55 protein-coding genes, 1 pseudogene and 2 riboswitches (2 of these 58 only partly in view) are annotated in these 57,671 nt (G+C 43.1%); of the genes and pseudogenes, 43 read left to right on the top strand and 13 right to left on the bottom strand.

Annotated features, from left to right (window positions below; genetic code table 11):
• The 3 genes from GKC25_RS02850 to GKC25_RS02860 form a co-directional block, all read left to right on the top strand.
• A protein-coding gene (locus GKC25_RS02850; RefSeq protein WP_034664865.1) for a GNAT family N-acetyltransferase crosses the window boundary here: on the top strand, window positions 1–71 show its end. 448 nt of this gene lie to the left of the window's left edge; only the last 71 of its 519 coding nucleotides appear in the window; its start codon lies off the left edge, out of view; its stop codon occupies window positions 69–71.
• A 20-nt stretch (window positions 72–91) separates the two neighbouring features.
• Window positions 92–703: an FMN-binding negative transcriptional regulator gene (locus GKC25_RS02855; RefSeq protein WP_034664860.1), complete on the top strand. Its 612-nt coding sequence runs from the start codon at window positions 92–94 to the stop codon at window positions 701–703.
• Window positions 704–874: 171 nt separating this feature from the next.
• The gene (locus GKC25_RS02860) at window positions 875–1,291 is read left to right on the top strand and encodes a hypothetical protein (protein WP_034664855.1); all 417 of its coding nucleotides are present in this window, start codon (window positions 875–877) and stop codon (window positions 1,289–1,291) included.
• A 62-nt stretch (window positions 1,292–1,353) separates the two neighbouring features.
• On the opposite strand, the gene GKC25_RS02865 is transcribed toward GKC25_RS02860, so the two are convergent.
• Both GKC25_RS02865 and GKC25_RS02870 read right to left on the bottom strand, forming a co-directional pair.
• On the bottom strand, window positions 1,354–1,821 hold the full coding sequence (locus GKC25_RS02865) for a hypothetical protein (protein WP_034664852.1): 468 nt from the start codon (window positions 1,819–1,821) through the stop codon (window positions 1,354–1,356).
• 124 nt (window positions 1,822–1,945) lie between these two features.
• Window positions 1,946–2,620: a hypothetical protein gene (locus GKC25_RS02870; RefSeq protein WP_034664848.1), complete on the bottom strand. Its 675-nt coding sequence runs from the start codon at window positions 2,618–2,620 to the stop codon at window positions 1,946–1,948.
• A gap of 209 nt (window positions 2,621–2,829) precedes the next feature.
• Here GKC25_RS02870 and GKC25_RS02875 point away from each other — a divergent pair, with 209 nt between their 5' ends.
• From GKC25_RS02875 to GKC25_RS02885, 3 genes are all read left to right on the top strand, one after another.
• The gene (locus GKC25_RS02875) at window positions 2,830–3,198 is read left to right on the top strand and encodes an RlpA-like double-psi beta-barrel domain-containing protein (protein ID WP_003213878.1); all 369 of its coding nucleotides are present in this window, start codon (window positions 2,830–2,832) and stop codon (window positions 3,196–3,198) included.
• A gap of 73 nt (window positions 3,199–3,271) precedes the next feature.
• Window positions 3,272–4,321, top strand: coding sequence for a hypothetical protein (locus GKC25_RS02880; protein WP_342689904.1), 1,050 nt, complete (start codon window positions 3,272–3,274; stop codon window positions 4,319–4,321).
• Entirely contained in the window at window positions 4,293–4,517 is a 225-nt protein-coding gene (locus tag GKC25_RS02885; protein ID WP_034664841.1) for a hypothetical protein, read from the top strand. Before GKC25_RS02880 ends, GKC25_RS02885 begins: the two co-directional genes overlap by 29 nt.
• An 18-nt stretch (window positions 4,518–4,535) precedes the next feature.
• Here GKC25_RS02885 and GKC25_RS02890 read toward each other — a convergent pair whose 3' ends face one another.
• From GKC25_RS02890 to gabP, 3 genes are all read right to left on the bottom strand, one after another.
• Complete coding sequence (locus GKC25_RS02890) at window positions 4,536–4,910, bottom strand: carboxymuconolactone decarboxylase family protein (RefSeq protein WP_034664837.1); 375 nt, start codon at window positions 4,908–4,910, stop codon at window positions 4,536–4,538.
• 288 nt (window positions 4,911–5,198) lie between these two features.
• The gene (locus tag GKC25_RS02895; RefSeq protein WP_034664834.1) at window positions 5,199–6,728 is read right to left on the bottom strand and encodes a multicopper oxidase family protein; all 1,530 of its coding nucleotides are present in this window, start codon (window positions 6,726–6,728) and stop codon (window positions 5,199–5,201) included.
• A 98-nt stretch (window positions 6,729–6,826) separates the two neighbouring features.
• A complete protein-coding gene (gabP, locus tag GKC25_RS02900; RefSeq protein WP_034664831.1) occupies window positions 6,827–8,215 on the bottom strand; it encodes a GABA permease in 1,389 nt (462 codons plus the stop codon).
• A gap of 482 nt (window positions 8,216–8,697) precedes the next feature.
• Between gabP and GKC25_RS02905 the strand changes: the two genes are divergently transcribed.
• The 5 genes from GKC25_RS02905 (at window position 8,698) to guaA (ending at window position 15,789) form a co-directional block, all read left to right on the top strand.
• Window positions 8,698–9,597, top strand: a complete 900-nt coding sequence (locus GKC25_RS02905; RefSeq protein ID WP_034664827.1) for a cation diffusion facilitator family transporter — start codon at window positions 8,698–8,700, stop codon at window positions 9,595–9,597.
• Window positions 9,598–9,700: 103 nt separating this feature from the next.
• Entirely contained in the window at window positions 9,701–10,663 is a 963-nt protein-coding gene (locus tag GKC25_RS02910) for an AAA family ATPase (protein WP_034664824.1), read from the top strand.
• Window positions 10,660–11,850, top strand: a complete 1,191-nt coding sequence (locus tag GKC25_RS02915) for a DUF58 domain-containing protein (RefSeq protein ID WP_034664820.1) — start codon at window positions 10,660–10,662, stop codon at window positions 11,848–11,850. Before GKC25_RS02910 ends, GKC25_RS02915 begins: the two co-directional genes overlap by 4 nt.
• Before the next feature lie 9 nt (window positions 11,851–11,859).
• Window positions 11,860–14,061 (top strand): DUF4129 domain-containing transglutaminase family protein, encoded by a 2,202-nt coding sequence (locus GKC25_RS02920; protein WP_034664816.1) that lies wholly within the window; start codon window positions 11,860–11,862, stop codon window positions 14,059–14,061.
• Between the two features lie 186 nt (window positions 14,062–14,247).
• Complete coding sequence (gene guaA / locus GKC25_RS02925; RefSeq protein ID WP_012009093.1) at window positions 14,248–15,789, top strand: glutamine-hydrolyzing GMP synthase; 1,542 nt, start codon at window positions 14,248–14,250, stop codon at window positions 15,787–15,789.
• Window positions 15,790–16,051: 262 nt separating this feature from the next.
• On the opposite strand, the gene GKC25_RS02930 is transcribed toward guaA, so the two are convergent.
• Complete coding sequence (locus tag GKC25_RS02930; protein WP_309416267.1) at window positions 16,052–16,966, bottom strand: AraC family transcriptional regulator; 915 nt, start codon at window positions 16,964–16,966, stop codon at window positions 16,052–16,054.
• Between the two features lie 104 nt (window positions 16,967–17,070).
• On the opposite strand from GKC25_RS02930, the pseudogene GKC25_RS18440 reads away from it, so the two are divergent.
• Window positions 17,071–17,148, top strand: a pseudogene (locus tag GKC25_RS18440) (hypothetical protein); the annotation flags it as partial.
• 109 nt (window positions 17,149–17,257) lie between these two features.
• Window positions 17,258–18,496: a hypothetical protein gene (locus GKC25_RS02935; protein ID WP_034664809.1), complete on the top strand. Its 1,239-nt coding sequence runs from the start codon at window positions 17,258–17,260 to the stop codon at window positions 18,494–18,496.
• Between the two features lie 497 nt (window positions 18,497–18,993).
• Here the strand turns inward: GKC25_RS02935 and GKC25_RS02940 are convergent, their stop codons facing one another.
• The 3 genes from GKC25_RS02940 to GKC25_RS02950 all read right to left on the bottom strand — a co-directional run bounded on the left by GKC25_RS02940 (window position 18,994) and on the right by GKC25_RS02950 (window position 21,204).
• Window positions 18,994–19,560, bottom strand: coding sequence for a GNAT family N-acetyltransferase (locus GKC25_RS02940; protein ID WP_342689905.1), 567 nt, complete (start codon window positions 19,558–19,560; stop codon window positions 18,994–18,996).
• 4 nt (window positions 19,561–19,564) lie between these two features.
• The gene (locus GKC25_RS02945; protein ID WP_012009130.1) at window positions 19,565–19,750 is read right to left on the bottom strand and encodes a hypothetical protein; all 186 of its coding nucleotides are present in this window, start codon (window positions 19,748–19,750) and stop codon (window positions 19,565–19,567) included.
• A 266-nt stretch (window positions 19,751–20,016) separates the two neighbouring features.
• Window positions 20,017–21,204 (bottom strand): MFS transporter, encoded by a 1,188-nt coding sequence (locus GKC25_RS02950; RefSeq protein ID WP_034664799.1) that lies wholly within the window; start codon window positions 21,202–21,204, stop codon window positions 20,017–20,019.
• A 101-nt stretch (window positions 21,205–21,305) separates the two neighbouring features.
• Between GKC25_RS02950 and GKC25_RS02955 the strand changes: the two genes are divergently transcribed.
• The 19 genes from GKC25_RS02955 (at window position 21,306) to ablB (ending at window position 40,186) form a co-directional block, all read left to right on the top strand.
• On the top strand, window positions 21,306–22,202 hold the full coding sequence (locus tag GKC25_RS02955) for a LysR family transcriptional regulator (protein WP_034664796.1): 897 nt from the start codon (window positions 21,306–21,308) through the stop codon (window positions 22,200–22,202).
• A gap of 115 nt (window positions 22,203–22,317) precedes the next feature.
• Window positions 22,318–22,419: riboswitch (purine riboswitch) on the top strand.
• Window positions 22,420–22,564: 145 nt separating this feature from the next.
• The gene (locus tag GKC25_RS02960; RefSeq protein WP_342689906.1) at window positions 22,565–23,890 is read left to right on the top strand and encodes an NCS2 family permease; all 1,326 of its coding nucleotides are present in this window, start codon (window positions 22,565–22,567) and stop codon (window positions 23,888–23,890) included.
• A gap of 218 nt (window positions 23,891–24,108) precedes the next feature.
• Window positions 24,109–24,909, top strand: a complete 801-nt coding sequence (locus GKC25_RS02965) for a hypothetical protein (protein ID WP_034664793.1) — start codon at window positions 24,109–24,111, stop codon at window positions 24,907–24,909.
• Window positions 24,910–25,111: 202 nt separating this feature from the next.
• Entirely contained in the window at window positions 25,112–25,666 is a 555-nt protein-coding gene (locus GKC25_RS02970) for a DUF2179 domain-containing protein (protein WP_024424505.1), read from the top strand.
• Window positions 25,663–25,863, top strand: a complete 201-nt coding sequence (locus tag GKC25_RS02975) for an NETI motif-containing protein (RefSeq protein WP_012009137.1) — start codon at window positions 25,663–25,665, stop codon at window positions 25,861–25,863. The genes GKC25_RS02970 and GKC25_RS02975 overlap by 4 nt, the downstream gene beginning before the upstream one ends.
• 79 nt (window positions 25,864–25,942) lie before the next feature.
• Window positions 25,943–26,044, top strand: a riboswitch (purine riboswitch).
• Between the two features lie 169 nt (window positions 26,045–26,213).
• Window positions 26,214–26,702 carry a 5-(carboxyamino)imidazole ribonucleotide mutase gene (purE, locus tag GKC25_RS02980; RefSeq protein ID WP_095286065.1) on the top strand — a complete coding sequence of 163 codons (489 nt, stop codon included), beginning with the start codon at window positions 26,214–26,216 and terminating at the stop codon, window positions 26,700–26,702.
• Window positions 26,695–27,837, top strand: a complete 1,143-nt coding sequence (gene purK / locus GKC25_RS02985) for a 5-(carboxyamino)imidazole ribonucleotide synthase (RefSeq protein ID WP_095286039.1) — start codon at window positions 26,695–26,697, stop codon at window positions 27,835–27,837. The genes purE and purK overlap by 8 nt, the downstream gene beginning before the upstream one ends.
• Window positions 27,834–29,129 carry an adenylosuccinate lyase gene (purB, locus tag GKC25_RS02990; protein ID WP_342689907.1) on the top strand — a complete coding sequence of 432 codons (1,296 nt, stop codon included), beginning with the start codon at window positions 27,834–27,836 and terminating at the stop codon, window positions 29,127–29,129. Before purK ends, purB begins: the two co-directional genes overlap by 4 nt.
• Window positions 29,130–29,201: 72 nt before the next feature.
• A complete protein-coding gene (purC, locus tag GKC25_RS02995; RefSeq protein ID WP_106038375.1) occupies window positions 29,202–29,924 on the top strand; it encodes a phosphoribosylaminoimidazolesuccinocarboxamide synthase in 723 nt (240 codons plus the stop codon).
• Window positions 29,917–30,171, top strand: a complete 255-nt coding sequence (purS, locus tag GKC25_RS03000) for a phosphoribosylformylglycinamidine synthase subunit PurS (protein ID WP_003214349.1) — start codon at window positions 29,917–29,919, stop codon at window positions 30,169–30,171. Before purC ends, purS begins: the two co-directional genes overlap by 8 nt.
• Window positions 30,168–30,851 (top strand): phosphoribosylformylglycinamidine synthase subunit PurQ, encoded by a 684-nt coding sequence (gene purQ, locus GKC25_RS03005; protein WP_106038376.1) that lies wholly within the window; start codon window positions 30,168–30,170, stop codon window positions 30,849–30,851. The genes purS and purQ overlap by 4 nt, the downstream gene beginning before the upstream one ends.
• A complete protein-coding gene (gene purL, locus GKC25_RS03010; RefSeq protein WP_095286037.1) occupies window positions 30,835–33,066 on the top strand; it encodes a phosphoribosylformylglycinamidine synthase subunit PurL in 2,232 nt (743 codons plus the stop codon). The genes purQ and purL overlap by 17 nt, the downstream gene beginning before the upstream one ends.
• A complete protein-coding gene (purF, locus tag GKC25_RS03015; RefSeq protein WP_034664775.1) occupies window positions 33,042–34,472 on the top strand; it encodes an amidophosphoribosyltransferase in 1,431 nt (476 codons plus the stop codon). The genes purL and purF overlap by 25 nt, the downstream gene beginning before the upstream one ends.
• A gap of 95 nt (window positions 34,473–34,567) precedes the next feature.
• Window positions 34,568–35,608: a phosphoribosylformylglycinamidine cyclo-ligase gene (gene purM / locus GKC25_RS03020; RefSeq protein WP_034664771.1), complete on the top strand. Its 1,041-nt coding sequence runs from the start codon at window positions 34,568–34,570 to the stop codon at window positions 35,606–35,608.
• Window positions 35,605–36,174, top strand: a complete 570-nt coding sequence (gene purN / locus GKC25_RS03025; RefSeq protein WP_034664770.1) for a phosphoribosylglycinamide formyltransferase — start codon at window positions 35,605–35,607, stop codon at window positions 36,172–36,174. The genes purM and purN overlap by 4 nt, the downstream gene beginning before the upstream one ends.
• A gap of 15 nt (window positions 36,175–36,189) precedes the next feature.
• Window positions 36,190–37,728 (top strand): bifunctional phosphoribosylaminoimidazolecarboxamide formyltransferase/IMP cyclohydrolase, encoded by a 1,539-nt coding sequence (gene purH, locus GKC25_RS03030; RefSeq protein ID WP_034664768.1) that lies wholly within the window; start codon window positions 36,190–36,192, stop codon window positions 37,726–37,728.
• 12 nt (window positions 37,729–37,740) lie between these two features.
• On the top strand, window positions 37,741–39,015 hold the full coding sequence (gene purD, locus GKC25_RS03035; protein WP_342689908.1) for a phosphoribosylamine--glycine ligase: 1,275 nt from the start codon (window positions 37,741–37,743) through the stop codon (window positions 39,013–39,015).
• 111 nt (window positions 39,016–39,126) lie between these two features.
• On the top strand, window positions 39,127–39,318 hold the full coding sequence (locus GKC25_RS03040) for a hypothetical protein (RefSeq protein WP_034664763.1): 192 nt from the start codon (window positions 39,127–39,129) through the stop codon (window positions 39,316–39,318).
• Between the two features lie 22 nt (window positions 39,319–39,340).
• Window positions 39,341–40,186, top strand: coding sequence for a putative beta-lysine N-acetyltransferase (gene ablB / locus GKC25_RS03045; RefSeq protein ID WP_187704369.1), 846 nt, complete (start codon window positions 39,341–39,343; stop codon window positions 40,184–40,186).
• Here ablB and GKC25_RS03050 read toward each other — a convergent pair.
• Window positions 40,181–41,839, bottom strand: coding sequence for a PucR family transcriptional regulator (locus GKC25_RS03050; protein ID WP_034664756.1), 1,659 nt, complete (start codon window positions 41,837–41,839; stop codon window positions 40,181–40,183). The two genes, ablB and GKC25_RS03050, sit on opposite strands and share 6 nt — an antisense overlap.
• A 191-nt stretch (window positions 41,840–42,030) precedes the next feature.
• Here GKC25_RS03050 and GKC25_RS03055 point away from each other — a divergent pair, with 191 nt between their 5' ends.
• From GKC25_RS03055 to GKC25_RS03070, 4 genes are read left to right on the top strand one after another with little or no spacing between them, the layout of a single operon-like run.
• Complete coding sequence (locus tag GKC25_RS03055; RefSeq protein WP_034664753.1) at window positions 42,031–43,395, top strand: aspartate aminotransferase family protein; 1,365 nt, start codon at window positions 42,031–42,033, stop codon at window positions 43,393–43,395.
• A gap of 12 nt (window positions 43,396–43,407) precedes the next feature.
• The gene (locus GKC25_RS03060) at window positions 43,408–44,094 is read left to right on the top strand and encodes a CoA transferase subunit A (RefSeq protein ID WP_080869586.1); all 687 of its coding nucleotides are present in this window, start codon (window positions 43,408–43,410) and stop codon (window positions 44,092–44,094) included.
• The gene (locus GKC25_RS03065) at window positions 44,070–44,735 is read left to right on the top strand and encodes a 3-oxoacid CoA-transferase subunit B (RefSeq protein WP_034664746.1); all 666 of its coding nucleotides are present in this window, start codon (window positions 44,070–44,072) and stop codon (window positions 44,733–44,735) included. Before GKC25_RS03060 ends, GKC25_RS03065 begins: the two co-directional genes overlap by 25 nt.
• Before the next feature lie 14 nt (window positions 44,736–44,749).
• On the top strand, window positions 44,750–46,015 hold the full coding sequence (locus GKC25_RS03070) for a peptidase (RefSeq protein WP_034664741.1): 1,266 nt from the start codon (window positions 44,750–44,752) through the stop codon (window positions 46,013–46,015).
• A 40-nt stretch (window positions 46,016–46,055) separates the two neighbouring features.
• On the opposite strand, the gene GKC25_RS03075 is transcribed toward GKC25_RS03070, so the two are convergent.
• Window positions 46,056–46,277 (bottom strand): YgaP family membrane protein, encoded by a 222-nt coding sequence (locus tag GKC25_RS03075; protein WP_034664737.1) that lies wholly within the window; start codon window positions 46,275–46,277, stop codon window positions 46,056–46,058.
• A gap of 124 nt (window positions 46,278–46,401) precedes the next feature.
• Between GKC25_RS03075 and GKC25_RS03080 the strand changes: the two genes are divergently transcribed.
• Window positions 46,402–48,144, top strand: coding sequence for an adenine deaminase C-terminal domain-containing protein (locus GKC25_RS03080; protein WP_034664733.1), 1,743 nt, complete (start codon window positions 46,402–46,404; stop codon window positions 48,142–48,144).
• Window positions 48,145–48,695: 551 nt separating this feature from the next.
• The gene (locus GKC25_RS03085) at window positions 48,696–49,010 is read left to right on the top strand and encodes a YerC/YecD family TrpR-related protein (protein WP_003214053.1); all 315 of its coding nucleotides are present in this window, start codon (window positions 48,696–48,698) and stop codon (window positions 49,008–49,010) included.
• A gap of 238 nt (window positions 49,011–49,248) precedes the next feature.
• Here GKC25_RS03085 and GKC25_RS03090 read toward each other — a convergent pair whose 3' ends face one another.
• Complete coding sequence (locus tag GKC25_RS03090) at window positions 49,249–50,778, bottom strand: FMN-binding glutamate synthase family protein (protein ID WP_376745193.1); 1,530 nt, start codon at window positions 50,776–50,778, stop codon at window positions 49,249–49,251.
• A gap of 190 nt (window positions 50,779–50,968) precedes the next feature.
• Between GKC25_RS03090 and GKC25_RS03095 the strand changes: the two genes are divergently transcribed.
• Window positions 50,969–51,199: a hypothetical protein gene (locus GKC25_RS03095; RefSeq protein ID WP_003214314.1), complete on the top strand. Its 231-nt coding sequence runs from the start codon at window positions 50,969–50,971 to the stop codon at window positions 51,197–51,199.
• Here the strand turns inward: GKC25_RS03095 and GKC25_RS03100 are convergent.
• The gene (locus GKC25_RS03100; protein WP_187704372.1) at window positions 51,180–51,593 is read right to left on the bottom strand and encodes a DUF2283 domain-containing protein; all 414 of its coding nucleotides are present in this window, start codon (window positions 51,591–51,593) and stop codon (window positions 51,180–51,182) included. The two genes, GKC25_RS03095 and GKC25_RS03100, sit on opposite strands and share 20 nt — an antisense overlap.
• A 279-nt stretch (window positions 51,594–51,872) precedes the next feature.
• On the opposite strand from GKC25_RS03100, the gene GKC25_RS03105 reads away from it, so the two are divergent.
• The 4 genes in view from GKC25_RS03105 to GKC25_RS03120 are tightly spaced (at most 57 nt apart) and all read left to right on the top strand, a layout consistent with a single transcriptional unit that may run on beyond the window.
• Window positions 51,873–52,565 carry a heptaprenylglyceryl phosphate synthase gene (locus GKC25_RS03105; RefSeq protein ID WP_187704373.1) on the top strand — a complete coding sequence of 231 codons (693 nt, stop codon included), beginning with the start codon at window positions 51,873–51,875 and terminating at the stop codon, window positions 52,563–52,565.
• Between the two features lie 57 nt (window positions 52,566–52,622).
• Window positions 52,623–54,845 carry a DNA helicase PcrA gene (pcrA, locus tag GKC25_RS03110; RefSeq protein WP_034664720.1) on the top strand — a complete coding sequence of 741 codons (2,223 nt, stop codon included), beginning with the start codon at window positions 52,623–52,625 and terminating at the stop codon, window positions 54,843–54,845.
• A gap of 44 nt (window positions 54,846–54,889) precedes the next feature.
• Complete coding sequence (gene ligA, locus GKC25_RS03115) at window positions 54,890–56,896, top strand: NAD-dependent DNA ligase LigA (RefSeq protein WP_034664717.1); 2,007 nt, start codon at window positions 54,890–54,892, stop codon at window positions 56,894–56,896.
• Between the two features lie 15 nt (window positions 56,897–56,911).
• Window positions 56,912–57,671, top strand: partial view of a CamS family sex pheromone protein gene (locus GKC25_RS03120; protein WP_034664713.1) — the 5' portion only. Its footprint extends 428 nt past the window's final position; only the first 760 of its 1,188 coding nucleotides appear in the window; its start codon is at window positions 56,912–56,914; its stop codon lies off the right edge, out of view.

The following is a 57,671-nucleotide window of genomic DNA, read 5'->3' on the forward strand; positions in this document are numbered from 1 at the left end:
CAGGGGTGCACGCATTCCTTATGGGGGACGAAGAGCAAATGGATCTCATTATGACCAAAACACTGAGCTGATCTAAAAGGGGGAAGAGAACATGCATGTTCCATCATTTTTTCAAGTGAAAGATATGGAGAAAATCAAATCATTTATTCAATCAAATTCATTTGCTACAGTTGTGACCACAACAGATGAGAAGCCCATTGCGACACATATTCCAGTGAGTTTTCATCAAGTTGAAGATTCGTATGTGATTACAGGGCATATGGCGATTGGAAATCCTCAGTGGAAAACGTTTGAAGAAAATGAGAAGGTGCTCGTCATCTTTCAAGGACCACATGCCTATATATCCTCTTCATGGTATGAAAAAGAAGCCGTACCGACATGGAATTATCAGGCTGTCCATGTATATGGAAAGGCTGTGCTGTTAGAAAAAGGGGAACTGGTAAAAGAATTAACCACGATGCTGGAAACATACGAAAGCCACAGAGAACAGCCTGTTTTATGGGATACATTGTCTGATGAACTGTTAGAGAAACAAATGAAAGGGATTGTGGGCTTTAAAATCATCATTGATGAAGTTCAGGCTGCTTTTAAACTAAGCCAAAATCGCCATGAAAGGGATTATGCTCACATCATTGAAAAGTTGGAAGCAGAGGGTGACGTGGAAATGGCTGAGGCGATGAAAAAGAGAGTAAAGGATGTATGAGAAAAGCACTCTTATGATCAAGAGTGCTTTTTTTTGTTTTGAGAGAAATGAGATATCTTGGCTTATAATGTCACATTTTCTTTAAAATTACATAAAAAAATCCACTATTTCCATAAAAAATCAGATCAATTCCTTATAATAAAGGTATCTGAGAATGGGGAGTGAGTCGAGATGGACCAAAACTTGCTGCAAATGAATCAAGTGAGATCAGAGGATGAATTAGCGGTTGTTAATATATCTTCTACAGAAATTGGGGCGCTGTCAAAGGAAGCGGCTGAGCGGATTTTACAAACGAAGGATACGGATGATATTCATTTACTGATGTATGTCCCGATTGAAAAGAAAGCAGATTTGATTTGGTTGATTGAAAGTGTTGGACAGGCGTTAGAAGATGAGGATGAAGATAACGTTGCACTTGAATTTGCTGATTTGCTCTATTTCTTTGTCATTCCATTTTATAAGGAGTATATTTTGAGGGAACATCATTTGTATGAGTGTATAGATGATTTGTTGGTACGATTAGCATCAAGGACTCACTCAGATATTCACACACTAGTTGATGCGATGAGAGACGATTTGACTGAATAAACATGAAAAAAGGCTTGTAGAGAGGTCCTCTACAAGCTTTTTTCATCGTAAAAAACCATAAATTACTGGGCTCTTTCCCACGTGATTTTTGTTTCATTTGTTTTTTTCTTTCCTTTTGCCAGTACTTTGCCGTTTTCTTGTTTCACGGTGATGTTTAGGTCGTAAAAGGAATAGAGGGCGCCAAGGCTGTCATTTTCTGGTTTGTGCAGGTTGTTTTCTTTTTCAGTTGATGCCCCAATGGCCAGCGTCTTGGCAAAGTTTAAACCGATGACTTCAGCGTAATCACTATTGGTATCAGATGAAGCGGTCACGTTTAAAGAAATGACTTTTTTCTTTTGATCAACGGTGATGTCAGTATCTTTTATGAGTTTAGACTGCTCCATGACTTCTTTCGTTTCATTTTGAATGCGGTCATTAATCGTTGGAAGTGCCTTAGATTCTGTTTTTTGTTCTTTCGTCGTATTCGAGCAAGCTGCTAGAATGAAGAGACTTGCAACTAGGCTCATGAAAACAAGTAGACTTTTTCTCACGTTCGTTCTCCTTTTTTCTGCGAAGTATGTATGTTTATGTTACCACGAATCCTTGTTTTGATTAAAAGAGAAGTGTTGATAAGCTGTGAACAATAAAAAGCACCCAAAATAGGGCGCTTTTTTCTTATTGTGCTGAAAGGCTTGTACTTAATGGAACAGAAGAAATGACGGTGAATTTAGGAGCCGCAGCACCAGACTCTAAATTTTTACGTAAAAGCGATGATTTGATTGTTCCATCCCATTTTTTATAGACACTTCCTGAAGTATTCGCACGAAGCTGTACATTCGAGAAACTTGCTTGTGAGTAGCTGTTTGTTCCATTATCTTGGACGCCGTGAACCATTTTGACGACATCGAGGTTTTTCAGACGACTAGGGTTGAAAACAGGCTGCTTATAGCGCAATTTCCCATTGACGTATAGTGACACTGTGCCATCACCATTGTTGATGAGCTTTAAGTTGACACGTGCACCATCCGTAATGCTCTTATCGTACTCACTGTTCCAGTATTGACTGCCGCCTTGTGAGCCGCTGCCAAGAAAGACCTTATAGCCAGAAGACGTTTTTGAAATACCGCTCTCTACAACGGCAGAGCCGAGACCGAGGTACCAGTCTGCATAGCCATTTTTAATAGTGGCTGTTTTCGGCAGCACAATATCAGCAGAGATACCTGACCATTTTGCCTCATCCGTTTGTGTCACAATCGCGCCGTGACGAGGACCAGCTGCTGAGGCAGGGATACTTGATAGCATCAAAACGAAGGCCAAACTTACACTCAAAACGATGAACCACTTTTTCATAAAAATTCCTCCTTAAATTGGATTCACTTTTATTATATAAAATGAAAGAGAGGGGCTACTTACATTCTTCTGGCCGATTTTGGTATTTTTTGTGAACAAAATCGGTCATAAAGTGGTCAACTTGTATTCGAATTGTAATGTGACTGTAAAATAACTGGGGGCATCTTCATGTATAATAAGTGCAGAAACCAAATACGGAGGATTTTTTAATGAATAAAAAGCTTATCGCGACAATCGTAACAGTAGCTAGTTTATTTTTGGCGTTTAGTTTCTCACATGGAGCAAGTGCAAAAAAAGTAAGCGGCAATATTACTTGGTATAATGGTGTCGGTAAAAAGGGCGCAGATGGAAAAAAACTCGGTCATTGGGATGCAGCAACTAAAATGGGATTTGACGTACCGAAAAAAGGTACAAAACTTAGAGTGACAACAAAAGCGAAACCACATAAAGTGATTACAGTATATAAATATGATGTAGGCAGAATGCCAAACGCTGTATTAGACGTCAGTCCAAAAGCATTCAAAGCACTAGGGTATAAAACAAGTAAAGGTGTCGTAAAAGGGCATTACACTTATTAATACATAGGCATGCAGAGAAGCGGGAAAAGTTTATTTTCTGGCTTCTTTTCTTGTAGAGAGGGTCTGAAAGGCAATGAAAAAATCAACATGGTGGATCATCACGGTCATCGGAGTCGCAGTGATTGCGGCAGTCATTTTCTTCATGATGAAGCCGGCGCAAGAGGCGAAACATGCAGGAAAAGTGAAAACGAATCAAGATGCAAAAGACGAATTACTCGTTTCATTTACAGATCAACAGTTAAACAATACGTATTACCTGCATGACCGGGCGCTTCATACGGAGAAACTGACAGCATATCCTTCGATTGCTTATGATTCTACGAAACAGCTTTTATATTACACGTATACGGATGAAGACACGCAAAAAGTGAGTATTCGAGAATTGAATGTGAAAACAGATGAAGAAAAAACGCTATTTACGAGTGATGATTCCATCGACAGTATGAGGCTGTCTGGAGACGGGAAACAGTTATATCTCAGGTATAACAAGGATTCTGGCGAACAATTTTATGTCGCTTCTTATGATTTGAATACACAAAAAATGAAGGTGTTATATCCAGAAAAAAGCAAGGATGATACGGTGAGTTCTTTTGCTTATGATCCGGCGTCAAACCTTCTGGCAATCCAGCATTATTCCTTAAAAGAAGATTACAAGAAAACCGATGAAGCGAATGAAAAGGGAAGAGACCCTGAACCAACGACCATGAAGATCACCCTTCAAACAGGTGCGAAGGGGAAGCGTATTACACGTATCTCGCAAACGATCAATGATATTTCATTTTCACCAGATCATAAGACATTGATTTATACAGAAGTGAAGGTGCGAAACGAAAAAGAAGTATCCTCTATTAAGATGCTTGATGTAGAAACCGGAAAAACGACGACACTCGTTAAGAACAGTGAGGATATGCATATTTTAAGTGCCGCACAGCCGCAATTTTCTACGGGCGGATCTTCTGTTTATTTCTTAGGTGTTGCTAAAAACGCAAAGGAATTAAAGGATGACACCGGACGAAAAGCAAAGGTAAGAACGATATTTGAATACAATATCAAGAAGAAAACAGTGGAAGCCGCTTGGGAGAAGGATGGCGGAATTGTTAACAATTTCACTGTCAATCGATAAAGGGTACGTTCAGTTATTTGATATAACTGGACGTTTTTTTATTTTGCCGCTTGAAATGATGGTGAAATTGAGGAATTCATGGAAGGGAAAGCAATTTTTAAGCAGGAAACGTGTGGTATTTTCGTATTTTGCTTATGTGACAGAGGAAAAGAAAGAGAGTAATATGAGTGTACATAAAAAACGAGAGGACAGATGACTTCTCGTTTTCACTGATTTATTTGGTGTTATTGTCTAATAAATTTTGAAAGATAAACAGGGCATTAATGGAGTGAGGGAATCCAGCAACTTTTGTACAGTGCTTAATAATCTCCATGATCTCTATGACAGAAAGTCCGATATGTAATGCTTGTTCAAAATGAGTCTTTAATTCTTCATCACAATCGCCTTTTGTAATGAGGGCAGATAATGTGCTGATGGCCTTTTGTTTTTCATCTAAAATGAAGTGGTTGAATTCTTTTTGTTCACCGAGTTCAATTGTTAGCTGTTCAATATTTGACCAAATGCTCTCGTTTTCCTGAATTGAAAGCTTCTCTATGTTACCTGCCGCTGTTTCTTGTGTGACCTGGCAAGTCTCTTTTTCTTCATTCAAATTGAACTCCTCCGTTTTTTATCGCAATTTTCCATTTGTTCGTTCATTGTGGCTTATGTGCCTTTTGATAGATGCAATGGGTATATAGTAGTATTATCGGTTTGCTGCGTCAACTTTTTAAGTATTGAATGTACAAATAAATGCCATTTCAAGTCATGCTTTGTTTTATTTTAGAATAATTCAACGAAAAGGAAATAAAGGGCTAATATATCGCTGTCTGTTAGCCCTTCGCAATGATTTACTCAATACATGTGTTTACGCATGTGACGGGAGATTAATTTCATTTTACTAGATGATATCCATCGGCCGCATCATGTCATAATCCTCGTGCTCTAATATATGACAATGCCACACATACCTGCCGCTGTATGGAACAAAGCGAGCGATGATCCGAATGACTTCACCGGCATGCGCTTGAATGGTGTCCTTGTAGCCTTGTTCATGTAAAGGAGGGGCTTCGTTCGGTCCTGTATACACAATTTCCCCTGTCGATTGATAGACCTCTGTATCAAATGGTCTTCTGTCTATCACCCTAAATTGAACAAGATGTAAATGAATGGGATGTGTGCCCCTTGTTGGATTGACGATGGACCAAACCTCTACACTGCCAAGCCGAGGATTTTCCGTGACGGGGTCATTCCAAAATTGGTTATCCAGCAATAAAATGGGGCGGCCGTATTTATCCTGTGTACCGGTAAGAGTGAGCGTACGCTCTTTATCAGCTCGACTAGGCCGAAGCGGTGGAAGCGGTTTGAAAATAGGCCGTAATGTTTTAGGTGCTCTCCCTTTTAGCGGCCGTGTGACTTTAAATTGCATGATGTTTGCATCTGTTTCAGGATTCACTTCCTGTCCGCAGCCCGCTTTATTTTTAAGGATGATCGTTTTGTTTTCGTAAGCTGAAAAATCGATGATGACATCAAACCGTTCAGCAGGAGCAATGCTAAAGGATTGATGGTGAACAGGTCTTGGCAAAAAGCCGCCATCAGATCCAATTTGCAAAATCGTAGCATCGTTGTCTAGATGCAGCTCGTAAGTTCTTGTATTGGACGCATTTAAAATACGAAAGCGATATTTACGCGGTTCTACTTCTAAATACGGCCATACTTTTCCATTAACCAAAATGGTTTCTCCGCAAAAGAAGGGTACGATGGACGGATCTGGTATGTCACTGTCTTCTGGCGTGTTGTTTGGTCTGCTTGGATAAAACAGTGCGCCATCCTCCTGAAACGTACGGTCCATGATCATTAAAGGAATGTCATACTCATCTTTCGGTAATTCTAGCGATTTTTCAAACGCATCAGAGATCAAATAAAACCCAGCTAAGCCGGCGTACACATTTAATCGTGTCAATGCCATCGCATGATCGTGATACCACAATGTGCAGGCTTGCTGATGATTTGGGTATACGTATACCTCTCGTTCAAAGAAGGGGCCGGTTGCTTCAAAGTCTCGTGAAAACCAAGCCTCTGGATAGCCGTCACTGCTTGCTGGTGTGACGCCGCCATGCAGATGAACGACCGTTTTGACTTCTGGTTCATCATGATGGCCGGCATGAATGGTGTGATCGACCGGCAGGAAATGCTTCAACGGCAATTTGTTCATCCATTTCACTTTGACTTTTTCATTTCGATTCGCTTGAATGGTGGGACCAGGCAAACTGCCATTATAGGTCCATAGCTTGGTTGGGGGCAGGTCTCTATGAACTTTTAGAAATACCTCCTCCATAGCGATTTCATAATACGTTTGTCTTGGGTTCTTTTTGACGGGCTCCGCGACTTCTGGGATTGGCAGCTCGTCAACAAATTTTTCTAGGTTCATGTTGTCTAATCCTCACTTAAAATCCAATTTGATACAGTATAAGTGCGGACATGAAAATAGGTGAATAAAATAAAAAAACCCGCTTTTCAGCGGGAGCATTACGGATGTTTATTTTCAAGCGCTGCATTTGCAGGCACTTTTTTATTCGGTTTAAAGACGAAATAAGCGGCAAGCACACCGAAGGTAATGATACTTGTCAAAATGAGCTGTGGTCTCATTGATTCGATAAACAGCATCGATGCCAAGATGGCGCAAATGACCAAAATGGTAAAGTACGTGAGATATGGGAACAGCCACATTTTGATTTTGAGCTGCTCTGGATTTTCTTTTTCGATTTTACGGCGCATTCTTAATTGTGAAACAGCAATGACCAAGTAGACAAGAAGGGCAATGGCGCCGGATGCATTGACTAAGAACAAAAAGATGGTTTCAGGATAAAAGTAGTTCATCATGACGGCAATGTAGGAAAAGAAGGTGCCTGCGACTGTAGCCGCTACAGGAACACCACGTTTGCTGATTTTCATAAAGCGTTTCGGTGCTTCGCCTCTTTCCGCTAATGAATAAAGCATTCTGGACGTTGTGTACAAACCGGAGTTTAAGCAAGATAGAACGGCTGTTAAAACAATGACGTTCATGACTTGAGCTGCTGATGGGACGCCGATGTATTCTAATACCGCAACGAACGGGCTTGTTAAAATACTCGCTGAATTCCATGGAAGCAAGGTCACAACGACAGCGATGGATCCGACATAGAACACGATGATACGCCATACAACAGAGCGGGTAGCTGTTGTCACAGACTTGACTGGGTCTGCTGATTCTCCGGCTGCTATTGCCACAATCTCGGTTCCCATGAAGGAAAAGATGACGACGACAATTCCGAGTAAAACAGAGCTGAATCCATTTGGAAGGAAACCGCCGTTCCCCGTTAAATTGGCAAGACCTGCAGTATGATGACCGCCAAAACCAAAGATAAATGCAAAACCGATGAGTAGAAAGAGAATAATGCTGACGACTTTTATTAATGAGAACCAGTATTCAAATTCGCCAAAAGATTTAACAGAAAAGATATTCGTTAATGTTAAGAGGATAGTGAGGATAAGACTTGTGAGCCAAACAGGTGCATCTCCATACCAATACTGAATAATGGCAGCACCGGCAATGGCTTCGATGGCGATGACGATGACCCAGAAGAACCAGTAAAGCCAGCCGATTGTAAACCCGGCCCAAGGACCGATGGCATCGCTCGCATATTGTGAGAAGGAACCGCTTGTCGGATAAGCGCATGCCATTTCTCCAAGCATTCTCATAATAAAGATCACTAGAAGTCCGGCAAAAGAATAGGAAAGAATGGCTCCAGGCCCTGCAGAATGAATGACAGCGCCGCTACCAACAAATAGCCCTGCGCCAATAACCCCAGCAATGGAGATCATTGAAATATGTCTTGTTTTCAGATTTTTTTGAAGACCGTTTGTCATGTTGGACATGTCTTTACCTCCAAACATTTCTCTTCATAGAGAAATTGTTTTTAGAATATTTTAAATTTTATCATACTGAATTGTCATTCAGCATTGGACAGGTTATCAAACTGACATTTCAAACCTCTTAACATGATGTTAAAAAGTATAAAGGATTTGAGAGATTATGTTCCCTCTTTTTCCTCTGTTCATTCTTAAAAATAGCATAAGATAGGATGGGGAGAAGTTGTGTCTCAAAATAAAATTATTCTGACAATTTTCTAGAAAGAGTGATATTGCCCATATGATCATCACAGAGTGAATTGGAAAAAGGTTGATGGGAGTAGGTCTTGAGGTCAATTGACCTTATAAAAATAAGTTTACTTAGGTCAACACATTTCTATGTATCCTATTTTGCTGACACAAGCGAATCATGTTGCTGTAGACCCACACGGGCTTTGCTTTGTAAGATAAATAATAGAAAAGTGATGTGTGAGGAGGCGCGGTTCGACATGGAGCGCTATAACGAATTAAGAGAAGGTGAAACAGGTGCTTGGGTCAGCATCATTGCCTATGTGATTTTATCAGCGGTGAAACTTCTAATTGGGTATGTGTTTCATTCAGAGGCTCTTTCGGCAGATGGATTGAATAATACGACGGATATTATTGCATCCCTTGCTGTGTTGATTGGGCTGCGTATTTCTCAAAAGCCGCCTGATGAAGATCATCCATACGGTCATTTTCGAGCAGAGAATATTGCGTCTCTTGTGGCGTCCTTTATTATGATGCTTGTTGGACTTCAGGTTCTGCTGAGTGCGGGCCGGTCGCTCTTCTCATCTGAGCATCAAACGCCCGATATGATCGCAGCTTGGACGGCAGCAGGAAGTGCTGTGGTGATGTACGGCGTGTATATTTACAACCGCAATCTGTCCAAACGGATCAATAGCCAGGCTCTTCATGCAGCAGCAGCTGATAATAAATCAGATGCGTATGTGAGTATTGGAACATTTGTAGGGATTATCGCCTCTCAATTTCAGCTGGCATGGATTGATACGCTTGCAGCGTTTGTCATTGGCCTCATTATTTGTAAAACGGCGTGGGAGATTTTCAGAGATGCCTCTCATTCGTTAACGGACGGTTTTCATATAAAAGATATGTCCAAATATAAAGAGACCATTGAAGCAACACCTGGAGTGGGCGATTTGAAAGATATTAAGGCACGGTATCTCGGAAGTACGGTCCATGTGGATGTAGTAGTGGAGGTCGAGCCGCACTTGAACATTGCAGAAAGCCATGATATTGCAGATGAGATCGAACGTAGAATGAAGAAGGAACATGATATTTTACACTCTCATGTTCATATGGAGCCAGCAGGTGAGACAAAAGAAGAGAAGAAGTCTTTTCCATCGTGAGAAGGCTTCTTTTTTTCTACATGCTGATGTTTTATGCAAATGCGCGTTGTATGGTAAAGTTAGACTATATGAAATTTAACGGAAACGTGATAGGAGGATCAGGATGGCATTTGATGAACCGATGCATTCAGATTTACAAAAAATCGTAGATAACATCAATAAAGTCATGGTTGGGAAAAAAGACATTGCGATATTAAGCCTTGTTGCGATTTTGGCGAAGGGGCATGTGCTACTAGAGGATGTGCCTGGTGTTGGGAAGACGATGATGGTTCGTGCTTTGGCAAAATCCATTGGCTGTGAGTTTAAGCGAATCCAATTCACTCCTGACCTTTTGCCTTCAGATGTAACAGGTGTGTCGATTTATAATAAAAAGACAAATGAATTTGAATTTAGGCAAGGACCGATTATGGGGCAGATTATTTTGGCTGATGAGATCAACCGGACCTCTCCTAAAACACAGTCGGCATTGCTCGAAGCGATGGAGGAAGGCAGTGTCACAGTGGACGGAGAAACAATGCCGCTTGCGGATCCTTTTTTCGTCATGGCGACGCAGAATCCAGTGGAATATGAAGGGACCTATCCGCTCCCAGAAGCGCAAATGGACCGGTTTTTATTCAAGCTGCAAATGGGGTATCCGACCATGCTGGAGGAGCTGGAGGTGCTCAATTTGCAGGAAAAGCAGTCCCCGATTGATACGCTCCAAGCAGTGATGACAAAGGATCATATCCATGCGTTGCAGCAAGCTGTTCAGACCATTCATGTGGATGCATCCATTAAAGAATATATTGTGGAAATCGCTCAAACGACGCGACAGCATCCATCTGTTTATTTAGGTGTGAGTCCAAGGGGATCGATCGCCCTCATGAAAGCGGCTCAGGCGTATGCACTGTTGAATCAGCGAGATTATGTGATTCCTGATGATGTACAGTATTTGGCGCCATATACATTGCCGCATCGAATGATTTTGACATCAGAAGCGACGTATGAAGGGAAGAAGGCGGAGACACTGCTGCGACAAATGCTTGAGCAAATTGGCGTGCCAGTTCAAAAGTCGATGACTCAATGAAGTCACGTCATCGTTTGGCTGTTTTATTATGGTTACGGGTAATGATGCTCATCATCCTCACTGCGGCAGTCTTTTGTTATGCCATGTTTCAGGGAGGGTTTGTGAGTTGGTTCCTTTTTTATGCATTTTTACCATATACTTTGTATGCTTTGCTGTTTGCGCTCGTTCCGCTGCGAGCGACAGTCAAAAGGACATTACAGCAAACCCGATTGAAGGCGGGAGACGTGCTGTCCGTTGACCTTGAAATCAAGCGGACAAATCCATTTCCATACGTTTACGTCTTGATTGAGGATGATCCGCCGGACACCTTTCATTTACAGGAACAAATTGAAATGAAGCAAATGCTGTTTCCTTGGTTTCGGAAAACGTGGCGTTTTTCCTATCAATTGAATGATGTCAAGCGCGGGGAACATCATTTGTCAGCGGTTCGAATCAAAACGGGCGATATGTTTGGTTTTGTGGAGAAAGAAGTGATCATTCCGTTAGAAAAAAAGCTGCTTGTCTATCCCAAAATGCTCGATCTTCAGGTGGAGTCTGCTGAGTCAGTGAATGAAAATGGAGGCAAAGCGGTTCACTCGTGGTTAAATGAACCGACCCATGTGACAACAGGCGTACGGGAATACCAGCAAGGAGACCGTTTTGCTTGGGTGGACTGGAAGACGACGGCTAGAAGGGGTCAGCTGATGACGAAGGAATTTGAACAGAATCAAACAAAGGATCTTGTCGTGTTTGCTGATTTTACAGATGAAGCGGTTTTTGAGACCGTCGTGTCTATTACAGCTTCTGTCCTACAATCGGCAGTGAAAAAAGGGTTGCCTTCAGGTCTTGTACCTCTAGGAAATCAGCATGCCTTTCGAGTGGATCAAGGAGAAATTCATTTACAGGACATGCTCTATTATTTAACAAGGGTGCAGCATCAACCTTCTCGCGCACAAGAATATAAGGCGTTAGCAGCGAGTGAGTACCAGCACTCTGGAAAATATGTCGTCACGGGTCAGCTGCAAGAAGAGCTTGCTGCAAGCCTCTTTGGAAATCGAAACAGAAAGAACATCACTGTTCTTTTAGTGAAGAGAGCTTTGGATCGCTTCACGACAAAAGAAAAACAGCTTGTAGACCGGCTCAAGGCATCTGGAATACGCACGACCCTTTTATTTGAAGACCGGCTGCACGAAAGAACTGTGAGGTGACAAACATTTATGCTGGATACGCATCAGCGGCAAAGCCGTTTTGAGTTGTTCATCTATTATGCTATAGCATTTCTGCTGCTTTGGGAGTGGCTTCGTCCGCTTCAAGACTTTACAGAGACGAGTCATACGTCTTATTTCATCATTTTTATAGGGCTTACGTGTTTGTTTACATTCTTTCGTTTGAAGTGGTATGTGACGTTTCCTATTTGTACTGGCATGATCTTGCTCGCCTTATATTTGATCTTTTATCAAGCAGAGCCAAGCTATCCGGCTGCATTATTTGCTGATATCAAAGATAATATCACCTTCATGAGCACAGGCATGTGGAGTGACATGTACCCGTCCTTCCGCACATTATTGTTTTATATTTTGCTATGGCTGCTTGTCTACTTGCTTCATTATTGGGTGGTCTATCAGCAGCGTATCTTTTTCTTTTTACTCATGACGATTGTGTATGTCACGATTCTTGATACATTTACGCCATATGATGCGACCTTTGCAATCGTTCGCATTATGGTGTTTGGCTTTTGTTTGCTTGGGTTGCTGTATTTCGATCGACTGCGTTCGGCTGAAGGCATTCGGGTGTCACAGAAGGCGCGTCTAAAGTGGTTTTTGCCCATGCTGGCGCTTGTCCTCCTATCAGCGGCACTCGGCGCTTCTTTGCCAAAGTCTGATCCGAAATGGCCTGATCCTGTCCCGTTTTTTAAGGCGGTGACGAATCAAGATAACGCAGCCGGGCAGAATAAGGTGGGATATAGTTCAGATGATTCATCGCTTGGCGGACCGTTTAGTGAGGATCGCACACCGGTCTTTAAATGGAGCGGAAAGAAGCCATCTTACTTTCGTGTCGAAACAAAAAGCATCTACACAGGAAAGGGCTGGGAGGATGCCTCAAATGATACAAAGCCTACTCGGCTAAAGGACGACGATGTGCCGAATCGGTGGTTTACCGAGCGTGTAAAAACAGAGGTGCACGAAACGAGAGTCGATATGGAATCTGACTATCGATTTAATCATGCCGTCTATCCAATTGGGACGATCACACTGATGCCAATGGAAAATATTCCGCTGCAAATGATGGGGAAAACGGAGAAAATTGTCCCATCCAGTCAAAATCCGCCGAAAAATTTAGGGAACTACCAAGTCAGCTTCTTATCGCCTACATTTATCCTTGAGGATTTGCAGAGGATCAAAGTACCGACAAAGAAGCAGGTAAATCAGCAGGTTGGGCGTGAATACTTGCAGCTTCCTTCCTCATTGCCAGAGCGTGTGAAGACGCTAGCAAACAGCTTAACGGAAACGAAGGATAATATGTATGATAAAGCCAAAGCGATCGAGGATTATTTAGGATCTGCGAAGTTTTCATATGAAACGCAAAATGTCGCTGTGCCTGGTCGTAATGAAGATTATGTAGACCAATTTTTATTTGATACGATGATCGGCTACTGTGATAATTTTTCATCCTCTATGATAGTGATGCTTCGTTCGATCGGGATTCCGGCGAGATGGGTGAAAGGATATACGGCAGGTCAGTTATATGAAACACAGATGGATGGAAACAATGTGTATGAAGTGACCAATAACAATGCGCATTCATGGGTAGAGGTGTATTTTCCAAACAGAGGCTGGGTCACCTTCGAACCGACAAAAGGATTTACGAACCCACAGACATTTACGAATGAAGCCGTTTCAAGCGATCAAACGGATGATCAAAAGGAAGAAGATCAGCCTAGCTCTGATGCACGCGAAGATCAGCCGGCAGAACAGCCGCAGCAGCAGGAGACAGATCAGCCGGCAGAACCAAAGAAACAAACAGCACAAGCAAAGCCAAGTATGGTGCATGTTGGTTCAATCTTGGGTTATGCGGCAGGAGCTATGGTCCTTCTTGGATTGATGAGCTGGCTGCTTTATCGATTAAGAGCAAGGTGGCTGCCATTCTTTATTGTGAGAAAGGTGAAACGTCTGCCAGAGGAGGAAGCATTCTTCTATGCGTATGCGGCTCTATTAAAGCAGCTGAAGCGCAGGGGGATTGAGAAAAGCCCAGGCATGACGCTAAGAGAATTCGCTTCTTTGATCGATGACAAGGATGGAGATCATCGCATGTCAGAACTGACGCAGCTCTATGAGCGGGCACTCTATCGACGAGAGGATGCTTCGGTGCTTTGGCGGCAATCGGCAAAGTTATGGGAAAATTTAATAAACAGGAGATAGTCTTGACCCCGTACCTTCCTGTTGTTAGAATAGGTGAATATTAAAACCTTCTAAAATACATGAAATTGAAGCGTTCGGATGTGAGTCTGGGCGCTTCAAAAGCGTGATTCACACTGAGAGCAGGTTTTCTCCTCTCATTTTTTCTGTGCGTTTATAAAAAACTATATTGGACATAGAGGTGACACCATGACAAATTTAGTAAATGAAATGATTTTGGTTCTAGATTTCGGCAGTCAGTACAATCAGCTGATCACACGCCGTATTCGTGAATTTGGTGTGTACAGTGAGCTTCATCCGCACACTTTAACTGCTGAAGAAATTAAAGAAATGGCGCCTAAAGGAATCATCCTTTCTGGCGGACCGAACAGTGTTTATGATGAAGGATCTTTCCGCTGTGATGAAAAGATTTTTGATCTAGACATTCCGGTTCTAGGCATTTGCTACGGCATGCAGCTCATGACTCACTATTTAGGCGGGAAAGTAGAAGCAGCAAGCCAGCGTGAATATGGAAAAGCAGATATCCACATTAATGGAACGCCTGCTTTATTCAAAGACCTTCCGACTGATCAAGTCGTTTGGATGAGCCATGGTGACCTCGTTGTTGAAGTACCAGAAGGCTTTACAGTTGATGCAACAAGTGCACATTGTCCAAACTCAGCGATGAGCTTAGCTGAGAAGAATTTTTATGGTGTTCAGTTCCACCCAGAGGTTCGTCACTCTGAGTACGGAAATGACCTATTGAAAAACTTTGTCTTCGGCGTGTGTGACTGCGATGGCAAATGGTCAATGGAGAACTTCATTGAAATCGAAATGCAGAAAATCCGTGAAACAGTAGGCGACAAGCAAGTATTGTGCGCACTAAGCGGCGGTGTGGATTCATCTGTTGTGGCGGTATTGATCCACAAAGCAATCGGCGATCAGCTGACATGTATTTTCGTTGACCACGGTCTTCTTCGCAAAGGCGAAGCAGAAGGGGTTATGAAAACATTTAGCGAAGGTTTCAACATGAACGTGATTAAAGTAGATGCGAAAGATCGTTTCTTAAATAAGCTAAAAGGTGTATCTGATCCTGAGCAAAAACGTAAAATCATCGGTAACGAATTCATCTATGTATTCGATGATGAATCGGACAAGCTAAAAGGAATCGACTACTTAGCACAAGGAACACTTTATACAGACATCATTGAGAGCGGAACAGCAACGGCACAAACAATCAAATCTCACCACAACGTAGGCGGTCTTCCAGAAGACATGCAGTTCGAATTGATTGAGCCTTTGAATACACTATTCAAGGATGAAGTCCGTGCCCTAGGTTCAGAGCTGGGCATTCCTGACGACATCGTCTGGAGACAGCCATTCCCAGGTCCAGGACTAGGTATCCGTGTACTAGGTGAAATTTCTGAAGAAAAACTAGAAATCGTCCGTGAATCGGATGCGATTCTACGCGAAGAAATTGCCAACTTCGGCCTTGAGCGCGACATCTGGCAATACTTCACGGTTCTCCCAGACATCCGCAGCGTAGGTGTTATGGGTGACGCAAGAACATATGACTACACAATCGGCATCCGTGCTGTTACGTCTATTGATGGTATGACGAGTGACTGGGCAAGAATCCCTTGGGATGTGCTTGAAAAGATCTCAACTCGTATCGTGAATGAAGTGAAGCATGTTAACCGCGTGGTGTATGATATTACGAGTAAGCCGCCTGCTACGATTGAGTGGGAGTAGGACTTTATTACTACATTTGTACTTGGAACGTTGATGGATAAGGGTTTAACCTTTTGAAAAAAAGATAAAACCATTTTGAAATATACACTCCCCCACCAAAAAACCCTACCAGAATTTCGGTAGGGTTTTTTCTTTATGTGATTTTACTTCTGATTTAATGTGGTATCCTCTTTATCTTCACCAAATAAAAATCCAAGGCCCCAAATAAAGGTGAGTGAATTAACAGCGTACAATAAAATTGCACCAATCTTTTTCATGGCAATCAATTTCCTCCTAACTTCAGTCTGCTATAGCCCTCAAAATTTAAATTGACTGGTTCATCCTCTAAATCATCCACAGTATTTTGTTCTGTCACTGGCACACTTTCATCTACAGTTTTAAAACTAAGTTCGTCCATCCAAATTTGACCTGGACCTTGTAGTAAAATGCCAAACGCAATGACTTCACTTTTTACTGGAACATCTAGTACTACACTAAAATGATTCCATCCGTTTGTTCCTGTAATTGGACGGTTCATCATATTGTCAAACGCAAGAACTTCACCTGAAGAATGGTCCATTCTCATCCATAAACCAGCTGAGCCTTTCACATCTTCGCTTTTGACAAAAGCAGAAAATTGAAGGCGTTCCCCTCGGTAACGCTCAGACTTAATTTGCTGCATCAATGTCGCGAAACCTCGAGCTTTTTCATCTTTTGATTTCAGATAAGCGGAGTAAGTACCACTGTGTACAATTCTGTCATCCAAACCTGTTTCATAGTCAGATGGGGTGTCCCCCGTCATAATCCAGCCAGTAGGTGTGTTTTTATTTGCAGCCATATTTGTTTCCTCCTCATCAATGACATTCCTTAATAATTTCCGATAACGTGCGGGTGACATGTCATATATCTTCTTAAAGGCTCTAGTGAAGGATTCCTGTGAACTAAATCGATACTGCAATGCGATATCAATCGCCCGTTGGTCCGTATGAATTAAATCCTTCGCCGCTTGGGTCATCCGTCGTTCCCGTATATAATCAACAACTGACTTCTTAATCACTTTTTTGAACACACGGTGAAAGTGAAACCTAGAATAACCAGCGTGTTTCGCTAGAGTTTGAAGCGGCAAATCATCTTTCAGGTGTTGTTCAATATAATTTAAAGTTTCTTGAATCGTTTTTTCATGTTCTTGATAGGACAATCGAGCACCTCCTTGCCTTACGAGTTTAGTATAGCGGAAATGCTCTTTAGGAAACTTGACTTTTTGTGCTGTGTTGCGATTTTAGAACTGACCTTTTAGTCGTGGGTTCAGGACTAGGTATCCGCGTACTGGGTGGAATTTCTGAAGAAGAACTTGAAATCGTACGGGAAGCGGATGCGATTTACACTAAGAAATCTTTCTTGAACATAAAAAAGAGTAGTCGATAAAATAAATGGAGAAGTATTTACTTTTTGCTTTATATTTTAATTAGTATTAGTAGGAGGAATTTATATGAAAAGAGAAAGTAGAGCTGGAAATTCATTCAATACATTAATTCTTTTTATTTATTTGTGTATACTAATTTTTTTATTGTCAAAAAAATTGTATTTGTTGTCTAGTATTTATGTTGTATTAATTAGTTTATGGCTAATTTGGGTGAATAGAAAACCCATTACTAGAAACATCAATACTCTCTTTGTTGAGCTGAAAAAGTTAAATCAATTAAAATATTATTATATTACAGATGATAATAAATATATTGATTTAGAGAAGAGACAGTATATCTTTAATTTATTCCGTGATGCAGCGGTGGGGACATTTTTTATTTCATTAGTTAACATCATAGCAATACGAAGTTTACTTGAACATTTTTTAGGTAAATCAGAAATTGTGAATTTATTCACTATCATCAGCATCAGTTTTGTATTAATTATTGGTTATGGGGGTATAATAGCAGGTTTAGTTTATAAATATACAACAGCTACATATGTTTTGATACCAATTATTAATGCTTTCATCTACTTTTTCTTTTTGCATCCAATAATTAATTCTTTACCTTATTTCGTTGGATTTTTGACTTACTTATTTACTACAGTGATACTGTATTCTGCGTTAACATATGCTTTTCCAGTTCATATTTTAAGGAAATTAAATGGAAAGACAGTATTAATTAGTTCATTTACAACAATTTCAGCTGCACTGTTAAGTCCAATTTTGTTGTTCTATTTTTCTAGTTATATCAAATCCGGAAAATATTTATTAACTATTGAAACTGTAAAAAAAGAGACTGACATCTCGGATACATTAAAAAACATTATTTTGGATAATCCTGATCTAGTAGATGTGATTAATCACTTTTTGTTGAAAGAAGTTTCGAGTCAGTTGACTTCAATGATAAGTTTAGGAATAACTGCATTTACAATATCTTATATTATAGGTGGTTTATTAATTAATAGAAAAATAACGAAAAATAAATTGAAAGCAAAATCTATTTATAGAAAATTAATTAAAGAAGAATACCCAATGGAATATAAGAATTTAGTTGCATGCTCGTATTACGGCGGAGAAGATTATGAAAACCTTTTATTAAATAATGATATAACTTCAAAAATAATCAAAGATAACGAGGTTAAATTAGATATTCCAAATTATTCAATAAAAACACAGTTTACAGCTTGGTTGAAAAGAAAAATAATTGTATACTCTATTTTCTCCTCATATAAAAAAATATTTAGTGAATTAAGGAAGTAGTTCAAAATCACTTGAAGTTACAAAATAGTTCTTGAAATCTCCCAATGACGCCCTTTTTCTTGACTCTAGTGATTCTCCAAGCTGTTGAATCACACTCCTCGAACCGATGACAAGAACTACTTTATATTTCTGATTGATATGAACGTGTATGTTTTGCTACTGGTTTATTTCTCGATTATTTACTTATATAGGTTACATGCCATTCAGTATTGGAGACATTTGTTACTTTAGGGTTTTATCATTCTATAGACACTTTTTATATATAAAATTTCGTTGTAATAGCACTTTAGCACACCTTTCTTCTCCGAATCTTTCCGAGGGAGAAAGGGTGCTGAATGTTCAATTTGCTAGACAAGTTTTCAATATATGGGTTTAGCTCGTAAATGTGACGGAGCATATTCGGGTTGTGATTTTGAATGAAAAAAGTATTTGTTTTTCCTTGGTCCGTTATGACTTTATATAGTATGATCAAATGAATATGCAAGACTTAATGAATTCTATTTTGTTTCAAAATCTCTCTTCAAAATCGAATACATATACACATCATCGAATCCCTTTTGACCCAATTCATACTCTCTTAATAAACCCTCTCTCACAAAATCAATCTTCTCTAATAATTGAACAGAAGACGTATTTGCTGGATCAATGATGGCTTCAATCCGATTCAGGTTCATCTCCTGAAATCCATATCGTAACACCGCAGCGATCGCTTCACTCATAATCCCTTTTCTCCAATGATCGTGATGTAATTCATAGCCGATTTCCGTGCGGCAGTGCTGTTTTTCCAAATTAAGAAATCCACAGCTGCCGATGATCGCAGAATCATCTTTTAAAGAAATGCCCCACCGGATGCCTGTTTGTTCTTTGAAGATATTGTCATACCACTTGATTTCTCCTTTTGTGTCCTCGATGGTTTCATGTGCATCAATGCCCATGTATCGGCACACGGTTTCATTGGATAAATAGATATGCATATCCTCAGCATCTTTGATCGTTGCTTGTTTTAAGATCAGTCTTTCGGTATGTATTGTTGGAAATGATTGTGGAAAGGTGATTTTGTTCATTTGGTTATCCTCCATGCGATGTCTTTTGTTCTGTACATGCCTTACAATAAAAAACCCCTTCATTCCTCAGCCAAGCCTTCACCTCTGTCATTCCTTTTCTCTTTGGATAGACCAGCTTGACGTACACTTCTTCGTTTCCTTCTATTTTTTTCTGACAGCTAGCACACGTGGGTTCTTCGAATCGAAACAATCGACATACTCCTTTTTGTAGATATTTCTTCCATTATATCAAATATCCAACTTATTCTTTCGACTCCATTCTTCACTTTTTCTATTTTTGTCCGACATATGCTAAGTAAAAGAAATTTCCGTTTGTTGAAACCGTTTGAGAGAAAGCTTGCTCTAACAGGTGTAGGAGGTGTGAGTGAGATGAAGCATGTGCGTCTAATTAAAAAAGCACAAAAAGGGAATGTCCCGGCATCAAAAGCTAGTCAATAAATAAAAGAGCGAACATGGTTATACATGTTCGCTTTTTGTCTGCTTTTGGACCAGCCGATTACGATAGAACGAGTACCGAATCAACATGAATGCGACAAAACTGGCTAAACCGCCAATCCAGCTTAGATTCGTTACGTTTGTATACTGTATAATCACACCGCCGATTGACGATCCGAGCATCATGCCGATATTCATAATCGCTGTATTAAAACTCAGCACGGTTTCTGATGCTTGGGGTTTTAGAGAGATGAGGTAAAACTGCTTTGCTGGAGTTGTCGTCCATGTTGCGATGCCCCATATGGCTAGTGTGATCAAGACACTAATTGTAGAGAATTGTGTGAAAAATAAGGTGAAGAGAGCGAACATCTGGATCATGATACTGATCGAGATGGTTCGGTTTGGCCCCCATTGATCAACGGCGAAGCCGCCAAATCGTGAGCCTATAAAAGCAGCGATTCCTAAAATGAGTAAGGCGATACTTGTCATTTCAAGAGAAAAACCAGCAGTCTGTCGTAATAAAGGCGAGATATAAGCGAATACCATTGTGTAGCCTAAGATCCAAAAGACGGTCGTGGCTAAGCCGCTGATCACCCTGCTATCTTGAAGGAGATGTAATTGCTGCTTCAATGGCAGATGTGAATGTCCCTCCATGTGTGGCAGTAATTGATAAAGCAGTAATAAAAGACAAGCAGTACCTAGCGCAATGATGAGAAAAATATAGTGCCAATCCACATGACCTGATAGAAATGTGCCAATAGGGACACCAAGTACGAGTGAAACTGTAAAACCAGTAATGACCGTTGCCATCGCACTTCCCTTTTTTTCGGGAGGGGCGATCTGCGCTGCATAATTCGTGGCGACCACAATATATAAGCCGCCGCTCATGGCCATGATGACTCGAGATAGCAGGAGCAGCACAAAGTGATGGCTAAAAAAGGCGACCACATTGCCTAAAATAAACACAAAAATAGCCGATAACAGAACCTTTTTTCGGTTCAATTTCGATGTTGCCATGACTAAAAAGAGAGCGCCTACTGCATAAAATAGAGAGTAAACGGTGATAAGCTGCCCGGCAGCAGGAATGGAGATGTGTAAATCAACTGCAATTATATCTAGAATGCCAGACACGACGAATTCTGAAGTGCCTGTGACAAATGAACCGACAGCTAAAAGAATAATCAATAGCTGATGAGATGTGTTTTTCATTTTTGAACCCTTCCTTCATTTTGATACGTTGTATTTAGTTTAAATTCCGTGCTAACATAAGTAAAATTGATGTTTTTCATGAAGGGGATGAGTGAATACTCATGAGCTTTGTTCGCTTTGATATTATCGCAAAAGTGGTGGAGCTTGGCAGTTTTACCGCAGCAGCTGAAGCATTAAATATGACGCAGTCCGCCGTGAGTCATGCAGTGGCAAGTTTAGAAACGGAGTGGGGTGTGTCTTTATTCATTCGCGACCGAAAAAAGGGCATTATGCTGACGGACATCGGTCAAACTCTTCTCCCGCATATTAGAGAAGTGTTAAATAGGATGGAGAAGATCCAGCAAGAAATTGCGTTAACGAAAAATATTGAAACAGGCTTGATTCGTATCGGTACATTTGCCAGTGCATCTGCTTGTTTATTGCCTAAGCTGCTTGTAAGCTATCAGAAAAAGCATCCGAAAATCGAATTTAAATTTTATGAGGGGACGTATGAAGAAATATTGGAGTGGCTGGATTCTGGCATTATTGATGTTGGATTTGTTGTGAAAGGCCATGCGGATGAAGCCTTCGACTTGCTGCCGCTGATCAAAGATGAGATGGTGGTCGCTTATCATCCTCATCATCGATTCCACCAGCAGCCCATTGTAGACATAACAGATTTGGCGGATGAACCTTTTATTATGCCGACTGGCATGTATCAATCACATGTAGAGGATATTTTTTCTGAGGCCCAATTGAAGCCGGCTACTTTATTTGAAGTACATGATTGTACGACTATTGCTCGTATGGTCGGGGAAGGACTTGGTGTCACGATAGGCCCTGAGTTGTTTTTAAAAACGCAGCAGCTTGTGCACATTCGTCAGCTGAATGTGTCTCATCATCGTGAGGTTGCGCTCGCCTGTCCTTCTCTCTCCCAAGCTTCTCCGGCAGTGAAAGAGTTTTTCCATGTGGCCGAAACGGTTTTTGTAAAAGAGAAGGATTTAGAGAAGGGTGTATAAAGAACTAGATGTGATTTTCCAAATTCGTGTAATAAGACGAATGAAGCGGACATTTCTTTGAAAATTGTTCGCTTTTCGTATTGTGTTTTAAAAATGAAGTTGGTACAATAGACACAGAAATCAAATAGATAGAAGTCGTATAATCGCGGGGATATGGCCCGCAAGTTTCTACCAAGCTACCGTAAATGGCTTGACTACGTCAATTCACACTCGTTTGATATAAATCATGCATTGTTCTTGTTTTATGTCACGGTCTGAATTCACACTTGTAGTCAAGCGTCCCAAAACTGTTGGGGCGTTTTTTATTTGACTTGTGAATGGGACAGACTAAAGCAAAAGGACATGAAGGGAGTCAGTTGGCTTTGAAACAGTTTTTTCAGTTTGATGAGTTAGGAACGAATTACCGCAGAGAAATCATCGGTGGTTTAACCACATTTTTGTCGATGGCTTACATTTTGTTTGTCAATCCGATCACACTTGCTTTAGTGTCCGTACCGGATTTTCCAGATAAATTACGAATTGATCAGGGCGCTGTCTTTACAGCGACGGCGTTAGCCTCTGCCGCAGGGTGTATTCTGATGGGGTTGATTGCCAGGTATCCGATTGCGATTGCACCAGGTATGGGTTTGAATGCCTTCTTCGCCTTCTCGGTTGTTCTTGGCATGGGCATCACATGGGAAGCAGCACTTTCTGGTGTGTTTGTTTCAGGAATGATCTTTGTTGCCCTTTCTTTAACAGGTTTCCGTGAAAAAATCATCAATGCCATTCCGGCTGAGCTGAAGCTGGCGGTTGGTGCGGGTATTGGTTTGTTCATTACGTTTGTCGGTCTGCAAGGCTCTGGCATTATCGCCAATAATGATAATACGCTCGTTTCGATTGGAAACATTCACAGTGGCCCTGTCTTATTAACGGTGTTTGGTATCGTTGTGACTGTCATTTTAATGGTTCTTCGAGTGAATGCAGGTGTCTTCATCGGGATGCTTGTGACAGCTATTGCAGGAATGATCGTTGGTCTTGTACCAGTACCGACGCAAATTGTGGGAAGTATTCCAAGCTTATCTCCAACCTTTGGCCAAGCCTTGATTCATTTACCAGAAATTTTCTCAATTCAAATGCTTGTCGTGATTTTAACGTTCTTATTCGTTGGGTTCTTTGATACAGCAGGAACGCTTGTGGCTGTTGCAACCCAAGCTGGTTTAATGAAAAATAATGAGCTGCCGCGTGCAGGAAGAGCACTTCTGGCGGATTCATCTTCAATCGTTGTAGGTTCTGTCCTTGGAACATCCACAACGACATCTTATGTTGAATCCAGCTCAGGTGTAGCTGCTGGTGCGCGTTCTGGATTTGCAGCTGTCGTAACAGGTATTTTCTTCTTACTTGCGATGTTCTTCTCGCCGCTATTATCCATCGTTACATCGAATGTGACAGCACCTGCTTTAATCATTGTCGGTGCACTGATGGTCGCTCCGCTTGCGAAGATTGCCTGGGATCGTTTTGAAATTGCCGTACCAGCCTTCTTAACGATGATTATGATGCCACTCACATACAGTATTGCAACAGGGATTGCGGTTGGCTTTATTTTCTACCCGATTACGATGATCTTTAAAGGGAAAGCCAAAGAAGTACATCCGATTATGTACGGATTGTTTGTGATCTTTATTCTTTACTTTGCTTTCTTAAATCATTAATTGTGCAATCAAAACAGCAGCTCATGGAAGCTGCTGTTTTTTTGTTTTGTCTAATTTTCTTGCCATTTTAAAACCTCTGCTGCCCTTTATCCGTCTATTCGTATGAACGTCAAGGCATCTTGACTGAACAGAGAGACTCCGCTACTTTAAGAGGAGTCATCGGAACAGGACATTCGTATGAGCCTGTTTGGATTGTGCTGGATAGGAGTTGATATGAGATGTTAGAAAAAGATGAAGAGCAAAGTACATCAGACTTAAAAAATGAAGAGCCATCAATAGATCAAGAAACGAGGCAATCCCGCCTCAGCAGAAGCGCCGCAAAACGTAGAAGAACCTCGAAAGCAAAAGCAGCAGCGGCTGATGAGCGTTCTGCCATTCAGCGTATGCTGCAAGGTGTAGGAGGCGCGTTTAAGCGCTATGGCTCATATGGACTTGCGATGTTAAAATCACCGAGCCGGGCCATCAATCAAGCGGAAACATTACGGATGAAGTACGCCTGGATTTCGATTGTGTTATGCAGCGTGTTTTTTGCTTTAGGCAACTATGTTCAATTAAAGGCGTCAAAGACCCGTTTATTAGGCTTTGGCATTCATTACTCTTTTGGTGACGCCTTTTTGAGGATAGCGGTCTTTACACTCATCCTGTTGACATTGATGATGCTTACCGTCTGGTTACTCGGAAAGTACATGCTAAAAGGAAACATATCACTGAAAGAAGTGATCATGAAGTTTGGTGCCGCCCTTGTGCCGGTTTTGGTTTTATCCATCCTTTGGCTTGTATTTGCCATGATGAATATTCCATATGTGACGGTCATTTTATCTGTGATGATGTTTTTTGGTCTCCAGTTGATTGCGGTCGTTCTCTTTCGCTCGATTCAATCGGAGCATGAAGCGGTGCGCGGTGATTTGATGTATGCGGGCTGGATCTTTTTATTGGTGGAGCTTGTCATCATTGCACTACTCTGGAGCATTGTCGGAGAGTATTTGATTCCATCACTTGTTCCTGTTCGATTTGGATAAACACACTGAAAGCCTCCTTTTTTAAAAAAGGAGGCTTTCATGTTGAGAAGAGGAAAAAACGGGTAAACTCTTGGTAACAAAGACCACCTTTGTTGTCGAAAGATATATGTGTTTTTCTCGCGCAAATTTGATTGTATCAAGGTATGTTCTCTAGTAGAATATGGGGTGCTTTATTTGATTTTTAGTGCAGGGGGTTCGAATCGTGCTTCAACAACTTTTATCCAATGCGTTCACCATGGTTTTGATCATTTTAGTGATTAATATTGTCTATGTTTCTTTTTCCACTATGCGTTTGATTTTAACAATGAAAGGCAGACGGTACGCAGCTGCTTTTGCTGGTACGATTGAAATGCTTATCTATGTCATTGGGTTAAGTATCGTACTTGATAACTTAGATCAAATACAAAATGTCATTGCGTATGCGCTAGGTTATGGGATGGGAATCATTGTCGGGATGAAAATTGAAGAGAAGCTGGCACTTGGCTACACAACTGTTAACGTGATCACAAAAGAATTGGATGTCGATCTCCCAAGACAATTGAGAGAAAAAGGATATGGTGTCACCAGCTGGGTAGCAGGCGGTCTTGAAGGAGACCGGACAGCATTGCAAATTTTAACACCGAGAAAATATGAACTGCAATTATATGAAACGATTAAAACGCTGGATTCAAAGGCGTTTATCATTTCGTATGAGCCCAAATCGATTCACGGCGGCTTCTGGGTGAAGGCTGTGAAGAAAAGGAGAATTAAAGAATGACCGCAAAACCAAAGAAGAAGAAATTCTATGTGGAAGACAACATGACGATCGATCAAGTGTTGTCCCAGATGGCAGCGGAAGGCTACTCGCCTGTCCGACGAATGGAGGAGCCCATTTTTCAGGAAAAGAAGGAAAATGGGTCGATTCAGATCATTCCGATTGGGAAAAAAATCGTATTTGAAGGAAAAATAGTCTAAATCCGAACATTAAAACGACGACTTCATAGATTGTTCGATAAATCCGTTGACATCATGAACATCCGTTGTTAAGATAAACATGAAATCAAAACACGAGCCTCATATAATCTTGGGAATATGGCCCATAAGTTTCTACCCAGTTACCGTAAATGACTGGACTATGCAGGATAGTGAACAAAACTGACATGGCGTTTCAAAAGCGAACAGCGCTTACCATGGCCCGGTTTGTGTTGCTTCCTAACAATGCAATGCAAATCGGGCCTTTTTGTTCGGCGTTTGACAAGCTGCTTAGGTTTGGGAAGCGTGTCAAACGATACAAAATCGAATATCAGCTTAAAGGTGGGGACAAAATGAAGCCGCTTGTAGGTGTCATCATGGGAAGTACATCTGATTGGGAAACAATGAAAAATGCGTGCGATATCTTAGAGGAATTAGACATTCCGTATGAAAAACAGGTGGTATCCGCACATCGGACACCTGACTTGATGTTTGAATATGCGGCAGAAGCAAGAGGTAAAGGACTAAAAGTCATCATTGCCGGTGCTGGAGGCGCAGCACATTTACCGGGGATGGTCGCAGCGAAAACGACACTGCCGGTCATTGGTGTGCCCGTACAATCAAAAGCACTAAATGGGCTGGATTCCTTATTATCCATCGTTCAAATGCCAGGCGGTGTACCGGTTGCGACAGTGGCGATTGGCAAAGCCGGTGCAACAAATGCAGGGCTTCTTGCCGCGCAAATGATTTCAGCATTTGATGAAACAATCGCTGCTCGCCTTGAAGAAAGAAGAGAGCAAACAAAACAGACTGTACTAGAAAGCAGTGATCAGCTTGTCTAAGCAGACCATTTTTCCAAACGCAACCATCGGTATTATCGGCGGAGGACAGCTTGGCAGATATATGGCCGTCAGCGCAAAGCAAATGGGATACCGGGCAGCTGTGTTAGATCCAGTCGCACAATCTCCTTGTGGACAGGTTGCTGATACAGAAATCACAGCTGCATATAGTGACCTCGAAGCGATTCGACAGCTGGCAGAAATCAGCGATGTCGTGACATATGAATTTGAAAATATTGATTATGATGCACTTAATCAATTGAAGGAAGAAGCCAATTTACCGCAAGGAAGTGAACTTCTTCTTTTAACTCAAAATCGTGAAACGGAGAAAAAAGGGATTGTAGACGCAGGCTGTGAAGTCGCGCCTTATCGCATCATTCATGATGAAAAAGAGCTGGAAGACGCAGTGGCCGTGCTTGGTTTGCCAGCCGTGCTGAAAACATGCAGAGGCGGCTACGACGGAAAAGGGCAGTATGTGATCAAGGAAAAAGGACAGCTTCATGAAGCAGCAGCATTGCTCACACATGGAACTTGTATTTTAGAAAGCTGGGTCCCATTTCAAATGGAGCTCTCGGTGATCGTCACTCGTTCTATTCATGGGGAGATTGCGGTATTCCCAGTCGCTGAGAACATTCATAAGCACAACATTTTGTTCCAAAGCATTGTGCCTGCAAGGGTAGAGGAACGCATTCAGGAGAAGGCAAAAGAGCTGGCAACGACACTGGCTGAAAAGCTGGGGCTAGTCGGTACACTTGCTGTAGAACTGTTCCTGACAAACGAGGGAGAGCTGCTCGTCAATGAACTGGCGCCTCGCCCGCATAATTCTGGTCATTATACGCTCGATTTATGTGAGACGAGTCAGTTTGAACAGCACGTTCGCGCGATATGTGGTTTGCCGCTTGGCGGTACAGCCCTTTTCTCAGAGGGCATGATGGTGAACTTATTAGGCGATGAAGTGGACATCCCAACAGAGCATCCTGAGCTTCTCAAAGAAGCGAAGCTTTATCTATATGGAAAGCATGAAGTAAAAGCCGGCCGCAAAATGGGTCACATGACATTTATGAAACAGCTTGATGATGAATGGATGACAAACATCACAAAGATATGGACTGAAAGAGATGGAGGAAACGGGAAATGATCGAACGTTACGCACGACCAGAAATGTCAGCAATCTGGACAGAGGAAAACAAATTTAATGCATGGCTTGAAGTAGAAATTCTCGCTTGTGAAGCTTGGGCAGAGCTTGGCGTTATTCCGAAAGAAGACGTTGTGACCATGCGCAAGAATGCAAGCTTTGATATTGATCGTATTCTAGAGATTGAACAAGACACGCGCCACGACGTGGTTGCCTTTACGCGTGCTGTATCTGAATCTCTAGGAGAAGAAAGAAAGTGGGTTCATTACGGGTTAACATCTACAGACGTAGTGGATACGGCGCTTTCATATTTATTAAAGCAGGCGAACGATATCTTGCTCAAGGACATTGAGAGATTTGTTGACATCCTAAAAGAAAAAGCAAAAGAGCACAAATATACCGTCATGATGGGCCGTACACATGGTGTACACGCTGAACCGACAACATTTGGCCTGAAGCTTGGTCTTTGGTACGAAGAAATGAAGCGTAACCTAGAACGTTTTAAACAAGCAAAAGCTGGCATCGAATACGGCAAAATTTCTGGAGCTGTTGGCACATATGCGAACATCGACCCGTTTGTTGAGCAATATGTATGTGAGAAGCTTGGCATCAAAGCTGCACCAATTTCAACCCAAACCTTGCAGCGTGATCGTCATGCAGATTACATGGCTACTCTTGCACTCGTCGCAACAAGCATTGAGAAATTTGCTGTTGAAATTCGTGGACTTCAAAAGAGTGAAACACGTGAAGTAGAAGAGTTCTTCGCAAAAGGACAAAAAGGATCATCAGCGATGCCGCATAAACGGAACCCAATCGGCTCTGAAAATATGACGGGAATTGCCCGCGTCATCCGTGGATATATGCTGACAGCTTATGAAAATGTACCGCTTTGGCATGAGCGTGATATTTCTCATTCCTCTGCTGAGCGCATCATTTTACCAGATGCAACGATTGCACTGAACTATATGCTGAACCGTTTCTCAAACATCGTGAAGAACTTGACGGTCTTCCCTGAGAACATGAAACGCAACATGGACCGCACACTTGGCTTGATTTACTCACAGCGCGTTCTTCTTGCATTAATCGATACAGGCATGGCACGTGAAGAGGCATATGATACGGTTCAGCCGAAGGCGATGGAAGCGTGGGAAAAGCAGGTGCCATTCCGTTCATTAGTAGAAGCGGAGGAAAAAATCACATCACGCTTAACACCTGAACAAATCGCTGACTGCTTCGATTACAACTATCACTTGAAAAATGTCGAGATGATTTTCGAACGTCTAGGTCTTGCGTAAGAAATGGGCCGCCTGCTTGTCAGGCACCCAATCCTGAAAATTGCCAACATTCAAATTAGGAGGCCAACCTGAATGACTGTGAAACAAGAACTTCTCTACGAAGGCAAAGCGAAAAAAATCTATCAGACCGATGACGAGCATATTTTATATGTCGAATATAAAGACTCAGCGACAGCATTTAACGGCGAAAAGAAAGCTGAAATCGAAGGCAAAGGCAGACTGAATAACGAAATTTCAAGCTTAATCTTTCAAATGCTGCATGAGAAAGGGATCAACAATCACTTTGTGAAACGACTCTCTGACACAGAACAGCTCATTCAAAAGGTGCAGATTGTTCCGCTTGAAGTGGTTGTACGAAATGTAGTGGCAGGCAGTATGTCAAAGCGCCTTGGCATTCCAGAGGGAACAAAACTGGATACACCATTAATCGAGTTTTACTACAAGGATGATGCACTCGGCGATCCGCTCATTACAGAAGATCATATTCACATTTTAGATGCAGCGACACCAGAGCAGGTCGAGGAAATGAAACAGATCACAAGACAAGTGAATGAAGAGTTAAAGCAAATCTTTTCAGACTGCCATGTGAATTTAATTGATTTCAAGCTTGAATTCGGAATAGATCACGAGAATCGTATTTTGCTAGCTGATGAGATTTCACCTGATACGTGCAGGCTTTGGGACAAAGATACAAACGAAAAGCTTGATAAAGACGTGTTCAGACGAAACCTGGGCGGCTTAACAAATGCATACGAAGAAATTTTCAAAAGACTTGGAGGCCATAAACATGTATAAAGTGAAAATTTTTGTCAGCTTAAAAGAGAGCGTTCTTGATCCACAAGGAAGTGCCGTGCAGCACGCCTTGCACAGCATGTCTTATCAGGAAGTAAAGGATGTCCGTATCGGGAAATACATGGAGCTTGTCATTGAAAAATCAGATCGTGATTTAGACACAGTCGTCAAAGAAATGTGTGAAAAATTACTGGCCAACACGGTGATTGAAGATTACCGCTATGAGGTGGAGGAGGTTGTCGCACAGTGAAGTTTGCAGTGATCGTCTTGCCTGGCTCTAACTGTGATATCGATATGTACCATGCGATTCAAGATGAGTTAGGTGAACAAGTTGAATATGTATGGCACGACGAAACGAGTCTAGACAGATTTGACGGTGTACTCGTACCAGGCGGTTTCTCTTATGGGGATTACTTAAGATGTGGTGCGATCGCTCGCTTCTCTAACATCATGCCGGCGGTGAAAAAAGCAGCTGCGGAAGGAAAGCCTGTTCTCGGTGTTTGTAACGGGTTCCAAATTCTTCAGGAGCTTGGCATTCTTCCAGGTGCGATGAGACGAAATAAAGACTTGAAATTTATCTGTCGTTCAGTTGAACTCATTGTAGAGAACAGCGAAACGCAATTTACAAGCGGCTATCAAAAAGGCGAATCCATTACGATTCCTGTAGCACACGGTGAAGGCAACTTCTACTGTGATGAAGACACTTTAGCGAAGCTCATTCAAAATGGCCAAATCGCTTTCACTTACGGAGACGATATTAACGGCAGTGTCAATCGAATTGCAGGTATAACGAATGAAGAGGGCAATGTACTCGGCATGATGCCGCACCCTGAGCGCGCGGTTGATTCATTACTAGGCAGCGCAGACGGACTTAAATTGTTTCAATCTATCGTGAAAAATTGGAGGGACACTCATGTCACTACTGCTTGAACCAAGTCACAAGCAAATTAAAGAAGAGAAATTGTATCAGCAAATGGGATTGAGTGATGAAGAATTCGCTTTAATTGAATCCATTATTGGCAGACTGCCAAACTACACAGAAACGGGTATTTTTTCTGTCATGTGGTCAGAGCATTGCAGTTATAAAAACTCAAAGCCTGTTTTAAGCAAATTCCCGACAAAAGGAGAGCATGTTCTTCAAGGTCCTGGGGAAGGCGCTGGAATCGTGGATATTGGAGACAACCAAGCGGTTGTATTTAAAATCGAATCACATAACCATCCATCTGCGATTGAACCGTATCAAGGAGCGGCTACAGGTGTCGGCGGAATTATCCGTGATGTATTCTCCATGGGTGCGCGTCCAATTGCTGTATTAAACTCTCTTCGTTTTGGTGAACTGACTTCACCGCGCGTGAAGTACTTGTTTGAAGAAGTAGTGGCAGGGATCGCAGGCTATGGAAACTGTATCGGAATTCCAACAGTCGGCGGAGAGGTTCATTTTGATCAAAGCTATGAAGGCAATCCGCTCGTAAATGCGATGTGTGTTGGATTAATCAACCACGAGGACATCAAAAAAGGGCAGGCCAAAGGTGTCGGCAACACGGTTATGTACGTTGGTGCTAAAACGGGACGTGACGGTATTCACGGTGCAACATTTGCGTCTGAAGAATTTTCTGATGAATCAGAAGAAAAACGTTCAGCGGTTCAAGTCGGCGATCCGTTCATGGAAAAGCTGCTGCTTGAAGCGTGCCTTGAAGTCATCAAAAACGATGCGCTCGTTGGGATTCAAGATATGGGAGCGGCTGGCTTAACAAGCTCAAGCGCGGAAATGGCAAGTAAAGCAGGTTCTGGAATCGAGATGAATCTAGATCTCATTCCGCAGCGTGAAACAGGTATGTCGGCATACGAAATGATGCTGTCTGAATCGCAAGAGAGAATGCTGCTGGTCATTGAAAAAGGCCGCGAACAAGAAATCATTGATATTTTCGAAAAATACGATCTTGAAGCGGTATCAGTCGGTCATGTGACAGACGATAAAATGCTTCGTTTACTCCATCAAGGTGAAGTCGTATGTGAGCTTCCTGTTGACGCTCTTGCAGAAGAAGCGCCGGTTTATCACAAGCCATCAAGTGAGCCTGCATACTATCGTGAGTTTTTAGAAACAAAAGTTGAAGCTCCAGCCATCACAGATGCAGCCGAAACGTTAAAGCAGCTCCTTCAGCAGCCAACAATTGCAAGTAAAGAATGGGTTTATGATCAGTATGACTACATGGTTCGGACAAATACAGTCGTTGCACCGGGCTCTGATGCGGGCGTACTAAGAATCCGCGGAACGAAAAAAGCCCTAGCGATGACAACAGATTGTAACGCACGCTATCTCTACCTTGATCCAGAGGTTGGCGGGAAAATCGCAGTCGCTGAAGCAGCACGTAACATTGTCTGCTCAGGCGCTCGTCCGCTTGCAGTGACAGATAACCTGAACTTCGGTAACCCGGAGAAACCAGAAATTTTCTGGCAAATAGAAAAGTCAGCTGACGGGATTAGCGAAGCATGCCGCACGCTAAGCACACCAGTTATCGGTGGGAACGTCTCTTTATATAACGAATCAAATGGAACAGCGATTTACCCAACACCAGTCATTGGAATGGTTGGTTTGGTTGAAGATACTGCTCATATTACGACTCAATCGTTCCAGCAGGCTGGCGATGTGATTTTCGTCATTGGTGAGACGAAGGAAGAATTCGCAGGCAGTGAGCTTCAAAAGATGACAGAAGGCCGTATTTACGGAAAAGCACCAGACATTGATTTGGATGTAGAGCTCACGCGTCAAGAAGCTCTGCTAGCCGCGATTCAAAACGGTCTCGTTCAATCAGCACACGATGTGTCTGAAGGCGGACTTGGTGTAGCACTTGCTGAAAGTACATTTGGAACAGACGGTCTTGGCGCTGATATCCAAATCGATTTAAACAGCGAAGCTTCCTTATTCAGTGAAACACAGTCACGTTTTGTTGTCACAGTCAGACCGGAGCACTGCGAAGCGTTTGCTGCGGCGGTCAAAGATGCGAAAGAAGTCGGAACGGTCACAAATGATGGTGTATTTACCGTCAAAAATCAAGAAGGACAACAATGGATTCATGCAGCGGTCAACGAGCTTGAACGTGCATGGAAAGGAGCGATCCCATGCTTGCTGAAATCAGAGGCTTAAATGAAGAGTGTGGTGTCTTTGGGGTTTGGGGACACGAAGAAGCCCCGCAAATCACATATTACGGATTGCATAGCCTTCAGCACCGAGGACAAGAAGGTGCGGGAATCATTGCAACAGATGGTGAGAACCTGACATCACACAAAGGCCTTGGACTGATTACGGAAGTCTTTCAAAACGGTGAGCTAAAGGATTTGAAAGGAAAAGGGGCGATCGGACACGTTCGGTATGCGACAGCAGGCGGAGGCGGCTTTGAAAATGTGCAGCCCCTCTTCTTCCGCTCGCAAAACAACGGCAGTCTTGCCCTTGCTCATAATGGAAACTTAGTGAATGCAACGCAGTTAAAGCAGCAGCTAGAGAACCAAGGGAGCATTTTCCAGACCTCTTCTGATACCGAAGTGCTGGCTCATTTAATTAAGCGCAGCGGGCATATTGAATTAAAAGAGCAGATCAAAAATGCGCTGTCCATGCTGAAAGGAGCATATGCTTTCTTAATCATGACGGAAACAGAAATGATCGTGGCTCTTGATCCGAACGGCTTACGCCCGCTTTCACTTGGTATGCTTGGAGATGCTTATGTCGTCGCTTCTGAAACATGTGCATTTGATGTCGTCGGCGCTACGTATTTACGTGATGTGGAGCCTGGCGAAATGCTGATCATTAATGATGAAGGCTTGAAATCTGAGCGCTTCTCGATGAACATTAACCGCAGCATGTGCAGCATGGAATACATTTATTTCTCAAGACCTGACAGCAATATCAACGGCATCAATGTGCATAGTGCGAGAAAGAATCTAGGCAAAAAGCTTGCCGAAGAAGCGCATGTCGAAGCAGATGTTGTGACAGGTGTACCAGATTCCAGTATTTCTGCAGCGATTGGATATGCCGAAGCAACAGGTATTCCGTATGAGCTCGGTTTGATTAAAAACCGTTATGTCGGCCGGACCTTTATCCAGCCGTCTCAAGCATTGCGTGAGCAGGGCGTACGGATGAAGCTGTCTGCTGTGCGCGGGGTTGTCGAAGGAAAGCGTGTTGTGATGGTGGATGATTCCATCGTACGCGGTACAACGAGCCGCAGAATTGTCACGATGCTAAGAGAAGCGGGTGCGACGGAAGTCCATGTACGCATTAGTTCACCGCCAATCGCGCATCCATGTTTTTATGGAATTGATACGTCCACACACGAAGAGCTGATTGCTTCTTCTCATTCAGTGGAAGAAATTAGACAGGAAATCGGTGCAGACTCCATTGCATTTTTATCTGTAGACGGTTTAATGGACGGGATTGGCAGGAAGTATGATGATCCGCAGCGCGGTCAGTGTTTAGCATGCTTTACTGGTAAATACCCGACTGAAATTTATGAAGATACAGTTCTTCCGCATGTGAAGGAAACGGTCCTGACGAAATAATCGAATAAAGGAGCAGCAGTCAAGATGAGTTGATATGCTGCTCTTTCATTCTGCCGAAAATACATGGAAAGCAGCAGCTAAAAGGAGTGAATGGGATGTCAGAAGCATATAAAAACGCCGGTGTCGACATCGAAGCAGGGTACGAAGCCGTCAAACGAATGAAAACACACGTAGAACGTACAAAACGAGCAGGTGTCATGGGCGCTCTAGGTGGATTTGGCGGTATGTTTGATCTATCTGAGCTGCCATATAAAAAGCCCGTTCTTGTTTCAGGAACAGATGGTGTCGGAACGAAATTAAAGCTTGCCTTTTTAATGGATAAACACGATACGATCGGCGTCGATGCCGTGGCCATGTGTGTCAACGATGTGCTTGCACAAGGGGCAGAACCGCTCTTTTTCTTAGATTACTTAGCCGTTGGAAAAGCAGATCCGCTAAAAATTGAATCCATTGTCAAAGGGGTGGCTGACGGCTGTGAGCAGTCTGGTTCAGCACTTGTCGGCGGTGAGACAGCCGAAATGCCAGGTCTTTACACAGAAGAAGAATATGATATTGCTGGTTTTTCGGTAGGTGTCGTTGAAAAGGATGAAATCGTGACAGGAGACAGCATCAAAGAGGGACATTTGCTCATTGGACTGAGCTCAAGCGGAATTCATAGCAATGGCTACTCTCTCGTTCGTAAAGTCTTGCTGGAAGACGCTGGTCTTGACCTGCATCAAACGTATGAACCTTTTACAAGACCGCTCGGAGAAGAGCTTCTTGAACCGACAAAAATTTATGTGAAGCCCGTTCTCAAACAAGTGAAAGCCGGCAAAGTTGACGGCATGGCACATGTGACAGGCGGCGGTTTTATTGAAAATTTACCACGTATGCTGCCTGAAGGTCTTGGCGTTGAGATTGATAACGGCTCATGGCCAGTGCCACCAATTTTCTCCTTTATTCAAGAAAAGGGTCAGTTGAAGGCAGAAGAGATGTTCAATGTGTTTAATATGGGCATTGGCTTTGTCTTAGCTGTAAAAGAGGACGATCTTGTGGATGTGATTAGTGAACTTGAACAAGATGGAGAGAAAGCATTTCTCATCGGTCGTGTTCAAAAAGGAGAAGGTGTCACATTCGGCGGTGGAAGCCTCTCATGAAGAAGTTTGCTATCTTCGCCTCTGGAAGCGGGACAAACTTTCAAGCCATTATAGATACGTTAAAAGAAGAACAGTGGCAGGCAGAGGCCGCCATTGTGATTTGTGATAAACCGGGTGCGAAGGTGCTGGAGCGTGCTGAGAAAGAGGGCATTGCCTCCTTTGCTTTTACCCCGAAGGCTTTTCCGAATAAAGCCGCTTTTGAACAAACGATCATCGAACAGCTCAGGCTTCATGAAGTGGAATGGGTTTTCCTTGCTGGGTATATGAGACTGATCGGTCCGACATTACTTGAAGCGTATAGAGGGAAAATCGTGAATATCCACCCATCCTTGCTGCCAGCCTTCCCAGGTCTTGATGCCATCGGACAAGCCTATCAAGCAGGCGTCAAAGTGGCAGGCATCACCGTCCATTTTGTCGATGAAGGGATGGATACCGGTCCGATTATTGATCAATCGGCGATTTATATTGAACAAGGTGAAGAGCTTGAATCGATTGAAAAAAGAATGCATGAACTAGAACACACACTATATCCAAAAGTGATCAAATCACTTTTAGAATTATCTTAATGAGGTGACGAAGGCATGACGATCAAACGCGCATTAATCAGTGTTTCCGATAAAACGAATCTTGTACCTTTTGTGAAAGAATTAACAGAACTTGGCGTTGAAGTGATTTCAACTGGAGGTACACATAAGCTTCTTCAAGAGAACGGCATTGATGTCATTGGGATTTCTGAAGTCACTGGATTCCCTGAAATCATGGACGGACGACTCAAAACGCTTCACCCGAACATTCATGGTGGACTTTTGGCAGTGAGAGAAAACGATGAGCATATGGCACAGATTGAAAAGCATGGCATTCAGCCGATTGATCTTGTTGTCGTGAATCTCTATCCATTCAAAGAGACGATCTCAAAAGACGATGTGACGTATGAAGAAGCGATTGAAAACATTGATATTGGCGGACCGGGAATGCTTCGTGCGGCATCGAAAAACCACCAAGACGTCACAGTGATTGTCGATCCTCGTGATTATGATACAGTCGTTCAGCAAATCAAAGAAGGCGGCGTGCCGCTAGAGAAAAAACGTGAGCTTGCGGCGAAGGTATTCCGTCATACGGCTGCTTACGATGCCCTCATTGCGGATTATTTAACGAACTATGTTGGCGAAACAGAGCCAGAGCAGTTCACCGTCACGTTTGAGAAAAAACAATCCCTTCGTTATGGAGAAAACCCGCACCAAGCGGCGACTTTCTATGAAAATGCTCTTCCAAGCAAAGGCTCTTTAGCTACTGCAGCGCAATTACACGGAAAAGAACTTTCCTACAACAATATCAAAGATGCAGATGCAGCTCTTCAAATCGTACGAGAATTTACGGAGCCAGCGGCTGTGGCTGTAAAACATATGAATCCGTGCGGCGTTGGTACAGGAGAAACGATTGCTGAAGCCTTTGACCGTGCATTCAAAGCAGATGAAACCTCTATTTTTGGCGGCATTGTGGCGCTTAACCGTGAAGTAGACAAACAAACGGCAGACGTGCTGCATACGATTTTCTTAGAAATTGTTATCGCCCCATCCTTTAGCCAAGAAGCACTTGACGTGTTAACAGCGAAAAAGAATCTTCGCCTATTAACACTAGATGTAGAAGCGGATCTTGAGAAAAAAGAAAAGCAGCTGACAAGTGTCCATGGCGGACTGCTCGTGCAGGATATTGACACGTACGGCTTAGAGGAAGCAACCATCTCTATTCCAACGAAAAGAGAACCAACAGAAGACGAATGGAAAGATTTAAAGCTTGCATGGAAAGTCGTCAAGCATGTGAAATCAAACGCCATTGTCCTTGCAAAAGATCAAATGACAGCAGGTATCGGCGCTGGTCAGATGAACCGTGTGGGCTCAGCGAACATTGCGATTGAACAAGCAGGTGAAAAAGCGAAAGGAAGCGCACTAGGCTCTGATGCATTCTTCCCAATGGGCGATACAGTGGAAGCTGCTGCGAAGGCAGGCGTCACAGCGATCATCCAGCCAGGCGGTTCCATTCGTGATGAAGAATCGATTCAAAAGGCAGATAAATACGGCATCGCCATGGTCTTCACTGGCGTTAGACATTTCAAACATTAAGGGGATGACAGTGTGAACGTATTAATTATCGGCAGAGGCGGAAGAGAGCATACCATCGCATGGAAAGTGAAGCAAAGTGAACTTGTCAGCCAAGTATTTGTCGCACCCGGCAATGGTGGAATGACAGATGCTGCGAAGCTTGTCCCAATCGATGAAGGTAATCATGAGGCATTAATTCGTTTTGCAAAAGAAAATGAAATCGGCTTAACAATTGTCGGTCCAGAGGTTCCTTTAATTGCAGGTGTGGTGGATGCATTTGAAGAGGCAGGTCTAAAGGTATTTGGACCAAATGCAAAAGCTGCGGTTATTGAGGGCTCAAAGGAATTTGCAAAAGACTTAATGAAAAACTATGATATCCCGACCGCCGCTTACGCTACCTTCACATCGTTTGAAGAAGCGAAGGCTTATGTGGAAGAAAAGGGTGCGCCGATTGTCATTAAAGCAGACGGTCTTGCAGCAGGAAAAGGCGTGACAGTCGCTATGACACTTGAAGAGGCGATCAACTGTCTGCACGACTTTTTGGAAGATGAAAAGTTTGGCGATGCGAGTGCATCTGTCGTCATCGAGGAATTTTTAACAGGCGAGGAATTTTCACTGATGGCCTTTGTCAATGGAGAAAAGGTGTATCCAATGGTGATCGCGCAGGATCACAAACGGGCATTCGAAGATGACAAAGGGCCGAATACCGGCGGGATGGGGGCTTATTCGCCAGTACCGCAAATTTCAGATGAAGTCGTCCAAAAAGCGGTTGAAGATGTCGTCAAACCGGCGGCTCGCGCAATGGTGCAGGAAGAGCGTCCGTTTACAGGCATTTTATATGCAGGCTTAATGCTGACACCAGAAGGCTCAAAGGTCATTGAATTCAATGCACGCTTTGGCGATCCTGAAACGCAGGTTGTTCTCCCTCGTCTTGAATCAGATCTAGTCCAAGTATTCCTCGATATTCTAGATGGAAAAGATGTGGACTTACAGTGGAAAGACACTGCCGCTGTCAGTGTAGTTCTTGCTTCAGAAGGATACCCGGAGGACTACGCAAAAGGCACACCAATCGGTGCTTTGCAAACAACTGTGTCTAATGTCGTGACCTTCCACGCAGGAACAAAAAAAGAAAACGATCAATTCGTCACAAATGGCGGCCGTGTAGCAAATGTGACGGCATTTGACGACACATTTGAAGCGGCAAGATCAAGAGTGTATGAAGCCGTTGAAGAAATCATGCAGCCAGGACTATTTTACCGCCGTGACATTGGCGCCCGTGCGCTGAAGGCTGCGGGGAAATCGATTTAATCAAAACACCTTTCTATCTGTCGAGATGGAAAGGTGTTTTTTGTTCGTGAGAAGGGATGCCGATTGAATATGAAGAAGTAATATGGGATCACGAGTTGATGGGGAGTCAGTATGATCATTCAAGGAATCATTCTATTTGCAATCGTATTACTTATTTTATTTGTCGTGTTCTCAAATCTCATCATGAATGAAGCAAGAAAGCAAAACAAAGTCAAAAAGAGATCAGCCATGATGTATATGAGCATGTCTATATTGGTGAGTATGGCGATTGTCTCATCCATTTGGAAGTTCTTTATTAACTGATTCATAAGAGAGGAATGAGTGTATGGTGCAATTGAAGAAACTTGCAAACGAGCGTTTTTCTGCCTTGATCTGTATTGATTCATTTAATGAGCGAATCCGTTTAGATGATTATAGCGGCAGGGTGCGGGATGTCATTCAGTCAGTTCTTCAGGAAGCGGCGGACTGCAAGGCTTCTAAGGTCATTGTGAAAGTAAGACGTGAGCATGTACCTCTTTTTTTAGAAAAAGGCTTTCGGCTTGAAGGCGTGTTTTCTCATTATTTTCTTGGAAGTGATGCGTACGGCATGTCGCTTTTTCTCACTGAGGATCGAATGAACAGTTCGTATTGGCTGGAGGAAGATGAGATCGTCGCATCCATTCAAGCGAAAGAGATCAAAAAAGACCAAGGCACATGGCAGGATGAGTATGTGTTGAGGAAAGCCGATCCGAAGGATATTCACAAGCTGGCAAAGCTCTATGATACGGTCTTTGAAACGTATCCCACGCCAATGAACGAGCCAGATTATATCCAAAAGGTAATGGAGGAAGGGACTGTCTTTTATGCCGTTGAACATGACGGACACATTGTGAGTGCGGCATCCGCTGAAATCAATGCGCCGTATGGCCATGCGGAATTAACAGATTGTGCGACCCTTCCATCATACAGAAAACTAGGATTCATGTATCATTTGATTCTAGCACTTGAAAAAGAACTCCAGTCGATGCATATCTATGTCTTTTATTCTCTTGCACGTGCACTGTCCTATGGAATGAATCAAGTGTTTTATCAGCTTGGTTATACGTATACCGGGCGCTTCCAAAACAACTGCTATATTTTTGACAAAATTGAAGATATGAATCTATGGGTCAAAACGCCGAATGAATCATGAAATGGTTCTCATCTGATCTAGCAGACCAGATAGACGGTACGCCATGATACTGAGCTGCAGCTTCATCCGATCATCAGTGGATTTGAGGCTGCAGCCTGTTCTCGTTTCAATTTGTTTCAGCCGGTAGCTTAATGTATGTCTATGAATAAACAATTCTCCCGCAGATTTTTGAATATTTTCATTGTGTGCCAAATACACTTCGAGTGTATGGATCAGGTCAGCCCCTTGTTTTTTCGTATAAAGCAAAGGACTTAACAGCTCCACATAAAAATCATGCAAATTCATACCTGCTTCATTCATTTCAAGAAGCATGCCATATAAGCCGAGCTTTTGATAATGAATGATGCTTTCGTCTGTTTTTAAAAGCGGAAGGAGCCTTGCTGCATACTGCGCTTCCTTCGCACTTTTTGCAAAGAGACTGATCTGGTCATAGGCTCTCCCGATGCCAATTACAATCGGATGGACGGGAAAAAAATACGACCAAGTGCTCCGGCACTCCTCTGCTGCGCGATACCACTCTGCTTCTTGAAACGCTTTTTTTCCTGCGGGTGTCAGGACAAAAATGGAATCGAGCCTTGCCTTTAGTAAAAAGGGAATATGTCTGCGTTCAAATATCGACGTGAGTAATTGAGAGAGGCGCTGCATCATTTGATGATCGAGCTGTGTGTGCTGATGCTGAAATTGAAAGTAGATAACCACCTGCTCCTCGCTCATATCATATTGCAGCTTTGTTGCTTGTTCGACCACGTAGCTTTCTTCTGTATATTGCTGCTGCAAAATATCATCTAACAAATGTCCCTGCATTTGGTTTTCTGTATCTTGAATGGCCTTTTGCTTCAGCCATTCAATCGCATACACTGCCCCGGCATGCTCGATGGCAATCGCGTCGAGATGATGCCACGTATCCTTTTTCTTTAAAGACACAATAAACCCGAAAATATCACCCATCGCAATCACCGGACATGCGGCGAGGACAAACGCTCCGCACGTGTCATAGACGAGCCGGCCTTTCTCCTCTGCCTGCTTAAGAAGGGGCATGGTTTCAATTGGTTCACGATCTGTCAGAAAGCCAAAGGCAGGAGAGTACGTCACTTCATCTTTGATGAGATGAGCCGCTGTTTGATGTAAAAAGACATCAAGCACGACAATGTTCGCTGCAGTGAGATGTGCCAGTTCATCTGTAATTTGCGTCACATTTTTATTCCTTACATTTAATTGGGTCAGTCTTTGATGAATCGCTGATGAATATTTAAGCTGATGGAGCTGACTGCTCACGATTTGTTCTAGGACGGCTTTTGTAATGTCTGAGAAATTGATGTGCGGCGGAATTTCGATGAGCGGAATGCCGCTATTTTTCGCCGCTTGAATGAGTGATGTTGGAATTTCCGTTAAGTATACGCCTTTATAAATGGCAATGGCTGAAAGCCTGTGAGATTGAATCAATTCCTCAAGCCGGGCGCGTCTTTCTTGATTGTCTGCAAGTCCAAAGCCTGTTGTGACGAGTAATTCCCCTTCGGAAAGCCTCGAGGTGTCCTCGATAATTTCCACGATGGTCACCCACTGTATGAGGCGGTCCAGTCCATTTTCTCCAGCAAGCAGCTTTGTTCCCTTCATGATATCGAGCGAGAGTGCATCTTTGACGAGAATCGCCATAGACTCATGACCTCCTTTTGAACACTCTTATACACGATGTATAAAAAATGCGTGTGAAATTCGGGCATGTGGCGAATGGAGGATGACTGCCCTCTTGATTAAGCTAATCTTATAACAAGTATACAAAATTTTCTTGCGATTCATGAAAAAAGAAAGATGCAGCTGCTGACAAGAGAGGGAGGAATGGCAAAGTGGAGACCCGGGATTACTTAATCAAACCGATGTTGAATCAGCATTATCCTGTGGCTGTGAAAGGAGAGGGGATTTATTTATATGATCGGGACGGAAAAAAATATATAGATGGCTCATCGGGGGCTGTCACGGCAAGTATTGGACATGGCATACGTGAGATCATTGATGCCATGACAGAGCAAGCGAAAAAAGTGAGCTTTACGTACAGATCGCAATTCACAAATGAACCAGCAGAAGAACTTGCCTATGAATTGAGTACGCTTTGCCCAGGTAACCTGAACTGGTCTTTTTTTGTCGGAAGCGGATCAGAGGCAACGGAAACGGCTATGAAAATTGCTATTCAGCATTGGCAGGAGCAGGGGAAGGCTGAGAAAAATCACATTATCTCAAGATGGATGAGTTATCACGGCATCACACTCGGTGCGCTGTCGATGTCAGGACATATTGCAAGGAGAGAGCGCTTTGAACCATTGCTCGAAAAGCACCCGGTGCTGTCTCCGCCATATAGCTATCGTTCATGGCTGCCAAAGGAAGAGGTCAAGCAGGTCGAATGGTATGTCCAGGAATTTAAAACCGTCATTCAGCGTATAGGAAAAGAGAGGATTGCCGCTTTTATTGCAGAGCCGATTGTTGGAGCATCGGGAGCGGCGCTTGTACCGCCAGACGGATATTTTGAAGCGATGAAGCGTGTCTGTGAGGAAAACGATATTTTAATGATTGCAGACGAAGTCATGACAGGCTTTGGACGAACTGGGAAAATGTTTGCGATGGAACATTGGGGCGTCGTACCAGATATTATGGTTCTCGGCAAAGGCATGAGTGCCGGCTATTCACAGATTGCGGCAGCGGTCTCAGCGGATCATGTTATCGCACCGATTCTGAGCGGTTCAGGTTCTGTGATGGCAGGTCACACCTATAGCGGCAATCCGCTTTCAGCAGCCGTCTCACTAGCCGTCATTCGATATATGAAAAAACATCAGCTTCCTGAACGAGCTGATCTGTCTGGCCGATATTTAATGAATGCTTTAAAGGATTTGCAAACAAACCATTTCATCATAGGAGATGTGAGAGGAAAGGGACTGCTCATTGGCATTGAGTTTGTCGCAGACCGCTTATCGAAAACACCATTTCCTGCCCATGCTCAAATGACGCATTTAGTCGTTGAGACGGCCAAGCAAAATGGATTGCTTGTTTATCCGGCAAGCGCTGGAGAAGATGGAGTGGGAGGTGCAGCGGTCATGATTGCACCGCCGCTTTCCATCACGCAGCAGGAGATGGATGAACTCATTCAATTATTTGAGCAGACAATCATGCAGGTCGAACAAGAAGTCATCAATCGAGGGTTTTTCCCATCTGCGATGTAGGGAGGAAAGATGATGAACAAAACAGTGAATGTAGATGAAGTGATCACGCATTTTAGGGACGGCATGACCATCATGTTTGGCGGGTTTGGCGGCGTAGGGTCTCCGCCATCATTGATCGACACCATCCTAGAAGCCAATATCAAAGATCTGACATTGATCGGAAACGATGCAGGCTTCCCACAAATCGGTGTTGGCCGGCTGATCACAGAAGGAAGAGTCAAGAAGATCATTGCTTCTCATATTGGCTCAAATCCAATAGCCGGACAGAAAATGCAGGCAGGTACACTAGACGTTCATTTTTACCCGCAAGGCATTCTAGCAGAAAAAATTCGAGCAGGCGGGATGGGCTTGGCAGGCATTGTGACAGATGTCGGCATGGATAGCCTCAATCTCGATGAGAAGCAGCTCGTGCCGTTAAACGGAAAGACATATATCCTTGAGCCTGCGCTGACAGCGGATATTGCCATTGTGAATGCCCTCAAAGCAGACGAAGCAGGAAATCTGATATTTGATAAAAGTGCACGGAATACAAACCCGATTGTGGCGATGGCAGGAGACTGGACCATTGCGGAAGTGGAAGAGATTGTGCCTGTGGGCAGTCTTCATCCAGAAGAAATCGTGACACCAGGCGTATTTGTGAACCAGATCGTGCAATCAAAAGGAGTGAACTGGACATGGGCATGGGAGACATCGATTTAAGACACCGCATAGCCAAACGCGCGGCGCAGGAAATTGAAGATGGTATGATCGTCAATCTAGGGATCGGCATCCCGACACTTGCAGCTGAATACATCCCAGCGCATTACAGCGTGTGGCTGCATGCAGAAAACGGCATTATGGGGGCAGGAGCCTCACCAGCACAAGGAGAAGAAGATCCGAATTTGTGCAATGCAGGCGGTTTTCCCATTACATTAACAAAAGGCGGTTCATACATGGACAGCACGACAGCTTTTGGCATCATTCGGAAAGGTATGCTGGATATGACCATTTTAGGTGCACTTGAAGTAAGCAGTCAGGGTAATCTTGCGAATTGGATTGTGCCGGGCAAACGAGTACCGGGGATGGGCGGAGCGATTGAGCTTGCGCAAAAGGCGAAAAAGGTTGTGGTGGTGATGAGCCACCTTGATAAACACGGTGAGTCAAAGGTGAAATCTGCCTGTACACTGCCCTTAACCGCTAAGTCTTGTGTGGATCTGATTATTACGGATATGGCAGTCATTGAGGTCAAATCACAGCTGCTCATTCTACGTGAAGTCATGCCGCCGTTTCAGCCGGAAGATGTCATAAGGGCGACAGACGCCCCATTAATTTTAGCGCCCGATGTCAAATCTGTTGTGTAGAAAGGATGACTGACTTGCAGCCAATTACACGTATCAGAAGCTGGATGAGAGAGCACCAAGATGAAGCGATTGCGCTTCTTCAGCAAATGGTGCAATGTGAAAGCACCCAAGGGAATGAACAAGATGTGCAGCAAATCGTAGCAAATAAGCTTTCCGCAATTGGTTTTGATGTAGATGTATGGGACATTGGCGGAGAAGACCTGCTGGAACATCCGTATTTCTATTCCCCGAGGCGTTCCTTTAAAGGAAGTCCCAATGTCGCCGGACGATTGAAGGGGAAAGGCGGCGGCAAATCCATTTTATTAAATGGGCACGTGGATGTTGTTCCAGCAGGAGATACGAAACAATGGACATATCCGCCCTACAGCGGGCATATCATAAACGGGAGACTTTATGGACGCGGGGCAACAGATATGAAAGGCGGAAATGTTTCTTTACTCTTCGCACTAGAGGCACTGCATGCGCTTCAGATTCCGCTGAAAGGAGATGTTGTGTTTCATAGTGTCGTCGAAGAAGAAAGCGGCGGTGCAGGCACCCTTGCAGCCATACTGAGAGGGTATACAGCAGATGCGGCCATCATTCCAGAACCAAGTCATATGAAAATCTTTCCGATTCAGCAGGGATCTAAGTGGTTCAGACTGTATATTAAAGGAAGGGCAGCTCATGGCGGAACAAGATATCACGGTGTTTCCGCTATTGAAAAGAGTATGATCGTTCTTACGCATATAGCGGCACTTGAAGAAGAACGAAATCAGCGCATCACCGAGCCGTTATTTCAGCATATCCCAATTCCGATCCCCATCAACATGGGGAAAATTCAAGGCGGTGATTGGCCGTCCTCTGTAGCAGATTTGGTCACAATGGAGGGCAGACTTGGTGTGATGCCAGGTGAGACGGTTGAGCAGGCAGAGAAGGAATTAGAAAATTGGATGATGGGACTTGGGGAAAAGGATGAATGGTTCAAAGATCATCCTGTCGAGGTCGAATGGTTTGGGGCAAGATGGCTTCCAGGCTCAATCGATACGGATCATCCACTTTTAGGTCTATTGAAGGAACAATATGAAGCAGTCAAGAAGGAGCCGCCAAAGATCCAAGCCGCTCCTTGGGGAACAGACGGCGGATTACTGTCACAGGCGGCAGGTATTCCGATCATCGTGTTTGGTCCTGGAACAACAGAGCTTGCCCATTTTCCGAATGAATCCATCGACATTGAGCATGTGATTGAAGCAGCAGAAATTATCGCAGGTACGATGGTGGAATGGTGTGAAGCAGCGGAGTGATGAAAGAGGCGGAAAATAATTACAAAAAAAGAAGGCTGTCTCACTCAGCCTTCTCTTTATGTGTGTCCTGCTGCTCACACATATACGTCACTGGACAAAAACGAAGAATGCCAGATGCCAGTTTCATCCCGCCGCACATGATGCTGAAAAGCAGCATTTTACTCCATGGTTTTCTAGCATATAAAGAACCAGCCACAGTACATATTGTCATTCCGCAGGCAATTCGAATGAGCGCTTCCATTAAGCTGAGATTAGGTTTCATTGAAGGTAAATCTCCTTTTTTAAATATTTTAAGTGTGATTTCAAGAAATTGTAACGTTTCATTAATGCGTAACGTGGTTCGTTATGTTACGATAGGGCTAATACAAATGAAGGAGAGTATGTGAATGTCCGAACGTACTTTTAATTGGAGAAACAATGACATCCGCACACAAATCGATGTAGTCGACTCAAAAATAGTTCCAACACTCCTTTTAACGAATGGACTCGTGCTAAACCCGTTTTTAAAACAATGGGTGAAGGCAAATATTTGGATACATGATGATCGAATTGTTTATGTCGGAGCAGAGCTTCCTCAAAATAAATCAGCTAAACGTGTGATTGATTGTGAAGGGAAATACATTGTGCCTGGGTATATAGAGCCTCACGCGCATCCGTTCCATATTTATAATCCCCAATCACTTGCAGAATATGTGTCTCAATTTGGCACAACAACAATGGTCAGTGATAACTTATTTCTTCTTTTGCAGAGCAATGAAAAGAAAGCGCTTTCCACCCTGTGTGAATTAAAACAGCAGCCATTTCAGTATTTCTGGTGGTCTAGATACGATCTTCAGACTGAAGTCAGATATGAAGATGAGATGCTTCCTATCAACTATCGCAAGGAATGGATTGATCATCCTGATGTCCTTCAAGGCGGCGAATTAACAAGCTGGCCAAGATTGATGGACGGTGATGATCTCATTTTATATTGCATGCAAGAAACGAAGAAGCAGAGAAAACGAATTGAAGGGCATTTCCCCGGAGCTTCCGAGAAAACGCTAACAAAAATGAAGCTGTTTGGCGCGGACAGTGATCATGAAGCGATGAATGCGGACGATGTGCTAAAACGCTTGTCCCTTGGCTACCATGTCTCACTTCGTCATTCTTCCATCCGCCCAGATTTAGTGAACATTTTAAGAGAACTGCACGAGCGTGATTTTAGACACTATGATCACTTCTTCTATACAACAGACGGAGCTGCGCCTCATTTTTATGAGGAAGGTATGATTAATCGTTTGATTTCAATTGCCCTTGAAGAAGGCGTGCCTATCATTGATGCGTATAATATGGCGACATTTAACATTGCAAAATACTATCAAATTGATGACCTATTAGGTGTTGTCGGTCCCGGCCGGCTGGCTTCTTTGAATATTTTAGATGATCCGATGAACCCAAATCCTGAAACGGTGATATCTAAAGGGGTTATTCTCAAATTAGATGGCGAGAACCAGCATCAATTTCAAGAAACTAAATGGAAAAATGGCGGGCTTGTTCCATTAGATTTAGGCTATGATCTGACGATGAGTGATTTGCAATTTTCCATGCCGCTAGGTGTCAAAATGAGAAATGCTGTCATCATGGAGCCTTATACAGTGGAGATTGATAACTCGGTGAACCAGCTGTCCTGTGACCATGATCAAAGTTTCTTTAGCCTGATTGACCGAAAAGGCGAGTGGCGTGTGAATACGATGCTTAAAGGTTTTGCAAATAAAGTGCAGGGCTTTGTCAGCTCATTTTCGCTCACGGGTGACATTTTAGTGATTGGGAAAAATAAAGAGGACATGATGCTGGCACATAAGAGAATGAAAGAAATCGGCGGGGGAATCGTCCTCACAGAGAACGGAAAAATTTTGCACGAAATCCCGCTGCAACTATCAGGCTGTGCATCGGCTGAACCGTTTGAGACTGTTCTTCAGCAGATACAAACATTACGCGAGCTGCTCATTGAGCGAGGCTATCCATTTGATTGCCCAATTGATACACTTGTCTTTTTCCAAAGTACACATTTGCCGTATATTCGAGTGACACCAAGAGGAATATTTGATGTCATGAAAAAAACTGTACTCTTTCCGTCTATAATGCGTTAAAATATAACAGAGTGGAGCTGTATCATCTTTGCCACATTTCTGACAGCTGTTATAGGGCAGAAGTGAGCAATGAATCTCTTCTCTGCCATGTAAGTGAATATGCTTATGTGGAGTTGTTGAAGCAGAGGGCTTTGACATGACGAGTGAAATGCCCTAATTGAAAAATGAATCTGTCGGTTACGCTGGCCGACCAACATATTTTGAATAATTGAGCGAGGCGGGGCGCATGTTTGTGGTCTCGCCGAGCTTTCCGCACAACCTGTATTTTAGGGCATACCTAATCAAGCAGAAGTGATCTTGATATCGGAAGCAAACAAGTTTGTCAGATTGTCGAACAAGGAAAATGACAGAACTTGTCGAATTTGTATACGATAAAGAAGCTTCGGCTTACGAAAGAACTGACGGCATTTCCAGCGTAGAACCAAACCTGTCATGATTCGTTCAAAGCTCATTGCTGAGGTTGAAAAAAATTAGTCAGGAAAGATACCGCTTTTCTTCATAGAATGTCGTGCGAAGCGGTGTGCCAATAGTAAAGGAGAAGATGTATAAAGATGCAAATTGATAAATTAAGGGGCAAAAGCTTAGATCAGTTATTCAACTCCATCTTATCCCTTAAAGACCTGGAAGAATGCTATCGATTCTTTGATGATTTGTGTACCATCAATGAAATCCAATCTTTATCACAGCGTCTTGAAGTAGCGCGTATGCTTCGCGAGGGGAACACGTATCATAAAATTGAGACGGAAACAGGTGCGAGCACCGCAACCATCTCACGTGTCAAACGCTGCTTGAACTACGGAAATGATGCCTATACGATGGCACTTGACCGCGTAGCAGAACAGCAGGCAAATGACGAAACAAAATAAAACAGCTTTCACTGTAAACAATCCTTTTCAACAAGAATGGAGTTGTTTACAGTTTTTTTATGGAGAGCACTGAAAAGACAAGCAAGGACTGGCTGAATGAAGCGGGTCCTGTTTTTTATTTTAGCTCGCCTATAACCTCACGCATCCTCCATCTCCTATCATTTGTATAAGTTCTTTATACGCGATTGAGCCAAAATGTCAACGAAAAAAAAGGTGCGAAAACGCACCTTTTCCCAAACTAGACAGATGGATGTGTCCCTGAAAACATCGGCACTTCACTTGTCTGGCCATTTTCTTGTCTGTAGATAATATGTTTTTCATTAAAATGAATGGGAGATTCAATTCCAGCGGCTGCGGATAAGTTAAACAAACCTTCTCTTAGAGAAAGGATATAATTGCAGACTCGGTATTTCTTTTCTTCAATTGATAAACCCTTTTGCAGCTTTGGATCCGTTGTGGCGACCCCGACTGGGCATTTATTCGTGTGGCACACTTGTGCGCGAATGCATCCGACTGAAAACATGAGTCCCCGTGCGATATTTACAAAGTCAGCACCCATGGAAAGGGCAATCGCAATTTTATCAGGTGAGAGAAGTTTGCCGGAAGCAAAGAGTTTTACCTGATCTCTGACACCGTATTCTTTCAATATTTGATGAACCATTGGGAGCGCCGTGAAAATGGGCAGCCCTGCGGAATCTGCCAATTCATGAAAGGATGCGCCAGTGCCGCCTTCTCCGCCATCCACTGTAATGAAATCAGGATGCTTTCCGCTTTTTTTCATATACGCTGCAAGCTCTTCAATGTTTTCTTTATGTCCGACAACAAGCTTGATGCCGACAGGCTTTTCGCCTATACTTCGCAGCTGTTCAATGAAATCAAACATATCAGGAATGGAGTGGAACATCTCAAATCGGTTTGGGCTGTCAATGGATTGATGGGGCGGCAATTTACGGATATTCGCAATTTCTTCGGTGACCTTTTCGCCGTCAATATGACCGCCGCGTGTTTTTGCTCCTTGTGCCAGCTTCAGCTCAAAGGCTTTGACTTCCTCGTGCTCACTTTTTTTCTTAAATTCTTCAAAGGAGAAAGCACCATCCTCTGTTCTCACGCCAAATAGACCGGGCCCAATCTGGCAAATGATATCGGCTCCGCCTTTGAGGTGATATGGGGAAAGCCCGCCTTCACCTGTGTTCATCCACGTACCGCCAGCCATTTTTAATCCAGAGGATAGTGCTGTAATGGCCCTGTCGCCTAAAGATCCGTAGCTCATGGCAGATTGTCCAATCAGGCCTTTTACACGGAAAGGCTTTTGACATGTGTGTTCGCCAATCACTTGTACATCGTCTTGATGGAGATAGTAAGGTTTTGCTTCGACCTCTTTGGTATGTTCACTTCTTCGCAGTAAATTGTCTTGATCAATCTGATACACTTTTGTATGGATTTTTTCAGATTGATCGATCCGTAATTCATCTCGCTGTTTTGGAAACAGGACGTTGCGGATATAATAACCAGGCTTGTCAAAATCACGTTTTGATCCAAAGCCCATCGTCCGGCTTTTGTACTTCCCAGACATGACAGCTTGCTCGTATTCTCTTCTCGAGAAAGGAAGCTCCTCTCGATCATTCAGAAACAAATATTGACGGAGCTCAGGTCCTATTTTTTCAAAAATAAACCGCAGCTTTCCAATGACCGGATAATTTCGCAGGACAGAATGCTCTTCCTGTTTTTCATCTCTCATCCAAATCCAGAGCAATAAAATAATGGGCATGATCAAACAAATAACTAGCAGTGCGGCAATGACAATTAAAGTCGTTGTCACGAAGATCCCCTCTTTTCTCTTTCATTGCTGTTGTTATTCCACTTTTCATTGAAAGAGAAACCACTTCAACAGATTGTGACGTTTAGAAATGAAAAGGCGGGGTAACTTACAAATAAGATCATAAGGGGAGGGAACATACATGAATAAGCGTCCGAATGCGTATGTACTTGCAGGATTAGGGGTTGGTGGTGCTGTGTTATTAGCGGTAAAAAATAAACAGCATCTCAAAAAATGGGCAAGCATGTTCCGCTCAGATGAAAAGATTCCTGAAAAAGCCGGACACCCTGATCCATTAGATATTCAAGACAACAAGATGGTCGATGAAGGGGCCATGACATCCGTCCATTATTTCAATGAAGTGAGACAATAGTTTGGAAAAGCCGTTTTGACCATTCAAAACGGTTTTTTCTTGTCTTTCTTTTGACGTTATATCGAAGAGGATCGACAATCGTAAAACCGATCAGCCCATTGTGATCAGGCGTCGAGAATTGAAATTCAATGCCTGACAAATGATAGGTTGAGAGAACTTCCTGATCCGTAAAACGTAACGAAAGCTCGTCCTCATAAACGGGTGCATGCTTCAGAACCTCTGCTTCTTCTGCAAATAACTCCAGACCAGCCACTCGGCCCTCTTTATCAATATCTGCATTCACACATTCATTTACGTCTAATTCAATGGTTTCTTTGATTGTCCCGATTCCAGGCGGGATGAGATCAATGTATCCGATGTCAATCGTTTGATCATATGTGATGGTTCTTTTCAAATCATTCACCTGCTTATTAGATAGTAAAATGTTCCTTTATTGTATAATATCATGTGATGAGACGAAGCAGCTCGCATTTCAGTTCAGTATTAATATATTTATCTCCCTCAGTCCTCTTGAAGTGGATCTTCACATAGTCTCCATTAGCCTCATCTAGAGTTAAAATTGTCCATTTTCAAAAGAATGAAACTTTTAGCTGAAGGAGGTTACCCATTTTTTGCGGTCACTGATTTTGTTATAATATTTAAATGGAATGAAACGAATGGAGGAACGTTTTTCATGTATGATGTTACCGAGTGGAAGCATGTCTTTAAACTCGATCCAAATAAAGAAATATCCGATGAACAGCTGGAGGCGATTTGTGAATCTGGTACGGATGCCATATTGATTGGCGGCAGTGACAATGTGACAGAGGACAATGTGCTCCAATTGATGTCAAAGGTCCGCCGATTTCTTGTGCCATGTGTGCTCGAAATCTCAACACATGAAATGATTGTGCCGGGCTTCGATCTGTATTTCATCCCGACCGTCTTAAACAGCTCTCATCCTGATTGGATTGTTGGGCTTCATAAGGACGCGATGAAGGAATTCGGTGATTTGATGTCAATGGAAGAGATCGTGCCTGAAGGCTATATTATTTTAAATGAAGAGTGTAAAGCGGCCAAGCTCACAGAGGCAAATACAGCGCTGGACATCGATGACGTAAGGGCATATGCAAGAGTGGCAGAGCATTTGATGAAGCTGCCCATTTTTTATCTAGAATACAGCGGAACGCTTGGAGATATAGAGCTTGTGAAAGAAACAAAAGCAGTGCTTCATGAAACGGTCCTTTTTTATGGCGGGGGCATTGAAAACGCGAAGCAGGCAGAAGACTTTGCGCAGTATGCAGACGTGGTTGTTGTAGGAAACGTCATTTATGACAATTTCAAAGAAGCATTAAAGACAGTGGGCGCAGTCAAAAAGTCATCATAGTCAAACAAGACGAAACGGGTTAAAATAGAACATAAGTTCGAATTGGCGGTGAATGGAATGAATGAAATATCGAATCATCTATTAGAAGGGCTGAATGACGCGCAGAAAGAAGCGGTCAAAGCAACAGATGGACCTTTATTATTGATGGCAGGAGCAGGAAGCGGAAAGACACGGGTGCTCACACATCGAATTGCCTACTTAATGGCCGAAAAGCATGTGGCTCCGTGGAACATTTTAGCGATTACGTTTACAAATAAGGCAGCACGTGAAATGCGTGAGCGTGTCCAGGCCATTTTAGGGCCTGGTGCGGATGACATTTGGATCTCTACGTTCCACAGCATGTGTGTGCGCATTTTACGACGCGATATTGACCGTATTGGTGTGAATCGCAACTTCTCTATATTAGACACATCTGATCAACTTTCAGTAATTAAAAACATTTTAAAAGAACGAAATATCGATCCTAAAAAGTTCGATCCACGCAGCATTTTAGGATCAATCAGCAGTGCAAAAAACGAACTCATTGACGCAGAGGAATATGCCAAAACAGCCGGTGATTTCTATGATCAAGTGGTCAGCGACGTCTATACAGATTATCAAAAACGATTACTCAAAAACCAGTCACTCGATTTTGATGATCTTATTATGATGACGATTCGTCTGTTTGAACGGATCCCTGAAGTATTAGAACACTATCAGCGGAAATTCCAATACATTCATGTCGATGAGTATCAGGATACGAACAGAGCACAGTACATGCTTGTGAAACTGCTCGCTCAGCGTTTTCAAAATATATGTGTGGTGGGTGACTCGGATCAGTCCATTTACCGCTGGCGCGGAGCGGATATTACAAACATTCTCTCCTTTGAAAAAGATTATCCGTCCAGTGAAGTGATTCTGCTTGAGCAAAATTACAGATCGACTAAACGTATTCTGCATGCCGCAAATACAGTCATCCAAAACAATGCGAACCGTAAGCCGAAAAATCTTTGGACAGAAAATGATGAAGGAGCGAAGATAGCCTATTACCGTGCAGATAATGAATTCGGTGAAGGTCAATTTGTTGCTGGAAAGATTCATCAGCTTCATCAGAGCGGTAAGCGTAAATTATCCGATTTTGCGATTCTTTATCGAACCAATGCCCAGTCTCGTGTCATAGAGGAAACATTATTGAAGTCAAACATTCAATACAACATTGTCGGCGGCACGAAGTTCTATGACAGAAAAGAGATCAAGGACATTTTGGCTTACTTACGCCTAGTAGCTAACCCAGATGACGACATTAGCTTTGCACGTATTGTCAACGTACCAAAGCGTGGAATCGGTGCGACATCTGTTGATAAAATCGCAGCATATGCGGAGATGAATGACCTGTCTATGTTTGAAGCGCTTGGTCAGGTAGATTTCATTGGACTCAGTGCAAGGGCAGCCAATGCGCTTGATGAGTTCAAACAGCTCATTGATCAAATGACGAACATGCAGGATTATTTATCTGTCACAGAATTAACAGAAGAAATCCTAGAGAAAACCGGCTATCGTGAAGCACTGAAGGTTGAAAAAACGATTGAAGCACAAAGCCGTTTAGAAAATATTGACGAGTTTCTCTCCGTCACTAAGAACTTTGAAGAACAAAATGAAGACAAGTCTCTCGTGACTTTCCTGACAGATCTCGCCCTCGTCGCAGACATTGATAAGCTGGATGAGAATGAGGAAGAAGATCAGGATGCCGTCATCTTAATGACTCTTCATGCTGCAAAAGGTCTAGAATTCCCTGTTGTTTTCTTAATGGGCATGGAGGAAGGTGTTTTCCCGCACAGCCGTTCATTAATGGAAGATGCAGAGATGGAAGAAGAGCGCCGCCTTGCCTATGTAGGCATCACACGGGCGGAAGAAGAGCTTTATTTATCAAGTGCCAAGATGAGAACACTCTTCGGCCGGACAAACATGAACCTTGAATCAAGATTCATTCGAGAAATACCAGCCGATTTATTGGACAACCTAAATGAGAAAAAAGAAAAGAAAACACCATTTAGCCAAACAAGAGAAAGACCGCAAAGACGGGGACCTGTCTCACGTCCGCAAACTCAAACCATTCAAAACACAGGCGGCGGAAGTATTGGCTGGGCTGTGGGCGATAAAGCGGCACATAAAAAATGGGGCGTTGGAACGGTTGTGAGTGTAAAAGGCAGTGGAGACAGCACAGAGCTTGATATTGCCTTCCCAAGCCCTACAGGCATTAAGCGTCTTCTCGCAGCATTTGCGCCAATTGAGAAGCAATAAACCGATAGCACTTATAAAACGGATGAATTGAAAGGAAGAAGCAGATGGATAAAGAAGCAGCGAAACGCCGGATCGAGGAACTGCACCAGATTTTGAACCAATACAACTACGAATATCATACACTTGATCGTCCAAGTGTTCCTGACGCTGAATATGATGCGCGGATGCGTGAGCTGATCTCTTTAGAGGAAGAGCACCCTGATTTAAAAGCAGCGGACTCCCCCTCACAAAGAGTAGGAGGCGCTGTGTTAGACGCCTTCCAAAAAGTGCGTCACGGCACACCGATGCTCAGCCTCGGGAATGCGTTTAATGAACAGGACCTTCTTGATTTTGACCGCCGGGTTCGTCAAGCAGTTGGTGACGATGTCGCATACAATGTCGAGCTGAAAATTGACGGACTCGCTGTTTCTCTCCGTTATGAAAACGGTGTGTTTGTCCGAGGTGCCACGCGTGGAGATGGGACAACGGGTGAGGATATTACTGAAAACCTCAAAACCATTCGTTCCATCCCGCTCAAAATCAAACGTCCTCTGTCGATTGAAGTGAGAGGCGAGGCATTTATGCCAAAACCTTCTTTTGAAGCATTAAACGAAAAAAGATTACAAAACGAAGAAGAGCCGTTTGCGAACCCGCGTAATGCGGCTGCAGGCTCGCTTCGTCAGCTTGATACGAAAATTGCGGCGAAACGAAACCTTGATATCTTCGTCTACAGTATAGCGGAGCTTGATGAAATCGGTGTTGAATCGCAAAGCGAGGGACTTGATCTTCTCGACGAACTTGGCTTTAAAACGAACAAAGAAAGACGGATGTGCCACACGATTGAAGAAGTGATCGACCTCATTGAAACATTGAAAACGAAGCGTGCCGATTTTTCATATGAAATCGATGGAATTGTCATCAAAGTCGATTCGTTAGCTCAGCAGGAAGAGCTCGGCTTTACAGCAAAAAGTCCCCGCTGGGCGGTTGCGTACAAGTTTCCGGCTGAAGAGGTCGTGACAAAGCTGCTTGATATTGAACTAAGTGTAGGGCGTACAGGCGTCATCACACCAACGGCGATTCTTGAACCTGTCAAAGTAGCAGGGACGACAGTGCAGCGTGCTTCTCTTCATAATGAAGATTTGATCAAAGAAAAGGATATTCGCCTTTTTGATCAAGTGATTGTGAAAAAAGCGGGCGATATTATTCCGGAAGTCGCAGGCGTACTGATCGATCAGCGTACAGGAGAAGAAAAGCCGTTTCACATGCCGACTGAATGCCCAGAGTGTCATAGTGAGCTGGTGAGAATTGAAGGCGAAGTGGCTTTGCGTTGCATCAATCCAGAATGCCCTGCTCAAATACGTGAGGGACTCATTCACTTTGTTTCCCGTAATGCAATGAACATTGATGGGCTTGGCGAGCGGGTCATTACACAGCTTTTCCAAGAACAGCTTGTCTCTCGTGTGTCCGATCTTTACCGATTAACGAAAGAAGAGCTCATTCAGCTTGAGCGAATGGGCGAAAAATCTGTCGACAATTTACTGCGTTCGATTGAGCAATCGAAAGAAAACTCTCTAGAGCGTTTACTATTTGGACTCGGTATACGATTTATTGGCTCTAAAGCGGCAAAGACCTTGGCGATGCATTTCGGCGACATCGATCAATTAAAGCAAGCGACGAAAGAACAATTACTCGAAGTCGATGAAATCGGTGAAAAAATGGCTGATGCCGTCGTCACGTACTTTGAGAAAGAAGAAATACTCAACCTGCTAAATGAACTAAAAGAGCTAGGGGTCAATATGACCTATACAGGGCCAAAGCCGGTGAAGGCAGAAGAAAGTGATTCCTATTTTGCAGGCAAAACCATTGTGCTGACAGGGAAATTAGAAGAAATGGCCCGAAACGATGCAAAAGCAGCGATCGAAGCATTAGGCGGCAAGCTGGCAGGTAGTGTGAGTAAAAAAACAGATTTAGTCATTGCCGGAGAAGCAGCGGGAAGTAAGCTGACAAAGGCAGAAGAACTCAATATTGAAATTTGGGACGAAGCTAAAATGCTCGAGGAGCTAAAGAAATAAGAGGAGTGTTTTCTATTGAAAAAGTTGTTATTGCTGCTGACAATGCTCACACTGGTATTGTCAGCGTGTGCACCTTTTGGGGGAAAGGAAGAAGAAGAGGTCACACAAAAAACGGATGAAACGAAGGAAACAGCCATCATCCCGATGTACAATATCTCTGACTCCTATTACAAAATGGTGCTGCCGTTTAAACAAGGGGCTGCGCGAGGATTAACAGCAGAGCGTCTCAACACACGCCTGGACATCGATGAATTTGAAACAGGACTTATGCGCCTTGCAACAGAGTCATTTAATACAAACGACTATCTTTTCCAAGAAGGACAGCATTTAGATGAGGACACCGTTCTCAACTGGCTGGCGCGCAAAAAAACAGGCAGTGATCTGAAAAAGGCAGAAAAAGAAGATAAAGACTTTAAGAATCTCGGCTTAAACCCAGCTCTTCCAAGCTCAGGTTCAACAAAGTCTAAAAATGAAAATAGTCCAATTTACTTAGCTTCGATGCTAGAACATAATTACTTAATTCGAAAAGATAAAAACAGCTTACAGCTTGGCGGAGTTGTCATTGGTCTTGCACTGAACTCTGTTTATTATTACCGTGAAAATATCGGTGATCCGCAGCAAGAAGTGACGATCGATTCATCGAAAAATTCAAAGAAACTATTGTCGGAAGGCGAAAAAATTGCTGAACAAGTGATCAAACGAATTCGTCAAATGGATGGGCTGCAAAAAGTGCCTGTCATGATTGCCCTTTATAAGCAAGCACCAAAATCATCTA

It is taken from the genome of Bacillus pumilus, from assembly GCF_038738535.1.
GTDB lineage: Bacteria > Bacillota > Bacilli > Bacillales > Bacillaceae > Bacillus.

Excerpts from the sequence above, each read along its gene's own strand:
- GKC25_RS02855 (WP_034664860.1), top strand. The coding sequence starts at position 92 with ATGCATGTTCCATCATTTTTTCAAGTGAAAGATATGGAGAAAATCAAA.
- GKC25_RS02860 (WP_034664855.1), top strand. The coding sequence starts at position 875 with ATGGACCAAAACTTGCTGCAAATGAATCAAGTGAGATCAGAGGATGAA.
- GKC25_RS02870 (WP_034664848.1), bottom strand. The coding sequence starts at position 2,620 with ATGAAAAAGTGGTTCATCGTTTTGAGTGTAAGTTTGGCCTTCGTTTTG.
- GKC25_RS02875 (WP_003213878.1), top strand. The coding sequence starts at position 2,830 with ATGAATAAAAAGCTTATCGCGACAATCGTAACAGTAGCTAGTTTATTT.
- GKC25_RS02880 (WP_342689904.1), top strand. The coding sequence starts at position 3,272 with ATGAAAAAATCAACATGGTGGATCATCACGGTCATCGGAGTCGCAGTG.
- GKC25_RS02895 (WP_034664834.1), bottom strand. The coding sequence starts at position 6,728 with ATGAACCTAGAAAAATTTGTTGACGAGCTGCCAATCCCAGAAGTCGCG.
- gabP (WP_034664831.1), bottom strand. The coding sequence starts at position 8,215 with ATGTCCAACATGACAAACGGTCTTCAAAAAAATCTGAAAACAAGACAT.
- GKC25_RS02905 (WP_034664827.1), top strand. The coding sequence starts at position 8,698 with ATGGAGCGCTATAACGAATTAAGAGAAGGTGAAACAGGTGCTTGGGTC.
- GKC25_RS02910 (WP_034664824.1), top strand. The coding sequence starts at position 9,701 with ATGGCATTTGATGAACCGATGCATTCAGATTTACAAAAAATCGTAGAT.
- GKC25_RS02915 (WP_034664820.1), top strand. The coding sequence starts at position 10,660 with ATGAAGTCACGTCATCGTTTGGCTGTTTTATTATGGTTACGGGTAATG.
- GKC25_RS02920 (WP_034664816.1), top strand. The coding sequence starts at position 11,860 with ATGCTGGATACGCATCAGCGGCAAAGCCGTTTTGAGTTGTTCATCTAT.
- guaA (WP_012009093.1), top strand. The coding sequence starts at position 14,248 with ATGACAAATTTAGTAAATGAAATGATTTTGGTTCTAGATTTCGGCAGT.
- GKC25_RS02935 (WP_034664809.1), top strand. The coding sequence starts at position 17,258 with ATGAAAAGAGAAAGTAGAGCTGGAAATTCATTCAATACATTAATTCTT.
- GKC25_RS02940 (WP_342689905.1), bottom strand. The coding sequence starts at position 19,560 with ATGAACAAAATCACCTTTCCACAATCATTTCCAACAATACATACCGAA.
- GKC25_RS02950 (WP_034664799.1), bottom strand. The coding sequence starts at position 21,204 with ATGAAAAACACATCTCATCAGCTATTGATTATTCTTTTAGCTGTCGGT.
- GKC25_RS02955 (WP_034664796.1), top strand. The coding sequence starts at position 21,306 with ATGAGCTTTGTTCGCTTTGATATTATCGCAAAAGTGGTGGAGCTTGGC.
- GKC25_RS02965 (WP_034664793.1), top strand. The coding sequence starts at position 24,109 with ATGTTAGAAAAAGATGAAGAGCAAAGTACATCAGACTTAAAAAATGAA.
- GKC25_RS02975 (WP_012009137.1), top strand. The coding sequence starts at position 25,663 with ATGACCGCAAAACCAAAGAAGAAGAAATTCTATGTGGAAGACAACATG.
- purE (WP_095286065.1), top strand. The coding sequence starts at position 26,214 with ATGAAGCCGCTTGTAGGTGTCATCATGGGAAGTACATCTGATTGGGAA.
- purB (WP_342689907.1), top strand. The coding sequence starts at position 27,834 with ATGATCGAACGTTACGCACGACCAGAAATGTCAGCAATCTGGACAGAG.
- purC (WP_106038375.1), top strand. The coding sequence starts at position 29,202 with ATGACTGTGAAACAAGAACTTCTCTACGAAGGCAAAGCGAAAAAAATC.
- purS (WP_003214349.1), top strand. The coding sequence starts at position 29,917 with ATGTATAAAGTGAAAATTTTTGTCAGCTTAAAAGAGAGCGTTCTTGAT.
- purL (WP_095286037.1), top strand. The coding sequence starts at position 30,835 with ATGTCACTACTGCTTGAACCAAGTCACAAGCAAATTAAAGAAGAGAAA.
- purF (WP_034664775.1), top strand. The coding sequence starts at position 33,042 with ATGCTTGCTGAAATCAGAGGCTTAAATGAAGAGTGTGGTGTCTTTGGG.
- purM (WP_034664771.1), top strand. The coding sequence starts at position 34,568 with ATGTCAGAAGCATATAAAAACGCCGGTGTCGACATCGAAGCAGGGTAC.
- purN (WP_034664770.1), top strand. The coding sequence starts at position 35,605 with ATGAAGAAGTTTGCTATCTTCGCCTCTGGAAGCGGGACAAACTTTCAA.
- purH (WP_034664768.1), top strand. The coding sequence starts at position 36,190 with ATGACGATCAAACGCGCATTAATCAGTGTTTCCGATAAAACGAATCTT.
- GKC25_RS03040 (WP_034664763.1), top strand. The coding sequence starts at position 39,127 with ATGATCATTCAAGGAATCATTCTATTTGCAATCGTATTACTTATTTTA.
- ablB (WP_187704369.1), top strand. The coding sequence starts at position 39,341 with ATGGTGCAATTGAAGAAACTTGCAAACGAGCGTTTTTCTGCCTTGATC.
- GKC25_RS03050 (WP_034664756.1), bottom strand. The coding sequence starts at position 41,839 with ATGGCGATTCTCGTCAAAGATGCACTCTCGCTCGATATCATGAAGGGA.
- GKC25_RS03060 (WP_080869586.1), top strand. The coding sequence starts at position 43,408 with ATGAACAAAACAGTGAATGTAGATGAAGTGATCACGCATTTTAGGGAC.
- GKC25_RS03065 (WP_034664746.1), top strand. The coding sequence starts at position 44,070 with ATGGGCATGGGAGACATCGATTTAAGACACCGCATAGCCAAACGCGCG.
- GKC25_RS03075 (WP_034664737.1), bottom strand. The coding sequence starts at position 46,277 with ATGAAACCTAATCTCAGCTTAATGGAAGCGCTCATTCGAATTGCCTGC.
- GKC25_RS03080 (WP_034664733.1), top strand. The coding sequence starts at position 46,402 with ATGTCCGAACGTACTTTTAATTGGAGAAACAATGACATCCGCACACAA.
- GKC25_RS03085 (WP_003214053.1), top strand. The coding sequence starts at position 48,696 with ATGCAAATTGATAAATTAAGGGGCAAAAGCTTAGATCAGTTATTCAAC.
- GKC25_RS03090 (WP_376745193.1), bottom strand. The coding sequence starts at position 50,778 with ATGCCCATTATTTTATTGCTCTGGATTTGGATGAGAGATGAAAAACAG.
- GKC25_RS03095 (WP_003214314.1), top strand. The coding sequence starts at position 50,969 with ATGAATAAGCGTCCGAATGCGTATGTACTTGCAGGATTAGGGGTTGGT.
- GKC25_RS03105 (WP_187704373.1), top strand. The coding sequence starts at position 51,873 with ATGTATGATGTTACCGAGTGGAAGCATGTCTTTAAACTCGATCCAAAT.
- pcrA (WP_034664720.1), top strand. The coding sequence starts at position 52,623 with ATGAATGAAATATCGAATCATCTATTAGAAGGGCTGAATGACGCGCAG.
- ligA (WP_034664717.1), top strand. The coding sequence starts at position 54,890 with ATGGATAAAGAAGCAGCGAAACGCCGGATCGAGGAACTGCACCAGATT.